General features: G+C 33.8%; 53 protein-coding genes and 3 tRNA genes (2 of these 56 cut by a window edge). 23 read left to right on the top strand and 33 right to left on the bottom strand.

The genetic code is table 11. From position 1 onward, the window contains the following. The 3 genes from DM444_RS07915 to nirB all read right to left on the bottom strand — a co-directional run. On the bottom strand, nt 1–128 hold the beginning of the coding sequence (locus DM444_RS07915) for a DUF4202 domain-containing protein (RefSeq protein WP_111285358.1). It extends 457 nt beyond the left edge of the window; 128 of the gene's 585 nt are visible here — the first part of the coding sequence; its start codon is at nt 126–128; its stop codon lies off the left edge, out of view. Between the two features lie 147 nt (nt 129–275). Beyond that, nucleotides 276–653 (bottom strand): nitrite reductase small subunit NirD, encoded by a 378-nt coding sequence (gene nirD, locus DM444_RS07910; RefSeq protein WP_111285356.1) that lies wholly within the window; start codon nt 651–653, stop codon nt 276–278. A gap of 240 nt (nt 654–893) precedes the next feature. Further along, nucleotides 894–3,407, bottom strand: coding sequence for a nitrite reductase large subunit NirB (gene nirB / locus DM444_RS07905; protein WP_111285354.1), 2,514 nt, complete (start codon nt 3,405–3,407; stop codon nt 894–896). 269 nt (nt 3,408–3,676) lie between these two features. Here nirB and DM444_RS07900 point away from each other — a divergent pair, with 269 nt between their 5' ends. Then, on the top strand, nt 3,677–4,450 hold the full coding sequence (locus DM444_RS07900; protein ID WP_111285352.1) for an META domain-containing protein: 774 nt from the start codon (nt 3,677–3,679) through the stop codon (nt 4,448–4,450). Nucleotides 4,451–4,554: 104 nt separating this feature from the next. Continuing rightward, a complete protein-coding gene (locus DM444_RS07895) occupies nt 4,555–4,986 on the top strand; it encodes an META domain-containing protein (RefSeq protein ID WP_111285350.1) in 432 nt (143 codons plus the stop codon). 168 nt (nt 4,987–5,154) lie between these two features. On the opposite strand, the gene DM444_RS07890 is transcribed toward DM444_RS07895, so the two are convergent. Both DM444_RS07890 and DM444_RS07885 read right to left on the bottom strand, forming a co-directional pair. Further along, entirely contained in the window at nt 5,155–6,438 is a 1,284-nt protein-coding gene (locus DM444_RS07890) for a DUF2130 domain-containing protein (protein WP_111285348.1), read from the bottom strand. A 314-nt stretch (nt 6,439–6,752) separates the two neighbouring features. Beyond that, nucleotides 6,753–7,634 carry a LysR family transcriptional regulator gene (locus DM444_RS07885; protein WP_111285346.1) on the bottom strand — a complete coding sequence of 294 codons (882 nt, stop codon included), beginning with the start codon at nt 7,632–7,634 and terminating at the stop codon, nt 6,753–6,755. A 304-nt stretch (nt 7,635–7,938) separates the two neighbouring features. Between DM444_RS07885 and DM444_RS07880 the strand changes: the two genes are divergently transcribed. Both DM444_RS07880 and DM444_RS07875 read left to right on the top strand, forming a co-directional pair. Further along, a complete protein-coding gene (locus tag DM444_RS07880) occupies nt 7,939–8,646 on the top strand; it encodes a class I SAM-dependent methyltransferase (RefSeq protein ID WP_111285344.1) in 708 nt (235 codons plus the stop codon). A gap of 134 nt (nt 8,647–8,780) precedes the next feature. Continuing rightward, the gene (locus DM444_RS07875) at nt 8,781–10,001 is read left to right on the top strand and encodes a dipeptidase (RefSeq protein WP_111285342.1); all 1,221 of its coding nucleotides are present in this window, start codon (nt 8,781–8,783) and stop codon (nt 9,999–10,001) included. Nucleotides 10,002–10,048: 47 nt separating this feature from the next. Here the strand turns inward: DM444_RS07875 and DM444_RS07870 are convergent, their stop codons facing one another. The 4 genes from DM444_RS07870 to DM444_RS07855 all read right to left on the bottom strand — a co-directional run bounded on the left by DM444_RS07870 (nt 10,049) and on the right by DM444_RS07855 (nt 12,904). Next, nucleotides 10,049–10,528 carry a DUF3291 domain-containing protein gene (locus tag DM444_RS07870; protein ID WP_111285340.1) on the bottom strand — a complete coding sequence of 160 codons (480 nt, stop codon included), beginning with the start codon at nt 10,526–10,528 and terminating at the stop codon, nt 10,049–10,051. Nucleotides 10,529–10,690: 162 nt separating this feature from the next. After that, on the bottom strand, nt 10,691–10,969 hold the full coding sequence (locus tag DM444_RS07865) for a putative quinol monooxygenase (protein ID WP_111285338.1): 279 nt from the start codon (nt 10,967–10,969) through the stop codon (nt 10,691–10,693). Nucleotides 10,970–10,971: 2 nt separating this feature from the next. Beyond that, nucleotides 10,972–11,577: an NAD(P)H-dependent oxidoreductase gene (locus tag DM444_RS07860; protein ID WP_111285336.1), complete on the bottom strand. Its 606-nt coding sequence runs from the start codon at nt 11,575–11,577 to the stop codon at nt 10,972–10,974. Between the two features lie 340 nt (nt 11,578–11,917). Then, nucleotides 11,918–12,904: an aldo/keto reductase gene (locus DM444_RS07855; RefSeq protein ID WP_111285334.1), complete on the bottom strand. Its 987-nt coding sequence runs from the start codon at nt 12,902–12,904 to the stop codon at nt 11,918–11,920. 116 nt (nt 12,905–13,020) lie between these two features. Between DM444_RS07855 and DM444_RS07850 the strand changes: the two genes are divergently transcribed. Continuing rightward, nucleotides 13,021–13,866, top strand: coding sequence for an AraC family transcriptional regulator (locus DM444_RS07850; protein ID WP_111285332.1), 846 nt, complete (start codon nt 13,021–13,023; stop codon nt 13,864–13,866). Nucleotides 13,867–14,061: 195 nt separating this feature from the next. On the opposite strand, the gene DM444_RS07845 is transcribed toward DM444_RS07850, so the two are convergent. The 3 genes from DM444_RS07845 to DM444_RS07835 all read right to left on the bottom strand — a co-directional run bounded on the left by DM444_RS07845 (nt 14,062) and on the right by DM444_RS07835 (nt 17,157). After that, entirely contained in the window at nt 14,062–15,114 is a 1,053-nt protein-coding gene (locus DM444_RS07845) for an SMI1/KNR4 family protein (protein ID WP_111285330.1), read from the bottom strand. 34 nt (nt 15,115–15,148) lie between these two features. Further along, the gene (locus DM444_RS07840) at nt 15,149–15,910 is read right to left on the bottom strand and encodes a C40 family peptidase (RefSeq protein WP_111285328.1); all 762 of its coding nucleotides are present in this window, start codon (nt 15,908–15,910) and stop codon (nt 15,149–15,151) included. A 68-nt stretch (nt 15,911–15,978) separates the two neighbouring features. Then, nucleotides 15,979–17,157 carry an acetyl-CoA C-acyltransferase gene (locus DM444_RS07835; protein ID WP_111285326.1) on the bottom strand — a complete coding sequence of 393 codons (1,179 nt, stop codon included), beginning with the start codon at nt 17,155–17,157 and terminating at the stop codon, nt 15,979–15,981. Nucleotides 17,158–17,396: 239 nt separating this feature from the next. Here DM444_RS07835 and DM444_RS07830 point away from each other — a divergent pair. The 3 genes from DM444_RS07830 to DM444_RS07820 all read left to right on the top strand — a co-directional run bounded on the left by DM444_RS07830 (nt 17,397) and on the right by DM444_RS07820 (nt 17,659). Beyond that, nucleotides 17,397–17,480, top strand: a tRNA-Ser gene (locus DM444_RS07830). A 14-nt stretch (nt 17,481–17,494) separates the two neighbouring features. Next, nucleotides 17,495–17,569 (top strand) — tRNA-Pro (locus tag DM444_RS07825). A gap of 16 nt (nt 17,570–17,585) precedes the next feature. Beyond that, nucleotides 17,586–17,659, top strand: a tRNA-Arg gene (locus tag DM444_RS07820). A gap of 521 nt (nt 17,660–18,180) precedes the next feature. Here DM444_RS07820 and DM444_RS07815 read toward each other — a convergent pair. The 4 genes from DM444_RS07815 to DM444_RS07800 form a co-directional block, all read right to left on the bottom strand. After that, the gene (locus DM444_RS07815; protein ID WP_111285324.1) at nt 18,181–19,842 is read right to left on the bottom strand and encodes a serine hydrolase domain-containing protein; all 1,662 of its coding nucleotides are present in this window, start codon (nt 19,840–19,842) and stop codon (nt 18,181–18,183) included. A gap of 149 nt (nt 19,843–19,991) precedes the next feature. After that, entirely contained in the window at nt 19,992–20,798 is an 807-nt protein-coding gene (locus DM444_RS07810; RefSeq protein ID WP_111285322.1) for an AraC family transcriptional regulator, read from the bottom strand. 287 nt (nt 20,799–21,085) lie between these two features. Beyond that, entirely contained in the window at nt 21,086–22,558 is a 1,473-nt protein-coding gene (locus DM444_RS07805; protein WP_111285320.1) for a S41 family peptidase, read from the bottom strand. Between the two features lie 5 nt (nt 22,559–22,563). Beyond that, the gene (locus DM444_RS07800) at nt 22,564–24,003 is read right to left on the bottom strand and encodes a serine hydrolase domain-containing protein (protein ID WP_111285318.1); all 1,440 of its coding nucleotides are present in this window, start codon (nt 24,001–24,003) and stop codon (nt 22,564–22,566) included. 853 nt (nt 24,004–24,856) lie between these two features. On the opposite strand from DM444_RS07800, the gene DM444_RS07795 reads away from it, so the two are divergent. The 5 genes from DM444_RS07795 (at nt 24,857) to DM444_RS07780 (ending at nt 29,672) form a co-directional block, all read left to right on the top strand. Further along, nucleotides 24,857–25,039, top strand: coding sequence for a hypothetical protein (locus DM444_RS07795; RefSeq protein ID WP_162614938.1), 183 nt, complete (start codon nt 24,857–24,859; stop codon nt 25,037–25,039). Nucleotides 25,040–25,150: 111 nt separating this feature from the next. After that, entirely contained in the window at nt 25,151–25,294 is a 144-nt protein-coding gene (locus tag DM444_RS23590; protein ID WP_162614937.1) for a hypothetical protein, read from the top strand. Between the two features lie 164 nt (nt 25,295–25,458). Next, on the top strand, nt 25,459–27,690 hold the full coding sequence (locus DM444_RS07790; protein ID WP_111285314.1) for a DUF6055 domain-containing protein: 2,232 nt from the start codon (nt 25,459–25,461) through the stop codon (nt 27,688–27,690). 793 nt (nt 27,691–28,483) lie between these two features. Further along, nucleotides 28,484–29,233: a DUF6597 domain-containing transcriptional factor gene (locus DM444_RS07785; RefSeq protein WP_111285312.1), complete on the top strand. Its 750-nt coding sequence runs from the start codon at nt 28,484–28,486 to the stop codon at nt 29,231–29,233. 31 nt (nt 29,234–29,264) lie between these two features. Then, a complete protein-coding gene (locus DM444_RS07780) occupies nt 29,265–29,672 on the top strand; it encodes a VOC family protein (RefSeq protein ID WP_111285310.1) in 408 nt (135 codons plus the stop codon). A 381-nt stretch (nt 29,673–30,053) separates the two neighbouring features. On the opposite strand, the gene DM444_RS07770 is transcribed toward DM444_RS07780, so the two are convergent. Beyond that, nucleotides 30,054–30,851: an SDR family NAD(P)-dependent oxidoreductase gene (locus tag DM444_RS07770; protein ID WP_111285307.1), complete on the bottom strand. Its 798-nt coding sequence runs from the start codon at nt 30,849–30,851 to the stop codon at nt 30,054–30,056. Nucleotides 30,852–30,862: 11 nt separating this feature from the next. Beyond that, nucleotides 30,863–31,675: a helix-turn-helix domain-containing protein gene (locus DM444_RS07765; protein ID WP_111285306.1), complete on the bottom strand. Its 813-nt coding sequence runs from the start codon at nt 31,673–31,675 to the stop codon at nt 30,863–30,865. A 252-nt stretch (nt 31,676–31,927) separates the two neighbouring features. Here DM444_RS07765 and DM444_RS07760 point away from each other — a divergent pair, with 252 nt between their 5' ends. Then, nucleotides 31,928–32,446 (top strand): ATP/GTP-binding protein, encoded by a 519-nt coding sequence (locus DM444_RS07760; protein WP_111285304.1) that lies wholly within the window; start codon nt 31,928–31,930, stop codon nt 32,444–32,446. Nucleotides 32,447–32,590: 144 nt separating this feature from the next. After that, entirely contained in the window at nt 32,591–33,109 is a 519-nt protein-coding gene (locus tag DM444_RS07755; protein ID WP_111285302.1) for an STM3941 family protein, read from the top strand. Nucleotides 33,110–33,163: 54 nt separating this feature from the next. Here the strand turns inward: DM444_RS07755 and DM444_RS07750 are convergent, their stop codons facing one another. The 4 genes from DM444_RS07750 to DM444_RS07735 all read right to left on the bottom strand — a co-directional run bounded on the left by DM444_RS07750 (nt 33,164) and on the right by DM444_RS07735 (nt 36,432). Next, the gene (locus DM444_RS07750) at nt 33,164–33,937 is read right to left on the bottom strand and encodes a ThuA domain-containing protein (RefSeq protein WP_111285300.1); all 774 of its coding nucleotides are present in this window, start codon (nt 33,935–33,937) and stop codon (nt 33,164–33,166) included. 28 nt (nt 33,938–33,965) lie between these two features. Next, entirely contained in the window at nt 33,966–35,735 is a 1,770-nt protein-coding gene (locus tag DM444_RS07745) for a glycoside hydrolase family 9 protein (RefSeq protein ID WP_111285298.1), read from the bottom strand. Nucleotides 35,736–35,922: 187 nt separating this feature from the next. Then, complete coding sequence (locus tag DM444_RS07740; RefSeq protein WP_111285296.1) at nt 35,923–36,120, bottom strand: hypothetical protein; 198 nt, start codon at nt 36,118–36,120, stop codon at nt 35,923–35,925. 42 nt (nt 36,121–36,162) lie between these two features. Beyond that, nucleotides 36,163–36,432, bottom strand: coding sequence for a hypothetical protein (locus DM444_RS07735; RefSeq protein ID WP_111285294.1), 270 nt, complete (start codon nt 36,430–36,432; stop codon nt 36,163–36,165). A 122-nt stretch (nt 36,433–36,554) separates the two neighbouring features. Here DM444_RS07735 and DM444_RS07730 point away from each other — a divergent pair, with 122 nt between their 5' ends. Both DM444_RS07730 and DM444_RS07725 read left to right on the top strand, forming a co-directional pair. Next, on the top strand, nt 36,555–36,884 hold the full coding sequence (locus tag DM444_RS07730) for a helix-turn-helix domain-containing protein (RefSeq protein WP_111285292.1): 330 nt from the start codon (nt 36,555–36,557) through the stop codon (nt 36,882–36,884). 173 nt (nt 36,885–37,057) lie between these two features. Further along, complete coding sequence (locus DM444_RS07725; protein ID WP_111285290.1) at nt 37,058–38,161, top strand: fatty acid desaturase family protein; 1,104 nt, start codon at nt 37,058–37,060, stop codon at nt 38,159–38,161. A gap of 66 nt (nt 38,162–38,227) precedes the next feature. On the opposite strand, the gene DM444_RS07720 is transcribed toward DM444_RS07725, so the two are convergent. Continuing rightward, on the bottom strand, nt 38,228–38,749 hold the full coding sequence (locus DM444_RS07720; RefSeq protein ID WP_111285288.1) for a hypothetical protein: 522 nt from the start codon (nt 38,747–38,749) through the stop codon (nt 38,228–38,230). 206 nt (nt 38,750–38,955) lie between these two features. Between DM444_RS07720 and DM444_RS07715 the strand changes: the two genes are divergently transcribed. After that, nucleotides 38,956–39,603: a M15 family metallopeptidase gene (locus tag DM444_RS07715; protein WP_111285286.1), complete on the top strand. Its 648-nt coding sequence runs from the start codon at nt 38,956–38,958 to the stop codon at nt 39,601–39,603. Here DM444_RS07715 and DM444_RS07710 read toward each other — a convergent pair whose 3' ends face one another. The 8 genes from DM444_RS07710 to tsaD form a co-directional block, all read right to left on the bottom strand. Further along, nucleotides 39,604–40,170, bottom strand: a complete 567-nt coding sequence (locus tag DM444_RS07710) for a hypothetical protein (RefSeq protein ID WP_111285284.1) — start codon at nt 40,168–40,170, stop codon at nt 39,604–39,606. It lies immediately after the preceding gene. A 4-nt stretch (nt 40,171–40,174) separates the two neighbouring features. Continuing rightward, nucleotides 40,175–41,356, bottom strand: coding sequence for a THUMP-like domain-containing protein (locus DM444_RS07705; protein ID WP_111285282.1), 1,182 nt, complete (start codon nt 41,354–41,356; stop codon nt 40,175–40,177). Nucleotides 41,357–41,358: 2 nt separating this feature from the next. Further along, nucleotides 41,359–42,450, bottom strand: coding sequence for an AI-2E family transporter (locus tag DM444_RS07700; protein ID WP_111285280.1), 1,092 nt, complete (start codon nt 42,448–42,450; stop codon nt 41,359–41,361). 106 nt (nt 42,451–42,556) lie between these two features. Beyond that, a complete protein-coding gene (locus tag DM444_RS07695) occupies nt 42,557–43,516 on the bottom strand; it encodes a zinc metalloprotease (RefSeq protein WP_111285278.1) in 960 nt (319 codons plus the stop codon). Nucleotides 43,517–43,800: 284 nt separating this feature from the next. Continuing rightward, nucleotides 43,801–44,298 carry a TrmH family RNA methyltransferase gene (locus DM444_RS07690; protein ID WP_111285276.1) on the bottom strand — a complete coding sequence of 166 codons (498 nt, stop codon included), beginning with the start codon at nt 44,296–44,298 and terminating at the stop codon, nt 43,801–43,803. Between the two features lie 118 nt (nt 44,299–44,416). Further along, nucleotides 44,417–45,055 (bottom strand): DUF4159 domain-containing protein, encoded by a 639-nt coding sequence (locus tag DM444_RS07685; RefSeq protein WP_111285274.1) that lies wholly within the window; start codon nt 45,053–45,055, stop codon nt 44,417–44,419. A gap of 151 nt (nt 45,056–45,206) precedes the next feature. Further along, entirely contained in the window at nt 45,207–45,911 is a 705-nt protein-coding gene (locus DM444_RS07680; protein ID WP_111285272.1) for a 16S rRNA (uracil(1498)-N(3))-methyltransferase, read from the bottom strand. A gap of 3 nt (nt 45,912–45,914) precedes the next feature. After that, the gene (gene tsaD, locus DM444_RS07675; RefSeq protein WP_111285270.1) at nt 45,915–46,937 is read right to left on the bottom strand and encodes a tRNA (adenosine(37)-N6)-threonylcarbamoyltransferase complex transferase subunit TsaD; all 1,023 of its coding nucleotides are present in this window, start codon (nt 46,935–46,937) and stop codon (nt 45,915–45,917) included. Between the two features lie 207 nt (nt 46,938–47,144). Here tsaD and DM444_RS07670 point away from each other — a divergent pair, with 207 nt between their 5' ends. From DM444_RS07670 to DM444_RS07650, 5 genes are all read left to right on the top strand, one after another. Then, nucleotides 47,145–51,671: a translocation/assembly module TamB domain-containing protein gene (locus DM444_RS07670; protein WP_239455624.1), complete on the top strand. Its 4,527-nt coding sequence runs from the start codon at nt 47,145–47,147 to the stop codon at nt 51,669–51,671. A 309-nt stretch (nt 51,672–51,980) separates the two neighbouring features. Next, complete coding sequence (pfkA, locus tag DM444_RS07665) at nt 51,981–52,967, top strand: 6-phosphofructokinase (protein WP_111285266.1); 987 nt, start codon at nt 51,981–51,983, stop codon at nt 52,965–52,967. A gap of 95 nt (nt 52,968–53,062) precedes the next feature. After that, nucleotides 53,063–54,067 carry a type I glyceraldehyde-3-phosphate dehydrogenase gene (gene gap / locus DM444_RS07660; protein WP_026730156.1) on the top strand — a complete coding sequence of 335 codons (1,005 nt, stop codon included), beginning with the start codon at nt 53,063–53,065 and terminating at the stop codon, nt 54,065–54,067. Nucleotides 54,068–54,200: 133 nt separating this feature from the next. Further along, on the top strand, nt 54,201–55,052 hold the full coding sequence (locus DM444_RS07655; protein WP_111285264.1) for an N-acetylglucosamine kinase: 852 nt from the start codon (nt 54,201–54,203) through the stop codon (nt 55,050–55,052). A gap of 10 nt (nt 55,053–55,062) precedes the next feature. Then, entirely contained in the window at nt 55,063–55,437 is a 375-nt protein-coding gene (locus DM444_RS07650; RefSeq protein WP_111285588.1) for a methylglyoxal synthase, read from the top strand. Here DM444_RS07650 and DM444_RS07645 read toward each other — a convergent pair. Both DM444_RS07645 and DM444_RS07640 read right to left on the bottom strand, forming a co-directional pair. Further along, nucleotides 55,418–55,798, bottom strand: a complete 381-nt coding sequence (locus tag DM444_RS07645; protein ID WP_111285262.1) for a Rid family detoxifying hydrolase — start codon at nt 55,796–55,798, stop codon at nt 55,418–55,420. The two genes, DM444_RS07650 and DM444_RS07645, sit on opposite strands and share 20 nt — an antisense overlap. A gap of 28 nt (nt 55,799–55,826) precedes the next feature. Then, on the bottom strand, nt 55,827–57,671 hold the 3' portion of the coding sequence (locus DM444_RS07640; RefSeq protein WP_204251672.1) for a putative LPS assembly protein LptD. The gene runs 855 nt beyond the window's last position; only the last 1,845 of its 2,700 coding nucleotides appear in the window; its start codon lies beyond the right edge, outside the window — the gene reads right to left on this strand; the stop codon is at nt 55,827–55,829.

Below are 57,671 nucleotides of genomic sequence, written 5' to 3'. Positions count from 1 at the left end.
TTTTCGTACATCCTGTTTGAATACAATAATTCTTTTGGATATTCGGTGTTTTGGTCTAATTCGATGTTAGGATCCTGAGCGTTTTCAGCATCAATCCATTCGCTTGCTTTTTGAAAAGGTGTAGTCATTTTTTGGTTTGATAATAGAATTTCAAAGATACGGAATTAGTAAATACGTGAAATGTGAAATGTGAGTAGTAAAAAGCGAAAAATGAGAATAGACCTTTCAGTACTAAAATTCATTTAACATCTTACTTTTAACATCTCACAATTTTTCTAATCTACAAATCCCACAAAAACTTCATCTTCAACAATCTTAACTGGGTAAGTTGCAATGCTATATTCTTCGCCGTTTAAATTAGAACCATCAATAAGTGAAAAGGTTTTTTTATGCATTGGACAAGCGATTTTAGGAATATCATCTGCAGATCCCGTCATTCCTCTTGAAAGCACCATTTCCATTTTGTGGGGACAAGCATTTTGGCAAGCATACCATTCGTTGCGACGCGTAAAATTAAAAATCGCAATTTGTTTGTTTTTGTATTTGATGCAACCGCCTCGGTTGGTGGGAAAATCTTCTACTTTACCAGCTTTGAACCAAATTGTTGCGTCGCTTGCGTGAACTGTTTCGTATTGATTTAAGATTTCTTCCATTTTGATTGAGTTTTTGGTTCCTGTTTCTTAGCCCTCTTTTTACAATCAAGAGAGATTTGATGGCGCAGTAAAAAAGAGGGTAAGAAGGACAGCAAACGTTAAATGATTTTTTTTCTTTTTTTGGAGCTTTTGGTGTTCTGCCGCGAAGTCGCAAAGGCGCAAAGTTTTTTCTTTAAGTTTTTTCTTTAAGTTTTTATAATTTGACTTCGTGACTTTGAGTCTTTGCGGCAAGATATTTTTTTAAGTCCACGCTTTTGGCATTTTTTGATCTCTTAATGGCACAAAAGCAATGTTGTCATCTTTCTCGTCTGAGTTCACAAAATGATTGAAACGTTTCAATAATCTTGGTTTTTCTAGAACTTGTTTCCATTCGCATTCGAAAGTATTTACCAACGTTTGCATTTCGGCTTCAAGTGTTTCGCAGATTCCTAAGCTGTCTTCGATAATTACTTGTTTCAAATATTCTAAGCCACCGTCTAATTTTTCTAACCAAGTTGAAGTTCTAATTAGCGGACCGGCAGTGCGGATATAATACATTAAGAATCTGTCCATGTATTTTATAACCGTTTCTTTATCGATTTTTTCGGCTAGTAAAACCGCGTGTTTTGGATTTGCGCCTCCATTTCCTGCGATGTAAAGATTCCATCCGCCTTCAACAGCGATTAATCCGAAATCTTTTCCGCGGGCTTCGGCGCATTCGCGGATGCAAGCTGAAACACCACCTTTTAGTTTATGCGGAGAACGGATCCCTTTATATCTGTTTTCTAATTCTATTGCAAATCCGGCGCTATCGTCCATTCCATAACGGCACCACGCATTTCCAACACAGCTTTTTACGGCTCGAAGCGATTTTCCGTAGGCGTGACCGCTTTCAAAGCCATTATCAATTAAGATTTTCCAGATTTTTGGCAAATCACTTAAATGCGCTCCAAATAAGTCGACTCTTTGCGCTCCCGTAATTTTAGTGTACAAATCAAATTGTTTAGCTACTTCTCCAATCACGATTAGTTTTTCGGCTGTAATTTCGCCTCCTGCAACTCTTGGAACAACAGAATACGTTCCGTTTCTTTGAATATTGGCTAAAAATCTATCGTTTGTATCTTGAGTAGTAACGTGTTTATTTGCCGTATCATTATAAATACTAGAAAAGATAGAAGCGACAACTGGTTTGCAGACTTCGCATCCGTCGCCTTTTCCGTGATGGTCTAAAACGTCGTAGAAATTCTCGTATTTGTTGATTTTTACCAAATCGAATAATTCCTGACGTGTGTAGCTAAAATGCTCGCAAATAACTTCTTTTACTTCTTTTCCTAAAGATTTTTGAGTCGCTTTTACCAAATCAGAAACCATTGGTTTACAGCCTCCACAGCCAGAAGTTGCTTTTGTTGCTTTGACAACATCTGAAAGTGTAGCACAAGATTCGTCTAGAATTTTACAGCAAATAGAACCTTTCGTTACGTTTTCGCAAGAACAGATTACAGCTGTATCCGGCAAATCCATTGCACTTCCCAAAGAAGAACCTTCAGAACCATCGCGAGAACCTAAAATCAAATCTTCTGGATTTTTAGGTAATGCCATTTCGTTAATATAAATCTGAAAAAGAGAATTGTAATCGCTTGAATCTCCGACTAAAATTCCACCTAAAAGCTTTTTTGAATCTTTAGTAACGTTGATTCTTTTATAAACACCGCTTAATTTATTTTCATAAATAATAGCTGTAACGTCATTGTTTTCAACAAAAGGATCACCAAAACTCGCAACTTCAACACCAATTAATTTCAATTGTGTTGACATATCGATGGTTTCTCTCATGGTTTTATCACCATTTAAGATTTGCTCAGCAGCTACATCGGCCATTTCGTAACCTGGAGCAACAAGTCCGTAAATGTTATGGTTGTAAAGGGCTACTTCACCAATCGCAAAAATAGAAGGGTCTGATGTTCGCATTTGATTGTTTACCACAATTCCGCCTCTTACGCCAACTTCAAGTTCAGAAACTCTTGCAAGTTCGTCGCGAGGTTTAATTCCAGCAGATATAACCAACATGTCTACTTTTAACAATTCGTCGTTTGCAAACATCATTCCTGTTATACTTTCCTTTCCGTCAATATATTGCGTTGCTTTGTTAAGATGAATTCCAATGTTTAATTCTTCGATTTTTGATTGAAGCATATCACTTGCGCCTTGATCTAATTGTCTTGGCATCAAACGCGGAGCAAATTCCACTACATGCGGATTCAATCCTAAATCACGAACTGCTTTTGCAGCTTCAAGTCCTAATAAACCGCCACCTAAAACAGCTGCTTCGGTTGCGCCTTTTTGTTTTATTTTTTTGGCGTAGGCCATAATAGCGTCAAGATCTTCGATAGTTCTGTATACAAAAACACCTTCTTTTTCGACACCTTCAATTGGCGGAACAAAAGCCGAAGAACCTGTTGCTAAAACTAAGTAGTCGTACGTATGTGTTTTGCCTAAATGCGTATGTATTGTTTTTACATCACGATTAATATCTGTAATTAGTTCAGATGTGTTTAGAATAATATTGTTTTCAGCGTACCATTGGCTTGTTGAAAGCGATAAGTCATCAGCTGTTTTTCCTCCAAAGTACTCACTTAAATGAACGCGATCGTAGGCGCGTCTTGGTTCTTCTCCAAATACTGTGATTTGATACTTTTCTTGTCCTGATTTTGCAACAAACTTTTCGCAAAATTTATAACCAACCATGCCGTTTCCAACTACTATTACTCTAATCATGATTTCTTTAATTAAGTATTACTACGCAAATATAAGTATTTATACTTATAAAAATACGTAAATAAATTATTTTTTAAGTACTAGATATGTTTTTATGACTACGTATTTTGTCGTAATCTTTTACGTAGTGCGGGTTTTGAATGATTTTTTCGTTACTTAGTTTTTTTAAATTTGAAAGGATTCTAAATAAGCGTTTCAAAAAAATGTCGTAAATTCATAAGAATTTTATAGGTGTTTTGGAAAAGAAGCACTTTTTAAACTGTGATCTCATGAAAAAAATACTTTCAATATTATTGTTATCAATTTTAATTATAGGCTGTAAGACAACGGCAAGTAAAGGATCTGATGGAAATATTTCGACGAGTTCTACAGAGGAAGATTTAAAATATTATTTTAAAGCAACAGGAAACGAGCCGTTTTGGGGAATCAAAATGGGAAATGAGGAAATCGTTTTTACGTCATTAATTCCTGGAAAGGAAAAAATCACTTTTCCAGCTGTTGACGCAATTAGAGCAATGGATGCCAATGTAAAAATGTATCAAGTAAGTAATGAAAATACTTCGGCAACAATTACAATTCAGCAGTTAGATTGTCAAGATTCTATGTCTGGCGCTATTTCGCCTTATAGCGTAAAAGTCGAAATCAGAAATAATTCAGAATTAGAAACGAAGAAATTAAGCGGATGTGGAAAATATCTTACCGATTATCGACTTCACGATATTTGGGTTTTGGAGGAATTAAATGGCTATAAAGTTTTTGCAACCGATTTTCAAAAGGAATTTCCGAGACTCGAAATTAATTCAACAGAAAATAGGTTTTCAGGTTTTGGAGGCTGTAATTCGATAACAGGACAAATCTTTTTTGAAAAGGATCTTTTACGTTTTACCAAAGTAGTTTCAACTTTAATGGCTTGCCCACAAGGAAATAAAGAAAGCGAGTTTTTAAAAGCTTTGCAAAGCACAACAGCTTATTCTATTGGAAATAATCAATTGACTTTGTCGAATCCTTCTGCTAAACTGGCTGTTTTTAAGAAGGTAGATTAGAGTTTTAAAATGTCGTATTGTATCTAAAAAAAAGCTTATACGGCTCTTCTTTATTTTAGCGCTAAAATATTTTTGTAAAATAAAACTTATAATATTTATTTTACATGAAAAGGATTTTAATGTTATTAATTGCAATGGTGTTAGTTTGCAGTTGTAAATCGACTAAAGAAACAAAAGCAACAACTTCTGCTAGTCAAGACTTAGTTGAAAAGAAATTACAGCAAACTTGGATTTTGGAAAACTTAAACGGAAAAGTTATTACTGATAAAGATTTTTCAAGTTCTCCAAAAATTGTAATTACGCCATCTGCATTTTCTGGTTCGACTGGATGTAATGCTGTAAAGGGCAATTTAGTTTCAAAAGGTGAGGGGAAAATTCAATTTTCAAATTTCACAACAGAAACTAAAAAGTGTGATGCAAAAAAAGAAGGTGAGTTCACGCAGTTGTTAAAAACAACATCAGGTTATTCTATTAAGGATAATAAACTTTTCCTTTCAAACCAATTTGGACTTACAATGTCTTTCAAAAAGGGTTAATTAAAAAATGAAAGGCTTCGATTGATTTCGAAGCCTTTTTTTATGTTTTGTTTGTCATTCCGAGGAACAAGGAATCTCCGTAAGAAACTCGACAAAGATTTTATATCTTTCAGTACGGAGCTACTTGTGGAGATTCCTTGTTCCTCGGAATGACAAAATTGCGCTGATTTATTCTAATTCCTTTGGGTCTTCATTTTCTGATTCTTCTTCAATAAAATCTAGCTCCAAAGCTCTTACGCTTTGAACAGCATTTCCAGCTATACCGCGAATTGAACCGTACATTCCTAAAGTATTGTGAACTACTTTTTCGATTTGTTTTTCGCGCTGTTTCCAAATTCTCTGCATGGCTCTTTTTTCAGAATCTAAGTCACTCTGCATTTGAGTGAAACCTTCTACAATACCTTCAATCTGCAAACGGAATTCGTTGCTTGTAAGGAAATCATATAGCATTGACATTTTATCGCCTTTATTTTCCTGAGCCTGAACCGCTTGATTGATCTGAATTAAAGATTGACGCAACACAGCGCTTAAACCTTTGAATTCTTCGTAGGTACAAATCCAGATTCCGTCGCGCATTCCCATTCGGTCCATTCCCGAAGGCATTACTTCGGTTACCAAAACACCAATATTGGCTCTTTTAGTTCTAATATCGTTTTTGAATTTCTCAATCCACGAAGGTTGGAAAGCTTTTGTTCTTTTACTTTCGTAATAAATAGAGCCGCAATTTTGATGTTCTCTTGTGTTTACAACTTGAAGACAATCTGCCCCGTTTGCACCTTTCTTTATTTCATCAATGCTATCAAGAGGGAAGTTGTTGGCAAGCCATTCTTCAATCGCCAATTCCATTACTTCGCCTTGCAATTGCATTGAGCCTTGTTCTTGCTTGCGTTTCATTTCTTCAGTCAGCTTTTTTTGTTCTTCAAGCTGTTTCTGAAGTTCTTTGAATTTTAATTCGTTTTTATCGTCTTCTTGTTTTCTAATTTTTTCGCGTTCCAAAGCCAATTGTGCATTTAATTGCTTTTCGGCTTCGGCTTGAATCGCTTCTTTCATTTCCAGTTTTTCACGCTGTAATTTTGCGATTTCACCTTCCATTTTATTTAATTCCCTGATTTTTTCCGATTTTTCAGAGAGTTCTTTTTCCATTAAAAGCAAACGATCTTTGTTTTCTTCTTCAAGTTTTGCTTTTAGTTTTTCTGAAATTTCTTTTTCGGCTGTTTTTTTCTCGCGCTCCAAACGTTCGGCAAAAAGTTCATTTTCCTGTTTTTTCTTCGCTTCAAATTCGGCTTTGGCTTTATCCAATTGTTCGTTTTTAAGCTCTAATTCACGGTTTTGAACATTTGCTTTTTGCTGGAATTCTTTACGGATGCTGTCTTCCAACTGATGTTTTAAGACATCATTTACATCGATAGGAGTTCCGCAGTTTGGACACTGAATTGAAGATTGCTCGGCCATTTTATATTGAAATTTTATTGTAGAATTTTAATTTGCTAAGATATTTAAAAGTTCTCTTTTTGTGATACGGATTACTGTACTAAATTGTAACGATTTTTTTTATATGCCACGAAGGCGCTAAGGCACAAAGTTTTTTTCTACAGATTAAAGATTGAATAGGATTTTCTCTCATTTTTTGTCATCCTGACGAAGGAAGGATCACACACGTAACTCGACAAAGATTGGCGATTCTGTTTGCGGAATTTCTTGTGTGATCCTTCCTTCGTCAGGATGACAAACTATACGCTTCTTTCTGCTTAAAAAAACTTAGCGTCTTAGCGCCTTTGTAGCAACAAAAAATCAACAGCAGATTGTGTAATCTCAGAATGATCGTCTTTTGAAGTAATTAAAGATACATTTGTATATAGGTTAACCTTTTTCAATTCGATAAAACCAATTTCTGAGTCCTTATTGTTCTTTGCAATATTCGATGGAACAATCGAAATTCCTAATCCGTTTTTGACCAATTGTACGATTGAGTTGATATTATTAGCTTCATGAATAATCTTCGGCGTAAAGCCATAAAAAGCGCAAAGTTCTAATAAAACTTCATGATAATGTGGTGCGTAATCTTTGTTGAAAAAAACAAACGTTTCATCTTTTAGTTCTAAAATATCATTTTCTGATTTTATCTGAAAAGAGTTTTTATTGTAAACCAATGAAAATCCATCCTTAAACCATAAATGAGATTTTATTTTTGGCGACTGAATGGGCGATCTGATAATTCCCATTTCGATTTTTCCTTGTTCTAAAGCATCAATTTGTTTGGTGGTTGAAATTTCGAAAAGTTTGAAATTTACATAAGGAAATCGCGCTTTCAGATGTTTTATCAAATCTGAAATGACAGAAGAATAAATCGAACTGATATAAGCAATCCTAAATTCGCCCGAAACATTCTCTGCAATCTTTTTTGTTTTTGCAGAAATGCGTTCTAGATTCTGAAAAAACACCGTTACTTCTTCTTTAAAATATTTTCCAGCTTCAGTAAGTTCTACTTTTTTATTGTTTCTGATAAAAAGTTTTGCCTGAAGTTCGTCTTCCAGTTCTGCTATTTGTCGGCTTAATGGCGGTTGAGAAATAAAGAGTTTTTCTGAAGCTTTGGTAAAATTCAGTTCTTCGGCGACCGCTAAAAAATATTTTAAGTGACGTAATTCCATGATACTTTTAAAGTATTATTAATTGATAAAAATAGTATTTTTAAAGTATTTATGAAAGAGATAGTTTTGGTTTTAAGTTAAATGTTAGAAGTGAAACGTTAAAAGTGAAAGTTGTAACGAATAACTCTTAACAAAAAAAATATAACTTTTTAAAGCAAAATAGGTCTCTCGCAGATTTAGCAGATAAAGCAGATTATTAATTTTAGATAAATCATCTTAATCATAATAATATCCCAATCATATAATAGCAAAAAGATTCGCTCAATCTGCTTGATCTGCGAGAGATTAAAAAAAACAAAAGACCATGAAAAAATCAACTATTGAAGAAATCAAAGAGCGATTTGACAATGATGTCGAACGATTTTCAAACTTAGAAACAGGACAAGTGGCAACAATCGATGCTACTATTTCTTTAGAATTAATTACCGAAGCTTCAAAACGAATTGTTCCAAATGCTAAAAACGTTTTAGATGTGGGCTGTGGAGCTGGAAACTACACTTTAATGATGTTATCTAAAGTGCCAGATTTAAACTATACTTTGGTTGATTTGAGTTTGCCAATGTTGGATCGTGCTTTTGAAAGAGTTTCAGCAGTAACAAATGGAAAAGTTGAAATTAAGCAAGGCGATATTCGAGAAGTAGTTTTAGAAGAAAACAGTTTTGATATTATTTTGGCAGGTGCTGTTTTGCATCATTTGCGTGATGATAACGATTGGGAAACTACTTTCGCAAAATTGTTCAAATTATTGAAACCAGGAGGCTGTTTAATGATTTCGGACTTAATCACGCAAGACACCGAATTACTGAATGAATATACTTGGCAACGTTATGGTGAATATTTGGAAGGAATAGGAGGAGCAGAGTACCGCCAGAAAGTTTTGGATTATATTGAAAAAGAAGATTCTCCAAGATCAATGAACTATCAATTGGATTTAATGAAAAAAGTAGGTTTTTCAAAAGTTGAAATTTTACATAAAAACATGTGTTTTGGAGCTTTTGGAGGAATCAAATAAAAGTTTAATCGTTTGATTTTTGTTTTTGGTCGGTTCTATGTTTCTTTCTGTATATTAATTGATTGATGAATTGAAAAAAAGTGTTGTTTTGTATAATCAAGTTCTATTTTTTCTTTCACAATTAAATATTTAAAATGAGCAATAATCAACAATGGAATCGCAGAAGTTTTCTGTTTACAATGAGTGGAGCGGGAGCAGCTTTAATGTTAAATCCGCTTTTATCTTGGGCAGCAACTGAACAAGATCCTAGAATTGCTGCTATTGTTGCAAAAACATTCGGAATCGACACACACAATCACATTGATGTTCCTTTGATAAAATCAGAACTGCCGGGCCCAAAAGTTGATTTGTTTGGTGAAATGAAGAAATCTGGCTTATCTGCAATTTGTATGACTTTTGCCGTTGATTATCAGAAATTAGTTAATCCTGGAGATGCTTACGAAAGATTTCTAAACGGATTAACTGCAATGGATGAAATATTAATTGCTAATAATATGAAACGCGCTCTTAATTACACTGATTTGGAAGAAGCTCATAAAAATAAAAAGCCTATAGTAATTCAATCTGTAGAGGGAGGACATTTTCTAGAAGGCAAAATTGAGCGTTTGCAGGTTGCTTACGATAGAGGTTTAAGGCATTTGGGATTACTTCATGATAATGATGCTTCTGTTCCGTTAGGTGATATTTTTACAAAAACTCCTCAATGGGGCGGACTTACTTCTTTTGGTGCTGAAACAATTAAGGAATGTGAAAGATTAGGTGTTTTAGTCGATTTGTCGCATTGTGATGATAATACGGTAAACGGAGCTTTAAAAGTTGCTAAGAACCCTGTTTTAGTTTCGCATACAGGTTTAAATACACGTCTTGGAACAAATGAATTTATGTCTAAAATGATGATGCCAAGACTTATAAGTAAAGAGCAGGCTAAAATTGTAGCAGATCATGGCAGTGTAATTGGAGTTTGGACACATCTTGCTGATTCACCAACTGAATTTGCAGATAATATAAAAGCAATGGTTGACGTAGTTGGTGTCGATCATGTTTGCATTGGAACTGATACTAAACTGACTCCTGCATATCGTTCACCAAATGATAAAGGATGGGGACAAGGAGATAATAAAAAACCTGAAGATAAAAAGGAAGAACCCAAAAAGCAAAACGATCAAAAAGGGCAAAATGCTAGCAAAAAGCAAGGGCCTCAAGGAACTAATCAGTCTTGGGGAATTGAAAAACAAGGGTTTTATTATACTGTTGTTGAATCTTTACTAAAAGCTGGTTTTAAAGAAGAAGAGATTGCTAAAATCGGCGGTGGAAATTATTGCCGAATATTTGATATTGCAACTAAAAGATCTTAATCTATCAAAGATTATTTGTAAACAAAACAAAAGCGAAATAATGAATTTTATTTCGCTTTTATTTTGTTTTTATTTGGTGCTGGATATTTGTTTCTAAGATCAAAAACTAATTCTGAAGGGCCATTTTTCTGCAGGTAATCTAATTTTTCTACGGCTTTTTCCATGGTTGGAATTTCTCCTTTTGCAATCCACCACATGGCTGTATGCGCTTTTCCAAATTTCTGAAACCATTCTTTTCGACGTCTTAAAAATTCACTATGAAAAGTTTTGTACATATAATGCTCCAAAGTTTCAATGCTTTCCCAAACCGATACATTAATGATAATTTGCTCATCATTGTACGGATTCAGACTTGTGGCATTGTAACTGTCAGTTTCGTCTTTTAATCTCCAAACAAAACCTTCGCTTTCTTCGGCTAAAGTATTTACAGCATCTAAATTATCTACAAATTCTTTCATTATTGGGTCGTTGATATCGACGCCTTTCATTTTGGCAATATTAATTTCGGCAAGATGATAATGACTCATAAAATATAGGTTTCTGAATTTTAGGCAATTTAGTTTTTTTCTGAATAATTTTATAGCCACGAATTGCTTCGCCTTTTCGCTATCGCTCGAGTCACGAATTTATTTTTTAAAATCTATGCGCAAAGATTTTAGATTAATTCGTGAATTCGTGGCTATAAAAACTTATAAAATCTGAGCAGTTTTGTAAACTTGAATTGGACTTGAAACTAGACTTTCGGTTTTTTTGATGAAATCTTTTAAGTAAGACTGGTTGTTGTGTAAGTCTAAACCAGGTTGATCTTTCCATTCTTCCCAAAGAATAAAAACATTTTCTGAAGTGTGTAAATCATAACGAATACAAGCAGCTTCTTTTCTAGTTTCGGTTACTAGATTTGTCAGCAGGCTTTGAACTTCAATTAAATGTTCTGGTTTACTTTTTAAAATTGCTGTAATCGAAATCATAATTATAAGTTTTTAAAAGTTTGCTCTAAATGTTTCGTGTAATTCTCTTTAAAGATAACGATATTTTCTGGTGTAGCACCTTTTTCTACGTCATGGAAATGAAATCCGTTTACGCGTTCCATTCCTGTAAATTTGTTCATTTTGTGGAAGCCAAACATTACGCCATCATCAACAGAAGTTTCTTCGAAGAATTCGCCTGGAAGTGTAAACGCTGTTGCAGGTGCGTTCCAGCTTGTGGTAAGCATGTATTTGCGTCCGTGTAAAAGTCCGCCGGTTCCGTAGTTGATGTCTGGGTTTACACGACTTCTTCCGTCGCTTTTATAGATTCCGTTGTTGTGTCCTTGCGTGAAAACATCATCGATATATTTTTTAAAAAGATTCGGAATTTGAAACCACCAAACTGGTGTATGATAGATAATTAAATCTGCCCAAACGAATTTTTCTACTTCTTTTTGAAGATCTATTTCGTCTTCAATGTGAGTTGTTTTTATTTCGTAATCATTGTTTTTAGAAAGAAATTCAACTGTCCAGTCCTGAACGGTTTTATTGAATTGTCCTCCTGAATGCGCGAATTTTTGTCCGCCGTTAATTATAAATATCTTTTTCATTTTACTTTATGTTGTTATGGATACGTGATGCGTGAGGGATAGGAGCGATATCCTTTTGCTTTTTTCTTTAAAAAGTAAAAGATTTAGCGGATAGCCCGGCCCTTGGGACACGCCCAAATTTAAATTATTTAAGTTTTGAGATTTTTTTTAAACACATAGAAACATAGAATTTTCTTTCTGGAAAAGAGAATGGAAAGAAACTAGTTTCTAACACATAGTTCTCAAAGTTTGTGATTTCTCGTTCCTCGAAATGACAAATTACGTTGACTATGTTTGTTAATGCAATTGAAATGCCTTTTGTGTGCAATGAAAACTATGTTTCTATGTGTTTAAAAGAGAATTATTTTATTTTAGCAATCGCTTGATTGATAAATTCCAATTCTGAAGCTGATAAATCGAAATTCATTGTTTTGGCGTTTGAAATGGCTTGTTCTGCGTTTCTAGCTCCAGCTAAAACAATTGCAATTCCTTTTTGTAAAGAGGTCCAGCGTAATACTAATTGCGATAAGCTTGCTTCTTTTGCATGTGCTAAAGAAGTTAATTCTTCAACTAAGGTTTTTACTTTTTGAAGATCAAACTGATTGAAATAACCGTTTCTATGGTCATTTTCTTTTAATTTGCTGTCTGTGAAATATTTCCCAGTCAACAAACCTCTTTCCATTGGACTGTAAGCAATGATTCCGATGTTTTCTGAAATTGTAAAAGGAATTAATTCTTCTTCAATTTTACGGTTCAACATGCTGTATGCGACTTGATTTGAAGCGACTTGAATCGTTTTTTGTGCTTCCTGAATTTGTGCAACATTGTAATTGCTTACTCCGAAAGCTCTGATTTTTCCTTGCTGGATTAAAGTTTCAGCAGCTTCCATTGTTTCAGAAATTGGTGTTGTTGAATCTGGCCAGTGAATTTGCAGTAAATCGATATAATCGGTTTGAAGACGTTTTAAGCTTTCTTCAACTTCTTTAATTACGTTTGCTTTTGATGAATATTTATATACTGGAACTTTTTTACCGTTGTCGTCAGCGTCGAAAAAGAAATCGCCTTTACCGTTATTGCTTCCGTCCCAAACCAAACCAAATTTTGTAAGTAACTGAACTTTAGAACGATCTTGACTTTTAATGGCTTCTCCGATCATTTCTTCGCTTAAGCCAAATCCATAAAAAGGAGCAGTGTCGATTGTAGTTACTCCGTGGTCGATTGATGCGTGAATGGAGTCGATTGAATCTTTCTTTTCTGTTCCGCCCCACATGGTTCCGCCAATAGCAAATGCACCATAAGTAATGGCTGATAATTCTAGTTCTGAGTTGCCTAATTTTCTATATTCCATGATAATGATTTATTTCGTTTAAAATTGATGAGGCAAAATTATACTGTTTTTATGATTCTTATTTGGTATATATTTGTCTTTTTTAGGTATATTTGCATCTTCAAAAAAATGGAATTATGAAAAAAGAAAACTTATATGAACCTTTTACGGTTTCTTTTGAAACGCTGAATGAATATCCAGATGTGGGAGATCGTCATAATTTTTTTGAACTGGTTTATATTTTGGAAGGGACAGGAAGACAGTGTATTAATAAAAATATATTTGAATACGATCCTGGACATTTATTCCTGTTAACGCCTGAAGATTGTCATAATTTTACGATTGAAACTAAAACGAAATTTTTCTTTTTAAGGTTTAATGATATTTATTTGAAAAATTCGAGTCTGCAGAATGAAAATATTCAGCGATTAGAATATATTCTTCAAAACGCCAATCATCAGCCAGGCTGTATTCTTAAAAATGATCCTGACAAATGTTTGGTGAAAGTAATGATTGAAGCGATTTGTCGTGAACATCAGGATAAAGATGTTTACAATCAAGAATTGATTCAGCAATTGGTGAATACACTGATTATTATTGTGGCGAGAAATATTGCGAAGTATCTGCCTGAGCAAGTGACAATAAACACGGAAGCTAAAGCAATGGATATTCTGCAATATATTCAGAACAATATTTATTATCCTGAAAAGATTAAAGCGGAATCTATCAGTGATTATTTCGGAATTTCGAATACATATTTAGGACGTTATTTTAAGAAACACGCCAGCGAAACTATGCAGCAATATATTAGTAATTATAAGACTAAACTGATTGAACATCGTTTGCAATTTAGCGAGAAGCGCATTAACGAAATTGCTTATGAATTTGGTTTTACGGATGAAAGCCACTTTAATAAGTTCTTTAGAAAGCAAAAAGGGTATAGTCCGTCTGAGTTTAGAAAGACGATTCGATTGAGTGCTTAGTTTTTGTTCGCCACGAATTCACGAATTTAGACGAATTTTTGACTCTTGGTTTAGGGTATGTTTTTTTATTTCACATATATAAACTTGGAAAGATTTTAAGAATGAATCTGCTAAATCTCCAAAATCTGCGAGAAAAGAAAGAAAATCTGTGAAAACCCATGTTTTCGCAAAGTGAATCTGTTTTATCCACGTACTTTAATTTTCTTTTCCGATAATAAAATCAAAATGCTCAGTTTTACCGGCTCTTAAATTGTTGATTTCATTTTGAACTAGTTCTTCTAAAGAATCAGCGACAATATTTCTGTCCCAAGATTCATTTTGAAGCTCGATGATTTGACCAAATTTCCCTTTTTCAGCTGGATCTGTATCGTATAGTAAATAATCACCATTTCTTCCTGTGGCAAACGGAATCCATTTTGGGTTAGCGTAATTGTTGGTTTGGATTTTTTCGAAATCTATTTCTTGTTCAGGTAAATCTTCTTCGTCAAATTGCAAATCTTGAATAGAATTCCATTCTTCTGAAATATCTGCAAACGGAATTAAATCATAACTCCAATTGTTTACTCCAAATTGAAAAACAGCCGTTACGGGATCGTAATCTACATTTTGAACTTTGTAAAAGTTAATTAATGCTGGCGGAATTGTAATATCGTCTTCAAGTTCAATGTGTTCTTGAATGTCGTTTTCGGAAATTCCCTCTGTAAGATTGTAGTAATCATTGTTTGTTGAAACGATTTTATTGATTTCTAAAATCCATTCCTGCCATAAAGGTTCAAATGATTTGTATTCGGGATCAAGAGACGCTGTGATTTTCTTTTCTTTTTCTTCAGAAGCAGAAATGCTTAAACTTGTGATTTTACCGTCTTCTTTGTCAAACCAAACACTTGTTTCGTTTAAAATAAAAGCACCGCTTCTGTCTCCTTTAAAAAGTTTTACAAGTTGACTTTTATTATTTTCGTAGTATTGAAATAATTCTTCTCCATCAAAAATAAATTCTCCAGTAAAGATGTTTTTTGCGCAATAATCATATTCTCTAACTTCAAATTCAATAGCCAAACTTTCAACTTTGTTTCCTTCTTTAGAAAACGCCATAATGCCAAGTTCGTCCCAAGTATAAATATGATTGTATTGTTTTTTGATGTGTCTGCAGTCTCCTAAAGCTTGTTTTAAAACTGTTATATCAATTGGGAATTCGATGTTTGTATTGTTAATCTGAAAGCCTGTTTTGGATAATTCAAGTTTTGTCATTTTGCTTTTTATGGGGTTTAAAGGAAAAGAGAAACTAGATAATCTTCTTGATTACACGAAGTTTATGGGTGTGTTTTTTTAATTCAGGATTATAAATTCCGGTATGGTCTAAACGATCAATACGAACTTTTCCACTTGCGTGAATAATGTAATTGTTTTCCATTATAATACCAACGTGCGTAATATTTCCTTCGTCATTATCAAAGAAAGCTAAATCGCCCGCTTCACTTTCTTCAATAAAACTTAAAGGATCGCCTTCAAGTGCTTGCTGAGAAGCATCGCGATGAATTTTATAGCCGTTTAATTTATAAACCATTTGAGTGAATCCGGAACAATCAATTCCGAAAGGTGTTTTTCCGCCCCATAAATACGGTGCATTCAAATACATAAAAGCAGTCTTTATTAAAGCACTTTTAGGTTTGACACCACTGGTTTTGGTTCCTTCAAAATCAAAGTTTGAAGTATTGATTTCGCTATTATTTAAAAATGATAATGAAGCTCCAAGCGGAATTGGAAGCAATAAATTATCTGGAGCAGTGATATAATCAATTAAATCGGCATTTAAGATAATGGCTTCTTTGCTTAACTGATTAAATTGCTGTTCGGTGATAACCTGATATTGTTTGGAATCTACCCAGCCTTCGTAATCATCAAATTGAATTCTGATTTTAGCCCATTGATTATGGCGTTCTAAAATTTCGATGTGCTCTCCAAACAAAAGTTGTGTAACTATTTCACTTCTGTCACTTGGTTCAGATCGAACGGGTACTATGGCAAGATTGCAAATTCCGAACATTTAAGGAAAATTATAAGTTGAAAATCAGGAGTTGCAATTTATAACTCCTGATTTTTTGTGATATTGTTTTAAGCTCTCTCGATAACAATTGCAGATGCACCACCACCGCCATTGCAAATTGCAGCAGCTCCTGTTTTAGCATTGTTTTGCTCTAAGACATTTAGTAAAGTTACAATAATTCTAGCTCCTGAACAACCCAGCGGATGTCCAAGTGAAACAGCTCCACCGTTTACGTTAACTTTATTGTTATCAAGGTTTAATATTTTTGAATTGGCTAATCCAACCACAGAGAAAGCTTCGTTGAATTCGAAATAATCTACATCTGAGATTGAAATTCCCGCTTTATTTAAAGCTTTTGGAAGTGCTTTTGCTGGACTTGTAGTAAACCATTTAGGTTCTTGAGCGGCATCTGCATATCCTTTTATGTAAGCAAGAGGTTTTATTCCTAATTCGTTTGCTTTTTCTTCAGACATTAAAACTAAAGCAGCAGCTCCGTCGTTGATGGTTGAAGCATTTGCAGCAGTTACAGTTCCGTCTTTTGTAAAAACAGCGCTTAAAGAAGGGATTTTATCTAACTTAACATTAGTGTACTCTTCGTCTTTTGAAAAGATAATTGGCTCACCGCGTCTTTGCGGTACTTCAACAGGAACAACTTCGTTATCGAATTTCCCGGCATCCCAAGCTTTAGCACTTCTTTCATAAGATTGAATAGCGAAAGCATCTTGCTCTTCACGGCTGATGTTGTATTCAGTTGCACATAAATCAGCACAAACTCCCATTGCGTTGTTGTCGTAAGCATCTGTCAAACCATCTTTTTGCATTCCGTCAAGCATAGTTGCTGGGCCAAATTTGTTTCCAGCACGCATTTGCACATAGTGAGGAATCAAACTCATGCTTTCCATTCCGCCTGCTACAACAATTTCAGCGTCACCGCATGCGATTGCTTGAGCAGCAAACATTACGGCTTTCATTCCAGAAGCACATACTTTGTTTACTGTTGTAGCAGCAACTTCTTCTGATAATCCGGCAAATAATGCAGCCTGACGCGCTGGCGCTTGTCCAACACCCGCCTGGATTACATTCCCCATGAAAACTTCATCGACTAATTTTGGGTCAAGGTTAATTTTTGAAAGGGCTCCTTTTATAGCAGCAGCGCCTAATTTTGGTGCAGGTACACTAGATAACCCGCCCATGAAACTTCCGATAGGTGTTCTAACGGCAGAAACGATAACAACTCTTTTGTTCATTTTCTGTTTAATAATAGTTAGTAAGCAAATTTACTCTTTATTTGAATAAATTCAAATTTTGTATTGAATAGGGGTGATTTTAAATTTAAGGTCAAATTTTTGTTAATTCTATTTGTTTGATTGTGAAGTGGTTTTGAAAAAAGATGAAAAAAAACTAAAAAAACTCAAAAAAAAGCTTGTGAGAAAAGGAATGATGTTATACATTTGCACTCGCAAAACGGAAGCAATTCCTTGAGCAAGGAGAGGTGCCAGAGCGGTAATGGAGCAGATTGCTAATCTGTCGACGGGTAACCGTCGCCAGGGTTCGAGTCCCTGTCTCTCCGCTTAAATTTTGCCTCGGGGTGTAGCGTAGCCCGGTTATCGCGCCTGCTTTGGGAGCAGGAGGCCGCAGGTTCGAATCCTGCCACCCCGACTACAATTGAAATAATGGTCGCATAGCTCAGCTGGATAGAGCACCTGCCTTCTAAGCAGGCGGTCGAAGGTTCGAATCCTTCTGCGATCACTTGTGAAACCCGCTATTTTGCGGGTTTTCTTGTTTTTACTGCTTTTTTAGGTAATGTGTCAGATGTGTTGGTAGTCAATTATTGCATCAAACATTTACAGATTATCAATGATTTATAATAAAAAAAACAGCCTTCGGGCTGTTTTTTTTATTTTATAATTTTTTATATGCTAGTTGGTTTATGGCTGTTTTCTTTTTATACTGTTTTCTTTTAGTCTGCTTATGAATGCAAATCTTTTAAAGGCATGACTTAGGCCTTCTGGTTTGGGAAGCTTATTAGAGAACCTATTTAGGGATGATGCATCAAGAATTGTCAGATCTTTTTATGCACGGGAAAAATGCGCCCTGTTTGGAATTGGGAGGTAGGACGGCATTTATATTCACAAAGCTGAAGTGCAGTTTAGAGGCAATAAAATGATTTGTCAGAGTTTTTTTTAAGAGCATAAACTCCCGCAGCTTTATACTCAGTTAGTGCATAAGGAGTTCGTATTTTGAGAGCCTCGTCATAATAAGCAGCAACTTTAATGTGTTTTTGAATTAAGAACGGCAGGAAGAAGATAATTAGTTACAATCTGCGAAGCCTGCTTGTGTGCATAAGGCTGATTGTAGGCTGTAGATGTAAGAACAATAACCAAAGGCAGGTTTTGAAAAATATAGACTTTATTTCCTCCATTGCCGCTGCATAGATAAGCTTCATAGCTTTTGCCTTCTATTTCAAATTTTTCTCTCCAGAAAAGATATCCGTACCCACTTAAGTTTTGATCTTCTGGGAAATAATTGGTAAATGTTTTTTTGACCCAAGATGAAGATAGCAATTGTTTTCCCTTCCATTTTCCTTTGTTCTGGTAGAGTTGGCCGTATTTGGCAAGACCGAGAGTTTCCAGTCCTAATCCGCCAGCTGTATTGGCAACTTTTTGCGGAGTGTACTGCCATTGATAATGGGTGATTTCCAATGGCTTAAAAAGTTTTTTATCTGCATAAGATTCAAGCCCTTGTGGCACTTTTTGATTTAGAATATCGCCAATTACAACAACTCCTGCTGTAAAATAATCCCATTGCTTTGCGTTTTTTTTGTTTTTATCTATCGGAAGGTCCAACGCAAATTTTACCCAATTGTCTGTAGGATACATATTTTCTTCATTTCCAGGAGAATTCCAGTCCTGATCTGAGCCTTCAAAAGAAGAACTCATTGTAAGAAGATCTTTTATTTTAATGCTGTCTTTTGAAGCTGTATAATTGGAATAATCCTTAAGATTGTAAAACTGGCTTAATGACTGATTTTCATTTTTTAGATATCCTTCTTGAATTGCTATTCCAGTCATTGTAGAAGCAAACGATTTGCCCACAGAACGGGTATCATGAAGACTTTTTCTATTGGTTCCATTAAAATATTCTTCCAGTAAAAGTTTTCCATTTTTTATAACTGCCACGCTTGTTATTTCTTTAAAACGTTTCTGCAGTATTCTTGTATTCAGTTCTTTAATTAGTCTTTTATCAAACCCGTCATTAGAAATGCTCCATCCGCTTCCAGTTTCAATAGGCTGTATGGCTATTTGTTTTTCGGTTAACTGAATTGCGGGCTGCTCAAAATGAATCTGGCCTTCAGCTATAATAGTTCCGGTTTTAATGCCACTATCAGTTTTTATATAGGGACGGATTTCTATTTTTAAGAGATGCTTCCCGCCAAAAACAGCGTCTTCTCCGCCATTAGCATAATAAAATCGAGACCATAAATAACGTCCCCAGCTGTCTTCATTGGTTGGGCTTATTAAAGGAATTCTTAAAGTTATCCATTGGTTTTTGCCTTTGGAGGTTCCAGCTCCCGTGTTTAAATTTTCTGTATAGATTGATTTTCCATCAACATAAAATGTAAACTGAAAATTTCCGTTTTTAAGCAATTGTTCGGCTGTTAGACTACTATTTAATTCATGCAGATAGTTGGTCAGTGAATTTTTTAGAAAGAGGCGTGCATCAAGGGTGCTACCTTCTTTAAATTCAAACGCTGTAAGAAATTTATCTTCGGTAAGCTGTTCTATTGGGTATTGAGCATTAAGGAAAACAATTTTTCCGGCATATTTTGTCTGAAGCGGACTCATTGGTTCATCTGGCTTCACGATGTTCTGTGCAGTCAAAATGCCTATTCCAGCCAGTAAATGTAAAATTCCAGTTAGTAATAATCTCATGGTTATGTCTTTAAGTTATTTAACAAAACTAATGATGGGTAAAACACCAGTATAGAATAAAATTAACATGAGAGTTATTTTTCATGAAAATTTTTAAGATGCTGCCCGACAGTCAGATTATGGGTGATTTTTGCGCAGGCAATTGATATTCATAAAAGCAGATTTCTAAAATTCATAGGAGTTGTTCCTATGTTTTCTTTAAAACATCTGTTGAAATGGCTTTGGTCGGAAAAACCAGCTTCAAGAGCAATTTCTGCAAGCGAACTGCGATTGTCTGACAGCATGCCGATTGATTTTTTTATTTTGATTTTACGGATGTATTCGCCTAAGGAACATCCAAAATACTTTGGAAAACATCGGGAGAGATGTACAGGATGTATATCTAAGAGTTTTGCTAAACACGGAAGAGAAAAATCATTCAGGTTTTGCTCATGAAGAATTTCTTTTAGAGTTTTTGCCCAATGCGGAATAAATTTATCTTCAGTTTTATATTTCGAATCAATTTTCTCCAATACTTCAATCAATAAAGTATTTATAGTCAAATTGCTTACGCTGTCATCTAATTTGCTTTCCTTGAAAATTTTGTAAAATAATAGCTGTATGCCAGTATTTTTAATTGAAATGCTGCCTTGGACCTGTTCGGTTTTTAAGCTGTAATTTTTAAACCAGTCCTGATTTATTTCGATATGAAAACCACGGGTAAATCCAGGAGGTTTTATATTATAATGCGCATCATCCCAGTTATGGAAAAGAAGACTTCCCTGTGAGCACTGATAAATTTCTTTTTTGTTTCCTTCCAAAACTCTGCCTTGCAGGATAAAAGTGAAGTAAGGCTTTTCGTGGTAATGCCAGTCTACTTTTTCGTGGGTATATTCTGTATCAGTAATGGTAAGTCCATCTAGAACAATAAGACTGTTAGTCTCACCAAAAAATTGCCCAGTACTTAAAGCTTTCATAAAGTCGATATAAGTTTTGTTTTTGCAATTTAATAAAAAGTAATCTTACTTGTATTAAAGTAAGATTAAATCGTTTCTTTCTATTTCTAGTATTAATAGCGTATTTTATTTTTGATCGGCTTTACTTAATCTTTTTCGGTTTGATAAATTATCAATCGTTGATTTTGAAGGCTTTTTGTGTTTTTCAAAACCTGCTTTGCCATGATTCTGCGATAAAGTTTAAATTGCTCAATAATCTTTAAAGTCGCCTTGGCTTTTTGTGGTAGATTGGAGGCAGCTCCAGTTTTTTAATTTCTTAAACCATGCTGCACTGATTCTGCACCAAATATTAAGTCCAGTGCAGTCTGCATTTCTTTATCAATATTATTCAAAACATTGTTAGAATTAGGCTCAGTTTTGTAATCAGGCATTGTGCCGTGTCCAAAATTGACGGATGAATCCACGGCATTGGTATATTTTTGCAATGGAACGGTGAGTGCAAATCCAAATGGCTGCACCAGACTCACAGGCAGCATTCCGCTATTATTTCCCTGATAGCCGCCACCGGTTTCCTGACCTATAAATGCTGCTTTTCTGTTATGGGACAATATTGCTGCAACATCTGCGCATGAGGACATGCAAAATCCGTTAATCAGAATATAAGTTTTGCCTCCGTAATTATTTTTTACAGGTTTTTGCATTTCGTAATAATCGAATTCTGGTGTATGTTTTGCTTTTTGCCACAGCCAAATGCCGTTTTTTTCTACGGGTTTTCTATAAAAAAGCTTTAGCGATAAGCCTTTTATTTCTTTCGCCACCGTTTCTGTAACTTCTATTCTATCCCAATAGCGAAAAGGCTGGTCAAAAAAATGGCTGGTAAAATATTCGGCATTAGAGTCTGAGCCCCCCGTGTTGTCTCGAAGATCCACAATAAGGTTCTGAATGGATCTGCTCTTAATTTCGTCAAAAGCCTGGTCTATAAATTTCTTAAAATCCTGATTTGAATTTTTAATGTCGGTTTTAGCGAACGAATGAATCGTTAGAAAAGCAACATTGTTTTCAATCTTAAATTCCAACTGCTTCGATCTTGCCGGTTCTTCTAAAAATCCATCCTTAGCAATATCATCAAATCTGGCTCCTGTGGTGCGGTACGTTTTCTCTATATTATTCTGATTCACCAAAATGCTGAAATTTTCGCTTAAATCGATATTTCTGTACCAGCTTGGGAATTGCAGATTCAATGCTCTCCATTTTAGCGTTTGATTATAGCCGTCAGAAGGAATGAGCGCAAACAGCAGTGCGGTGATTTCGGGAATGCTTTTTCCGTTGATGCGCACGATTTCATCACCTGGCAGAATACCGCTATTATCCGAAAAATTCTTAACTACATATGCTTTGTCTTCTGAAAAGTAAAGCTGGAACGGAAACAGATTTGGGCGCATATTCAACTGGTCTAAATATGCTTTGGGTAAGGAAATGCCAGTATGCAGGCAATTGATTTTTGCGACGATTGGCTTCAGTTTCTGAAAAGATTCAAATACCGTTAGCGAATCCCTAATAGTTTTTTTTATTGAATCGATGTAAGCGGTAAATTGAGTTTTGGCGGTATATCTGTAAAACCCCGGATGCTTTTCGCTAAGTTCTTTCTGCAGTTCATCGATGGTGTTTTTTACCGTTTCAGCCGAAAACTTCTGATTATTGGATTTTGGTGTCTGCGTTTGTGCAGATGACATCAGTCCAATAAAAAAAGCAGCTATGAGTGATAGAATTGGTCTTGCCATTTTTTTTATATTAGAGTTTCTAAAATTTTTTTACCGTTTTCATTTTTTTGGTTTAATTCGATGGATTTCTTATACATTCTGATGGCTTCTTCTTTGCTGTTATCCTTTAATAAAGCTTCTCCATAACTATCATAGGCATTCCAGCTATTTGGAAATAGAAATACATTTAATTTGAAAATCTGCAGAGCATTTTTAATTTCCCCTTTTTGCATCATTCGGTATGCCCATTCGTTTAATTCAAATTCATTTGGTTTGAAATAAGGGTCTTTTTTAATCTGTTCTTTCACAACTTTAATTGCCCTGTCAAATCCAGTTTTACGTAAATTAATTCTTAAAAAAGTCAATGGATCTGCATTCAGAATATCCGGGATATAGCAGGCTGCTAGTTCTTCCAAATAATCTTCAGGTGAACCGCCGCCCAGATTGGTCAGTACAATTACAGCGAGGTCATCGTCAGGATAAATAAGAAAAGCTGCCCTACCGCCGCCTGACATGCCTATAGCCCTATGATGCTTGCGAAATTTTGCTAGGCCCCATCCCAATGCCCAGGGCGTATTTTGACCGTTATTAAATTGAATTGGAGACCACATGGTCTCTATAGTTGCTTTGGATTTTAGGAGTTTGCCGCTTTGCAAAGCAATAACCCACTGCGCTATGTCTTTTGCGGTGCTATTAAGTCCAGCCGCGGTTCTTCTGAAATACGGAAATTCATAATAATTATTTACCATTTTCTGCTCCATATATTTTTGTCCATCTAACGCTGTTCTATAAAAATAGGTTGGTGCAAAATGTGGTATCACATCACGGGAATCTCCAAAAATAGTACTGCCCATGCCTGCCGGTTCAAATTGTTTTTCTGAAAAAACTTCAGCAAATGGCTTTTCTCTAAATTTGTCTATTATTTTCCCTAAAAGATATGCGTTAGTCTGATTATAGCTAAACCGCTCGCCAGGCTGAAATTCCAAAGGGATGGATTTCAATTTTTCCCATATGGCTTCTTCATTTTTCAAAGCTGCCAAGCCGCCTGTGTATGGGTCTAGCAGCTTCAGCAGATCGGGTAGTCCTGAACAATGGGTTAGCAACTGTTTAATGGTGACAGATGCCCATGATGGAGGAAGGCCATCCAAATATTTAGAAACAGGATCTGAAAGTTCAATTTTTCCATCTTCAGCCAGCTGCATAATTGCTACGCTGGTAAAAACTTTTGTACAGGAATTAATGGCAAAAATCGTTTGGCTGTCTACAGGAATATTGTCTTGGATATTTGCAACACCATAAGATTTATTTAAAGCAATTTTTCCGCTCTGCACAACTGCTATCTGCAATCCCGGTATTTTTCGTTCGCTCATTTCTCGTTTAATGATACTATCAACATCAGCAGTTTTATTTTGAGCAGATAATGATGTTCCTGCTATCGCTAAAGTAATTAAAATGCTGTTTTTCATAATGTTTTAATATTGTTTAGAGGAAAAAGAAATCTGGTTTCTAAGTATATAAGCTATCGTACCGATAGGCAGAATTGGCAAAATCAGCAATAATGCCAGCGGTAAAATGATGGTCTTAGCAGTCAGATAACCGAAACGTACCGCATTTATACAGTATAAAAATATTGACTTCAATCTTGCCTTTTCCTTCATAATTTTTGCTTAGCCTGAAATTATCTTCAAATCTAAGCATAAGAAAAACAGCAAAAATTGACTATGGGTAAGTTTTAATGTCCGGCAGCTTTTTCTTTTGTCGGTTAAGAACTTTCTGCAGTAAGTCTGAGGCAATAGGAAATGATTTTAAGAGGTATGCGCGGGAAAATTTGAGGTCTATGTTTTATCAGCCTAAATATAGATGTTTAGGCTTCTTTCAGAGCAGCATTCTTTTTCTCATTTTTAGGCATTTTTTAGGCTTTTTAGGTGTTTTTCCGCTATAATTTTCTTCTTCAGATTCCTATTGAGCTATTGAGAAGGGATTTCGAACCATTTTATGCTACCTAGTTAGTTAGTTAGTTAGTTAGTTAGTTAGTTAGTTAGTTAGTTAGTTAGTTTTTGATTGCTTTTATTTTTGGTTTTGGCCGGTAAAGGGGAGGTTGGTTTGGAACGGCTTGCAACTTTAATATATATCTAGTAGAATTATTGGTATTATTTTGAGGCGAGGATTTTGAAAAGTCTCTTTTTAAGCTTTCAGTGAAGCCTTAATTTAGCTTATGATCAGAAGTTCGAAAGAGAGCAGGATTCGAACCTTAAGCTTGAAACCCCCATATTTCCTGCATTTTTATTTTTTTTCGACCTAGTGCGCCCCGATGTTGCTATGATGGAGAAATTAGGTTTTGATATTTACGTAGGCGGATTAAAACCAAACGAGTTGCAATTTTGCCAGCAAGCAGTTTCTAATTACAAAAGGTTAAGTCCGGTAATCTGGCAAGGAGATTTGTACCGATTGGTTTCGCCTTATCAACGAAGCAGAGCAGTGCTTATGTATGTCAATCAGTAGAAAGTCAAGTCGATAGTTTTTTCTTATACCCTGCATCCATTAACCGATCCTAATTATAGTTTTGTAAGATTAGAGAGACTTGATCCTTTAAAAAATATAAAGTCGAAGAAATTGATATCATGCCGGAAGCCAAAAAATGCTTTTGAGGCATCAGGAAATGTTTTTTCCGAAGATTTACTGATGAAATTAGGAATAAAAGTTTCTTCTTCCAGACTGGAAAGCAGTATTGTACTGGAGATTACTGGAGTTGATTAGTTTTTAAAAATTTAATTGTATAACTTATTGTAAAACAGGAAATAGTATTTTATAAAATAGGTAAAATAGTATTAAATATAGATAATATTGTCTTGTAAAAAAATTAGTGTTGTTTTTACATTTACAATATAATGCTATTTCTTAACCTATTAATTAAATAAACTATGAAAAAACTTTTATTACTGATTGTCATTTTTCTATCCAGCTATTCTGCAATTGCACAGAAAACGCTTTTTACACCCACAGAATGGAGTGATCCCAATAATGAATTTTACAATAAAGTATCCAACACCAGAAAGTATGAGTCTACGAACTTTGTTGTTTACTGGGGTGATAAAGTGGGTACAAATCCTGCAGCGTATGCTGATGCAACCTTAAGATTTACTCCGAAATCGGTTGCAGATACGCTTGAGACTAGCTTTAAACGCTACATTACCGATTTGCATTTTATAAATAATGCCCCAACAACAAATTTTGGAAAATACAAGATCATTATTATGATAATGAATACTTGGAATTCTACAGATCCGAGATTAGAGGCCTTTGCTCAGGCTAGTTCGTTTAGCAATACAATTGGTGCAATGTTTGTACATCCGGAAGCGACAAGAGATGGGGGAGCATTGTCACATGAGTTTGCACACACCCTGCAAATGATGATGCAGATACAGGAAAATCCAGGTGCGGGAAAAGCATTTTCCGGATACGATTGGGCAGGTCCTTTCTTTGAAGGACATGCCAATTTTATGCGAGCCCAAGCGTACTCACAATGGGCAGAAATTGACGGAACTCTCACCCGCTGGATTCAGACGAAGCATTTTATGTGGTCGTCTACCAGACATCATTACACGAATTTTCATTTAATGTATTATGTGCAGGAAAAAGAAGGTTTTGATTTCACTAGAAGAATGTGGGCGGAATCTATGAATGAAGAGCATCCGCTTGAAACCATTAAGCGATTAAAAGGTTTTACGCAAGACCAACTTGATGATTATCTTTGGGGCTATGCGCAAAGACAACCTGCATTTGATTATCCTATCCAATGGAACTCTCAAATCAATGCGACGAGTAATTTTGGAAAAACCATCAGAACGGTGTATAACAGCATAAAAACAAATATGCCTCGCTATACCAGCAGAGAATACACACTTTTAACTAAAGTTACAGGAACAACAGATCAATATTATACAAATAACGATTGGGCTCCACAAGATTACGGAATGAACGTAATTCCTTTATACCCAACCTGTACGGGAACCCAAAAGAAAGTTACCATTAAATTTAAAGGACATACTGAGGTTAATACAACTCAAGCAGGATGGAGATATGGTTTTGTTACGACAAAGACCGATGGTACTATTTCGCGTTACAGTCCAATGTATAAAGTGGATGGCGAAGCTTCGTTTACGCTTAATACCGCTACAGAAGCCAATATTTATTTGGTAGTTTTTGCTGCGCCAAAAGTCCATGTAAATTACAATATGGATGTTGGTTACCCAAAACAAAGAAGATATCCTTATGAACTAAAAATTGCAAATGCTGCTCCTGAAGGATATCAGCCTGCAGCAAATTTCAGAAGTTATCTTAAAACAAACGGACATCTGCACACTAACGGAGGCGGATGGGTTTCTAATAATGCGACTGTTGCATCTACAGTATATGTAGGTCCTTATGCAATTGTAAGAGCCGGAAATGTTTCAGGAAATGCCCGAATAGAAGATTATGCTATGGTAGATGGCGGAACTATAAATGGCAGTGCGATTGTTAGAGGAAATGCATGTGTGTACAACGCAACGATATCAAACACTGCAATTGTTGAAGGCAATGCCTGGATGGAAGGCGGATCTGTAAAAAACACAGCAAATATAAAAGGAAATGCAATGCTGTTTGCGGGAGATTTTGGAAGCTCAGTTGTAGTGGGTGGTGATGCAGAAATTGGCAGCTGTTCTACACCAGGTGTTTATTTGCAGTTTCCATATTGGAGAAACGGAAGAGATAATTGCGATGGTAAAGGCGCAGCTGATACTTCTAATATCGACATCAATGCAGCATTTACCAACTTTACAGCAGCACAGATGGCTTTTAGCTCCACACCTAACTGCACAGCATCAGCACTTAGTTCCAATAAGTCAACCCTAGAGTCAGAAGTTGATTTGAGCATCTATCCTAATCCAGCAACTGGAAATATAAATATAACTTTTTTGCAGTCTGAACAGCAAAAAGTTACAATTTCAGTATTTGATACCAGCGGGCGCAGTTTAAATGTTATTAAGAGCCAAATTTATGATACGGGCAGAATTGAAATTCCTTACAATTGCAGTAATCTAGCTCCTGGGGTTTATTTGCTGCAGATTCAAAGAGGAAATGAAGTAGTCAGTAAAACATTTATTAAACAATAATGATTCATTAGCAATTACTTGGCACTATTGTAAAAAGGCGTAAGCTTAAAAATTGCAGGGTCTGACTTTTTAATTAAAGTTGGACCCTTTTTCTTGATTATTTGCTCCGATTCAGAAAATAGCGGTTAGAAATGAGGCTGAGCCGAAAAAGCGCATTTCAGCAAGTGCAAAATAATATTTTTTAAACTGGGGGATTACTTTTTTATTAAGTCAAAAAGTTTCGAACCTAATCCTAGCAGGCTTTTATTCTGCTGGATTTCTTTTTTTCAAAAACACCATGCGCCACGATTCTGCCATAAAACTTAGACTTTTGAATTATCAATAAGTTAGTTAGTTAGTTAGTTAGTTAGTTAGTTATATGTTTTTTCTTTTTTCTCAGACTTCTTTTATTTTTGGTTTTGAATGGTGAAGGGGGGAGTTGGTTGGAAGGACGTTGATTTGGATGTGAGGATTATTTTATCTTTTAATTTATAATGATTCAATAAGATTTGTGAGGTTTTGGTTTGAGTCCAGTTCCTGCTACAACGATATAAGCTTCAGAGTAATCTGGAGTTTTTTTTGTTTTAACTATCTTTGTCAGCATCTATTCACGAGAGAGATGCTCGCGCAAGTAGGTAATGCTATGGCTATATTTGGCGGAGAATTTAAATAAATCTCAACTGTAGGGAGTAGGCTATGCTTAATATGGAATTGGAAGCTGCACTTTTTTATGCCACATAATAAGCAATAAAAATTTAATCTTAATATCTTTTATAAACCTTTTCAGTAAACAACTTTCTAAGGAACAATTTAAATGATTTATAAAGAGTTTATTCCTAACAAATTATTGGCAGACTTCGTTAAGAATTATTGGTGGTTTGAGAATTCAACCAATCAGCAGCTTGATTTTACAATCTTGCCAGATGGCTGTTTTGATCTTATCATATCTTTTGACAGCTACCATCAGAAAGAAATTTCGTTAACAGGACTTTGGACCAAACAAGTCGAAGTTTCTATTGCACCCAATACGCAACTTTTTGGAGTGCGATTTAAATTATTGGCCGTTGATTATATTTTACAGCAAAATATTTCAAGTTTTTGCGACAGCGAAGAAATAAAAGAAAACAGCTTTTGGGGATTAGATAAAGCCTTATTTATAGATTTAGATGCAGAAACAAAAAAGTTGGATAAAATTATGCTCTCCATTTTGGATAGCCAAAAGAGCATTGACAGCAGAAAACAAAAGCTTTTCAGCTTATTGTATCAGACAAATGGCGAATTGGCAATCGAACAATATTCGCAGCAGGTTTTTTGGGCAAACCGACAAATTAACCGCTATTTCAAGCAAAGATTTGGGATTCCCTTAAAAACGTACTGCAAAATTTTAAAACTTTTCGCTTCTTTCAAGCATATCAAGAAAGGACAGCTTTTTCCTGAGCATAATTATTTTGACCAGTCGCATTTTATAAAAGATATAAAAAAACATACAGGAAATATCCCAACCGAATTGTTTGAAAACAAAAACGACCGATTTTTACAATTGGCAACAATGAAAGAAAAGTAGTTTTGCTTCATAACTAAATTTAAAAAGCAAAATGAAATTCGATAACATCAGACTTTTAGTAAATGATTTTGACAAATGCTTCAATTTTTACAGCGGCATTCTTGGTTTAGAATGCACTTGGGGCAAACTTGGCGATAATTTCGCCAGTTTTAATATTGGAAACCTTTCAGGGCTTGCTTTGTTTAAAGCAGAATTAATGAGTGTCGCCATTGGCAGCACAGAAGCAAAGAAAAATGAAATTTTACAAGACAAAATTGCAATAATTTTGAAAGTAGACAGTGTTGATGAGAGTTACAGCATGCTGCAGAGTAAAGGACTGAACTTTTTAGCCGAACCAAAAGACATGGCAGCTTGGGGAATTAGAGTCGCACATTTTAGAGACCCAGAAAATAATTTAATTGAATTGTTCTCTGACTTGTCAAACAAAGATGGGCTGTAATATGACTAAAGGCCGGTTAGGCAATGCCAAAAAAATCTTCCAAGCAGTATTGTAATGCTACAGTAGGATTAGCTCAAATCTAACCGCTAAGCTTATTGTCTGATTATTGCACAATTGAAATCATGATGCTAATGCAATAATTATATAAAATCTTCAGCAAATTGGCTAGTTATTGGAATGCTTCCTGTACAGCAAAAAAGCTTCAAAGAAATCTGGAGCATTTTTGTTTTGCATCACATCAAAAAGCTAGAGACTTTTATCACGTTTACAATTTCTAAGACAAAAAAAATTCGCAAAGTCAGAGACATTGCGAATTTTTTCAAAAAGAATACCTCGGATATCGAAGTCCTGTGTTTTATTAGATGATTTTAGAAGAATATTCTACAAACATTTAATTGTACCTCCATCGACCCTAATTGTAGCTCCACTAATATAATTAGCATAAGTGCTGCAAAGATATGCAACTGCCCCGGCAATTTCCTCAGGTTCTCCAAACCTTCCTGTATCATTTGGAATTAGCTGCTGAACAGCCTTAGATTTTATCTCCTCTAAATCGGTTCCCCAGTTAAACTTAGGTGCAGCATTCACAAGCCAATCTTCAACCATAGGATTTATGATTGCCCCAGGAGAAACTACATTTGAAGTTATCCCAGTTTCTTGCAGTGTTCTAGCAAGTGAGATTGAAAGATTATGTCTTGCAGCAAGTGTTGCATTATAATGAGGCTGCTCTTTAATAGGCTGTATGCCGAGACCTCCGCCTATATGAATAACGCGTCCCCAACCTAGTGTTTTCATTTGTGGCACTATACGCTGAATCATTCTTACATATGAAACTACATTATTGTTATAAATTTCAGTCCAATCAATTGCCGTTGCTTCGCCCCAGGATTTATGTGATGTAGCACCTGCATTATTAATTAAAATATCAATCTGGCCATTTTTAAGCGCAGCAGAAGCAGCCTCATCTGCTCCGTTATCTGTACTGAGATCACCTAAAGCTATTTCTGCCATCCCTCCATTGTTAATAATTTCCTGGCACACAGCTTTGGCACGATCTTCATTTCTGCCATGAACTATAACGGTCGCACCTTCATTTGCCAGCATTTTAACTATTGATTCTCCCAATCCCGAACTCGAACCCGTTACAAGCGCTCTTTTTCCTTTTAATTTTAAATCCATTTTTTCTATTATTAGCTATTCTTATTTTTTTGTAAAGGCGATATGCCAAATTCTTTTTTATACGCATAAGAGAAATGAGACATATTAACAAAACCTATTTCTAAATAAATGTCACTTGGGCGCCGCTTACAATTTTCTATCAAATATTTTGCTTCATTAAGCCTTTTTTTAGTAAGCCATCTGCTTGGAGTAATCCTAAACAATCTAGCAAAATCTCTTTTGAAACCCGATAGACTGCGTCCTGTGAGAAAAGCAAATTTTTCCAATGGAACATTATACCTATAATGGCCATTCATAAACCCCTCCAAATCCAGTTTTCCAGGATCGCTAAATTCAAATAGCATTTCCTTAATTTCTGGATCAATATCTGCAAGTATCAAAATCAGCTCCTTAATTTTAATTCGTAAAATTTCTACATCAGTATCTCTTCTTTGAGCATATTCATTAAACGCGGCAACAGATTTTGTCAACATACTATTAGCCTTGATAGCCTTAACACCCTCACCGTGAAACCTCTCTGACTTGAAACCGATTTCTTTCGAAATCTCCATAAGGGTATTTTGGTCAAAATGAACAGCTATAGATTTGAATCCATCAGATTCAGTATGTTTAATAGATTTTGTTAATTGATTTCTTCTAAAGAATCGGTAATCACCAGCGGTAAAAGTATATTTCTTGCATCCTATCCATACATCATGCCTGCCGCTTATGATATAACTAAAGATGTGATCGGGCACAAAGGCTTCGCCTTCAACATTATCTCCAAAATAAAGATTTTGTATTAGCTTAGGTTCTGAAAGAGTTTGAACTTTTTTTGATTCCATTTTCTTCGCATTTTTATCTGATACAAATTTCTCAAATATATCAATCCATAAGTTTGTTCAAACGTCCAAACTTATCTTTTGCCACTAAAAAACTATTGCGGAAAATCCTCAATAAATAATAAGATATTTGAATAACTCTCCTCTACTAAGTAAAAGCTTCAGAGAAATATGCTTTTTCTTTGCTTTCTTTTTTTCGTTTTGTACCTATTTTGTTTACTTTTAGTTGTTCATGATTAAAAAAATATTAATGGCATGAGAATAGTAATTCTAGGGGCTCACTTGGTAGGTAAAACCACATTAGCAGAAAAACTGCATGAATCTCTTCCTGATTATGAGTTTTATCCAGAACCGTATTTTGAATTACAGGAAATGGGCTTTGTTTTTTCTGAAATGCCTACTGCAGATGATTATATGATGCAGTTGGAGTATTCTTTAAAGCAAATCGTGAGAAGTGATAGAAATGCTATTTTTGACCGTTGTCCGATTGATCTGTTAGGATATGCTTTAGCAGTTGATGATACATTAAATTTTTCATCAATATTTAATAAAATTCAAAATGCAATTAAAGAAATTGACGTTTTTGTATTTGTTCCCATTGAAGAACCCGATCGAATTTCATGCTCAGATTCCAATTTGCCTGAATTGAGAAATAATGTAAATGATATTATTGGTGAATTAATCGATGATTTTGAAATAGAAGTTATTAAAGTCAAAGGAAGTTTATCTGAAAGATTAAATCAAATTCAAAATAAGATACAGCAAAAATTTTAAAATAAATTCAATAAAATAGGCTGTATACGATTCTAAAATCACGTTAAGATCCTGCTCAAATAGATTGTTCTTTCTAATAATTTTGTAGTAAATTGCTTCTTCATTTTTAATTCTAATAACAAATAAAAATTTTTACTACACCCCATGAATGAAGAAATAAATTTATACCGAAACGCCAAGAAAACCAGAAACTTACTTTTATACGCTAGCGCAATCAGTATTTTATTAGCAATTGCACTTTTATACGGAATAGGAACTTTTGATGGAGTATTTAAAATAAAACTATCTATTATTTCAGGCGCTATTCTTTTAATGATGCTTGTTTTAACATTTAAAGTTCTTGCAAGTATAAAAGATAAATCTCCATTAATTCATATAGATGCAAACGGTTTTTATGGAAGAACAACCCCAGTAGCTAAAGCTTTTGGAAGAATAGAGTGGCAAGATGTTACCGATGTGCAATTGCAAAAAGTTGGCGGAGATACTTTGGTTGCTGTTACAATTAACAATATAGATAAATATGACGGCCGTGTTTCTAAGTTTCTTTGGAAATTGGCTTATGATGAACAAAGTTCTAGATTGAATATTATGTACTCAGCTTCAGAAATTGATATTGATGCAAATAGGTTATATGACTTGTTTGTCGGTAACTGGAAAAAATAGAAAAAGAGCCACTCATTTTAGTGGCTCTTTATATTTATGCTTTAGATAAAAAAATTACTTTCTTCCAGCTACCCAAAAAATAGAATTTCGAAGTAGAGTAGTGTAAGCTTCGTTTTCAAATAATTCTGGCGCATGTCCCATAAAAATGTAAATATTTCTTGATTTGAAATGATCATTTGTCCAAACTACAGGATGATCTCCCATTTTTATTTTTGAATCTGGTTCGTATGTAGATTCATCAACAGAAGCGAGAACATGAACATTCGACCTCGGACTTTTATCATAAATATACCATTCTTCTTTTTTGATCAAGAAATCAGATGGAATTCCTTTAGTTACGGGATGAGATTTATCTTCAATATTTACTTTCGCACTTGCAAAATCTGGAATGTAGTTGACAAACTGAATTCCGCCCATAAAATCAGAAAACCATTTCCACATTGGATATCCGTCAAATTCTCCTAACAAAGTTGCATGATGTAAACCAACCCATCCACCTTTTCCATTGTTCATGTATTTCTGAAACGCCTGCATCGATTCTTCACTCCAAGTGTAAGGAGGATAATCTAGCTGAATAAAAACTTGATATTGTTTTAAAAATGCTTCGTTAATAGCTTTTGTATTTTCGATATAATCGATTGTAAAACTGCTGTCGATTGCCAATTTGTTCAGCCAAGGTTTTGCAGCTTTTGTAAAATCAAGATGATGCCCACCGTTTTCATATAAAACCAATGCTTTAAAATGTGATTTTTTTTGTTTTTGAGCTAGACAATTCGGCTGAATAAAACAGCTTAAAATAAGTAGAATATATAATGTTGAATTTTTCATGAAAACGATTTGTTTGAAGTGACCAAAATTATGGTTTAACCATTGCCGTTATAGCTTGTAAAAACCACGCAGAATGTGGGATCCATTGTTCAGTCCAGCGCCACTCGTTTCCTTTGTCTTCTGTTTTAAAGTCAATTCCAGAACCATCTCCATTTCCGTCTTTTCCTGTAATTCCGTTAGAAATTCCGCCTTTTTCAGAACCATGTCCATAATTAGAATGCATATACGGAACATTATTTTCTCCAAATTTATATAAAAAGCACATCGAATACGGATTGCATCCTAAAATCCAAGATAATTGCTGTGAAGCATACAAATCAAGTGATTTTTTTATTTTGCTATTTTTTTGAAGTGAAATACTTTTTCCGCCTTCAATTGCTGCTGTTGCCAAAGAAGCTAATCTAGCGTTTTCGCCTTGCCACCACCAGCCAGTTTCATTTTCGTGCGGAATAAAAAAGCCATCCTGAATTTTATCTTTAAATAAAAAACTTTGCCTTGCATAACCAAACGGATTAGGGACATTATTTGTAACAGATAAATTATACACCAAAGCCTTTTTGATGACATTTTTAGCGGAAGCTATTTCTTTACTGTCCGTTTCTTTCTTTAAATATCTTGTTAATGCTACAATAGGCAAGCCAGCATCTGCAGCATGCCAAAACGGACGATTTCCTTCGTTGCTTCTAAACCAGCCTTTATCCGTCATTCGGTTTTCAAGTTTATGAGCCCATTTTCTGGCTTCTTCTTTATAAAAATTATCATTGGTCGCAATCCATAATTCTGTCGATGCCATCAAAGCACAATAATCATCAATGATGTTTTCTTTTCCGTCATCATCATATTTTGTGTTATTGATTAAAAGATGGGCATAAGCTCGTTTTGCACCGTCTAGATATTCTTTTGAAGTAAAATCTCCGTTCTTATTCCACTGAGAAATTCTTGCCAATGAAGCTATTGCAATTCCAGCGCCTTCGCGAAAAGCACTCTGATATTCATCTGTGGTAACACTATTGGCATGAAGTCCAACAATTCTTCTTGCGGCTGGATTTTTATCGAAATAACTGAAAACAATCATATAAAAATAATCTTCATCAGAAAGACAACGCATCATATAATCGGCTCCCCAGATGGCTTCGTTATCTAAAGAATCTTTTATTTTCCATTGTGTAAGCTGTTTCGGAATCGCTTCAGAGGTATTTATAAGCGACCAAGTTACTAAAGGTGTTTGCTGTGGAGAGACAAAATTGGCGTAAGCTAAATGTGAAAAATATTTGCTGACATCCCCAGAAGCATCACACCATCCTCCGTGCACGTCAACTTTTTTAGTGCTTCCAAACAATAACATATTTTTGTCAGCTTGAAGTTCTTCTGGTGTATTAGCTCTTTGTTTGTTGTAATAATGCACAATTGAAGAAATAGTTCTTTTTGCTAATATATTTTCTTCAATTGAAAAGCGGGCAGAAGTATAATTTTGATCTTCAATTTTTATACTGATTTTATAATTTCCTGGTTTTTGAAAAGAGGAAAAGTCTGCTTTATAATACAATTTCCCCAATTTCCAGTCCTCAACACTTTCTGCGTTTCCTATTTTAGAAGTAAAAACTGTTTTACCAGATTCGGAATCTATAATAGCGAAAGTTGCACTTGAAAGTTTGCCTTCATATCCAATAATAGCAATTTTTGGACTTTTTGGGTCAAAACCAACTTGGTTCACATAAATAATAGGGGAGCTATAAGCCGTAACAGAAAGAAATAAAACTATTAAGGCATATTTTAATTGTTTTCTGAATTTTAACATGGTTTTAGTTTTTTAGCTAGTAGAAAGCAAATTACAAAAAAGTAAAAATTTACTTTAGCTAAATGTCATTGACCTAAAATTCTAGAATTATAAGAATTATAATGAAACTAGTTTTTATAGGAGTTTATGCTAAAACGGAGAAATTGATGATGTGTATTTGATGTGATTTTTATAAAATACAAAACTTTTAGTTATTCATTATTTTTTCAAGCTGACCAAAACATCGGGAATGAATTTCAGCACCCTCTTTATATTGTTCAAGAGTCATTCCGTATAAATATGGTGTGTTTTGTAAATCAGTTTGGTTTGAAGATGTAATTTCGAATTGATTGTTAATTGAATCTAATTGTTGTTCGGTGTTTTTATTGATATTCCGGTTTGTCATAAAATTAAGTTTTTGGCTAAAGAATTTTGATAAGATTTGCGTTTAAGAAATAAGAAGTTTAATCTTTTCAATAGCTTTTTTATTTTCGTATGCAACTTCAACTAATGCAAGTAAAATATCATTTCTAAAAATGGTTTTATTTCTAACGTTTCTGATTAGAGCTTTACTTGGAGAGGGCTGGCCTTTTTTGGTTATACAGTTAATAGTAAGATCAACATAGGTTGAAGGTAAATGCTTATCAATAAACTCATAAGCTTTTTTATTGTGAGAATTATCTTCTTTAAAATTGCTATTATTGATTAATTTTGACATATATTTGCTAATTATAATTTAATGTTTTCATATTTTATGTAAATGTAGGAATAATATTATATTTACCATTCTTTTTTATGTTAAAAATATATTGTCGCTATATTTTGTATTAAAATTTATTAATGATGTATAACGAGAAGTTGAGCAAATTCTTTAAGGCTAAAGGATTAAAGCAAAAGGAAGTTGGGGCGATTTTAGGATTTAGTCCCGCGATGATTGGAAGATATTTACATGGTACAGCTAATATAGGTTCTGAATTTATTATTAGTTTAAGTAAAAATTTTCCGGATGTAGATTTGAATTATCTTTTTGCTCCAGAAATTGAGCAAAATATGGTTAATGAAGCTGGTGCAGTTTACGAAAAAGAGAATATTTTGAATGATTTAGAAGAAATTGAAGATCGAATTCATAATATTCGGCTACGGCTAGCGGAGAAAAAATTTGAGGAATAGATTAAAATTTTCCAAAAAATATCTAACAATTATAACTTGTAACCGTATTTATTAAACCACTCTTATTAGAGTGGTTTTTTTTGTTTAAGATGTTTATTTTTTAATTGTATGTAAGCTAATTATTTAAGTTTTTTTTTGCTAAATTTGGTTAAACAATTTCTAGCAATAACCATATGGAAAAATTAAAACGACCGGTTTATGTTAAACCTGGAACCGATGATTTTTTTAAAAAGATGCGTTTAGAAGTGGAAGAAACGGTCTTAAAAAACTCGTCGTTGTATGTATTAAATGTTGTGAAGTCTTTAGGGCTTCTGGCAATTTTCTTTTTATTCTACGCCTGTATCTTAATTTTTGGTAACCAGACTCCTTTACTTTTTCTTTTTTACATTTTGTCTGGTATTACTATGATCGTTTTGTTTATAAATGCTTTTCATGATGCTGCACATGGAGCTTTATTTAAAAAGCCAAAGCACAATGAATGGTTTTTATATGTTTTAGAACTCTTTGGAAGTAATCATTGGCTCTGGATGCGACGCCATATAAGTTTGCATCATGCTTATCCAAACGTACCAGATTGGGATATAGATATCAAACAGAGCGATATTATTCGAATATTTCCAAGCAGTCCGCTGTTTAATTACCATAAGTACCAGCACATTTATATGTGGTTTATTTATCCTTTGTATAGTCTTAACTGGCTTTATATTAGAGATTTTAAAGACTTTTTTGGTACAAAGGATAATTACGTAAAGAAAGTTGTCGACAAGATTCCGAGACAAGAAGTTTACAGACTTTTTGTAGCCAAGATTATTAATCTTATTTATTTGCTTTTTATACCTATGATGCTTTTAAATCAGCCTTGGTATACTGTTCTTTTTGCTTGGCTGTCTATGCATTTATGTGGCAGTGCAATTGGAGTCGTTGCATTGGTTTCAACCCATGTTGACGAAGATGCTCATTTCCCCAATACTGACGAAGAGGGAAATCTTTCTGATACTTGGGTAATGCATCAAATGATTGTAACTAAGGATTTTAGTACAGAAAGCAAACTGGCTAATTTCTTATACGGAGGATTTACACATCACGTAGCGCATCATCTTTTTCCTGCTGTTGGACATACGTATTATCCTTATATTACACCAATAATAAGACGTTATGCTGAGGAATATAATTTGCCTTATACTGCATATCCTTTTTATCATGCTGTTCGTTCTCATTTTAGAATGTTGAAAAACAAAGGTGTAAAAGAAAATATTTTAATGACAGGCGAGATATAGCTATTGAAAGTTATTTTTATAGAATAAAAAAGCGGTTTTTAAAACCGCTTTTTTTGTGACCATATTTTATTCTTTTATTTCAGCATTTTGCTTTTTAATGTTCAAGTCTTTTAAGAAATTATCTTTGATCTCAATATCAAAATTATCTTCTTTAAAAACCGTCAGTTTTGACTCGGCAAATTTGTAAACATTAATTTTATTGCTTTTAACATCAATATAAAGATCGTAGGAATAAGAATTGCAATCGTGTTGCTTACAGCCCCAAGCATGCAGAACATTTTCTTGTTTTTCAAAAGGAGTTTCTGTATTCCAGTCTTTTACCATTTGATCGTAATCAGTTCCCAATAATTTTTTTAATCTTGGTGCTAAACTGCTCTTAGATAAAAACTGAGTTCCAATAACACTTTTATCGACCAAATTATATAAAGAATCTGTTGGATTTAAAACAGTGCTATCTGTTTTTAAAGCTTCTGTTTTTATGGAAGTTGAATCAGTGGTCGGTACACTTTTTATGATTTCTTTTTTGCATGAAAAAAAGATTAAACTACCCAAAATAACTAGAGAAATGTTTTTGGCTCTGTAATTCATAATAACTGATTTTTTAGAATTAATAATTTAATTTACAAAGTCGTAATGATCTAATATTCATAAAGATATTAAATTAATATATGTTTTGAAAGTAAATTAAGACGTAATTGTAAACTCAATAAAGTAAATTTGAGCTCTTAAGAAAAAAGTTAAAGAAGCAGTTTTCAGTTTTTTTGTTTAACTTCAATTTTTAAAATTATCAGGCAATGAATCACTTTTCAAGATTTTTAATCGTTTTTCTTTTTGGTTTTACCTCTTTGCAGGCTCAAAACGAAGCTTATACAAGTACTGCAGAAACTGAAATTTCAGATACTACATTTGTTAAGCTTAGAGATTATAGCAACGATTTTATATATGATATGAAATATGCAACCGAAGATAATTTCTTAAAAGCAAAAGTGTATGATTGTGCCGAGTGCATGCTTCGTTTAAAGACCGTAAAAGCTTTAATTGCCGCAAATAATGATTTTTTGAAGAAAGGCTATAGAATCAAAATTTTCGATTGTTACAGGCCTTTGGATATTCAGAAAAAAATGTGGGAGATTGTATCGAATCCAGAATATGTTGCAGATCCAAAAAAAGGCTCCATTCATAATAGAGGAGGAGCCGTTGATATTTCTTTAGTGGATATAACCGGTAGAGAAGTCGATATGGGAACTTCTTTTGATTTTTTTGGAAGTATGGCCAGTCATAATTTTAAACAGCTTTCAAAAGAGATTCTTTCAAAAAGGGCTTATCTGAAAAAAACAATGATTAAAAATGGCTTTAATTCATTTGATTCTGAATGGTGGCATTATAATTTAAAAACAGGTCTAAAAGATAAAGTTTCCAATCAGAAATGGAAATGTGATTGATTACTCAACACATCTAATATTCTCCATAAAATAAGTGTTTGGGTGCGTTACCTTTCCTGTTAACTCAGAAGTAAGTTCTCTTTTTACGATATAATCTTCTGTATTAGTTAGATATTTTACACGCATAAGTGAAATAGGCGATTTTTTCAGTTCTTCATAATTGTCTTTCATGAACATAAAAATTCCTGTATTAACGCGATTGTCAAAACCTTTTTCATCACGAATTAATGTTCCGCAAGTTTCTTGATCGATATGCATTAAGGTTACAATTTTTCCATTTTCTAATTGTAAAAAAATCTTTGAATTTTTATCAAAACAATTAGCTTTGATAAAATCTTTACTTTTCTGGATTGCTTGCATATTTAAAGTAGGCAATCCGTCAGTTTGAGCTAGTGAAAAGAAGATATAATTAAAGTTTCCTCCAAAATATTTTTCACTCATTAAGTACTCATTTGTAACTTTGTAAGTACCGATAGAATCGGTTACGTTTGCACTGTACTCACAAGGTTTTTGTGCAAAAGCGGTAAATGTTAATAGAAAAATGGTTAAAGTAAATAGTTGCTTCATTGTGTTAGATTATTTTGGTGCAAATTAAAACTATTTTGTTATCTTTTACATCAGTTGTAAAAAAACAGTACAAATTTCCGCCATTTTTTATTTTCCATTTTTTTCTAATGTTCTCTACAGTCTCTGGAAAATTGCGAGTTGTAATGTTAGCCTGCTTATTTGCAAGCTCATTTTTCATTTCGTTTTTGTTGTATGGAATGATTTTTTGGATCTCAAATTTTCTTCCAGGAAAGTCAATTAAATCTTCTGAAGTATATAAATGCGAATGCTTATGTAATTTGTCAATCTGAAAAGCGGTGCTTACTTCGTCAAAACCGCCTGATTTCATAATGGCAGAATTTGGTTCGTAAAGATATTTCAGCGGTAATCCGTAAGAAGGGAAAGATGTTTCACTGCCCAAAACAAATTCAAAAGTTTCTGTTTTTTCTTTTAAAATGTTGACCGTTTTTAATGTTATTTCATCCGAATAATTTTTATGAATTTCGAAAAGCAATTCTTTCACTTCGTTTTCAAGCGCTATGATATGAATGTTTTTTACATTTTTTAGTTCTGATAATCCTGCAGAAATATCTAATAACGGAGCCGTTTTAATTAATACAGAATCTGATTTTTCGAAATAATAATTAAGAAGTTCAGGAACATTTGGCAAACAGTCTTTCAGCATAAAAACTTTGCCTTTACTGTCATTTCTTCTTGATGGATCAATATAAATCCAATCAAATTTATGATTTGTTTTTTCTAATAAATGAATAGAATCTCCAGCATAAAAAGTGCAATTTTCAACTTTTAATTGTTTGAAATTGTGTGTTACAATTGCTGATAATTCTTCATTTATTTCGCAATGCGTTATCGATTTAAATTTCTTCGAAAAATAATAATCATCAACACCAAAACCTCCAGTTAAATCAATAAAAGATTCGCCAGAAATTAAAGAAGCTTTATATGCCGCAGTTTTTTCTGAAGAAGTTTGTTCAACCGATATTTTACTTGGATAAATAATATTTTCCGCTGTAAACCAAGTCGGGAGTTTTTCTTTGGCTTTTGATCGCGCTTCAATTTGATTTAAAATTAAAATCCAGTCTGTTTCTGGAAACGGATTTTTTTGCAACGCCAATTTTGTTACATCTGCACCAGTATTTTGAATTATAAATTCCTGTATATCATGATGCAAAATAGAAGTATTCAAAGCTAAATTCTTTCGGTTAATACGGAGACAATTTTATTATTAGGGAAAAATTCTTTTAAGATTACTTTAATCATTGTAAAAACAGGAATGGCTATAATCATACCAACAATTCCAAACGTAATACCACTTATTAATATAACCAAGAATATTTCTAATGGGTGCGAATTTACACTTTTTGATGAAATTATTGGCTGGCTAACATTATTGTCAATGGCCTGAACCACTAAAAAACCAATAATTACATAAATTGTTGTAGGAAGAATTTCTGACTGAAAATCTTTTCCGATCATACTTATCATGGTTAATAACCCAGCCAAAGTTGTTCCGATAATTGGGCCCAAATACGGTATTATATTAAGAATGGCACATAAGAAGGCGATTACAAAAGCATTTTTATTTCCAAAGATCAATAAGACAATTAAGTAAAGAATAAAAACAACAATCAATTGCAATAATAAACCAATAAAATAGCGAGTCAGCAAATGGTTTATCTTAGTAATAGAATTTAAAATTTTATCCTCATTCGAATCTGGTAATATTCTTCTTGCCTGATCTTTAAAGATATCTTGATCTTTAATAAAAAAGAAAGTAATAAAAAACACAGAAACCAATCCCATTCCCATATTGGCCATAAAATTGATTATCGAATTGATGAATCCTGTAAAATAACTGAAATCTAAAACAGAAGTAAGTTTAGAATCTTTTATCACTTTATTTAAATCAATATGCTGAATATTAAAGTATTCTTCAAGGTGTCTTTCTGCCTCTATAAAATTTGTTTGAAGATGTGCAGTATCTAGTAATGCTAAATTATTGGCTTGAGAAATAATTAAAGGAACAAACAAAAGAATGAACCCCACAATTAGAAATATAAAAAAGATGATGGTGGTGGTAGCCGCCATTGAATTGCTGAATTTTAATTTATTCTTTAAAAATAAAACTAACGGATTCGCAATTAAACATAGTATTAAAGAAATGCACAGATAAACAATAACAGTTTGTATTTCATAGAGAAAATATAAAACGATACCAATGATTAAGATTGTTGCTAAAGCCCTTAAAATTCCGTTCGAAATAGTTTTTGATGTAATCATGTTTAAATATTAGACTATAAATATAGGAAAAAGCATTTTAAAATTTAGGATGAAACAAAAAAAGCGAGATGAAAACATCTCGCTTTGTCTATCATTTTTGATTCAACTATTGTGCAAAAGAAGCTCTTGCTCCTCCAGTTGTAAAAATAGCTGATATTCTGCTTTTTTGCCCTGTAGAGAACATATACATCGCTGCATCATCAACATAATCCATGTAGTTCATTGTCATCTCTACTGGTGTACCTGAACAAGTACTGTAGTGAGGGTAAGCAGGAACTCCGTAGTTTGCTGTGTTGTGAGTAGGAGTATCTGCAACAAGATCGCTTCCGCAAGTTGCATCTCCCCAAATGTGACGTAAATTCATCCAGTGTCCAACTTCGTGAGTTGCCGTTCTTCCTAAGTTGAATGGAGCATTTGCAGTTCCAGACAATCCGAAGTAACGTGAGTCGATAACAACTCCATCAGTTGAAGAAGCACCTCCAGGAAATTGCGCATAACCTAAAATTCCGCCTCCAATGTTGCAAGACCAAATGTTTAATTTAGTTGTTGGAGAAGTAGGAGCGATTCCGCCTTGAGCAGTTTTTTTCATCGCGTCATTTGTTCCCCAAGAAGTTTTAGTTGTAGATTTTCTAATAATCTGATCTAAAACAAATGTAATTCCGATGTTTGCTTTAACTCCTGAGAATAATGCTGGTACATTATTATAGTCAGAGTTTAAAGCATTAAAATCTTTGTTTAAAACATCGATTTGTGATTGAATTTGCGCATCCGAAATGTTTTGCGCTGTTGTTCTGTACAATACGTTCACTACTACAGGGATTTCGATTTTGCCATTAACCAAACGTCCTGTAAAATTTGAACCAGCATGTTTTGCTGTGAATGCTTCGATTTCATTCATTTTAATTGCCAATGTTGGATCAGCTTTTAATTGCGCCTCAAGAACTTCTTGTGTTGCACATCCTCTTCGAGAAGCAACAGTTGCATCTGCATTAGCAGATTCAGATTGTTCATTTTGGCAAGCAAATAACACTAATGCCGTAAATGCGGTAATAATAACTTTTTTCATAATAATTTGGGTTTTTGTTATAAAAATGTTGATTAGTTAAACATTGCAGCAATTTTATAACAAAAAATTATTGTAGAAAAATATTACAAAGATTATTTTGTCAGAAATTTTACAAACCCTTACAAACACTGATTCCTACAAAAAATACATGAAAAATATTAATAAGTTTTTTCTTTCTTTATTATTTTTTTAATGTATTTTGTCGTGATTATCTGTATTTTAACGATAATTTAAACAAATCAAATTGATGTGAAATCGAAAATTATCTTCTTAAAAAGATTTTTTTATAACGAAGTAATCTCATAAAGTGCAATACTAGCAGCTTGCACCACATTCATACTGCTGTTTTTGCCAAACATATTGATATGTACGATTTGGTGAGAAAGTTTCAAAAGTTCTTCAGAAATTCCATTAATCTCACTTCCAATTAAAAGCGCGATTTTTTTATTTTCTGGAATGGAAACTTCTTTTAAAGGTTTGCTATTAGAAGCGATTTCTAGAGCGATAATTTCAAAATCATTATCCAAAAGAAAAGATTGAAGTTGAGTAAAATCTTCAATAATAGAATGTGCTACATGAAGATGTGTGCTTCGTGAAGTTTTATTTATTTTACGAGGTGTAAGCGGAATATCTTTTCCGAAAAAGATAATATTTTCGACTCCGAAAGCTTCAGAAATTCTAAATAAAGAACCAATATTCTGCTGAAAGTAAATATGATCGCATACTAAAGTAATGGGAAATGTTTTTCTTTCAAATTGATTTTCTTCGTGAGTCAGCTGCATTTTTTGTTAGTGAAAAGTGATTAGTAATTAGTGATTAGTAATTAGTAAATAGTGTTGAGAGTGACGTTGTTTTTTCTTAATTGATAATTACTAGTTACTAATGACTTGTGACTAGTCACTAATTAGTAAATATATAATTGATGATGTTGGCGCCCATTTTCAAGGCTTTGTCTCTTACGTTTGCAGGATCATTATGAACTTCGGGATCTTCCCAGCCGTCTCCTAAATCACATTCGTAAGTATAAAGCAAAACCAGTTTATTGTCTATAAAAATACCAAAAGCTTGAGGACGAGTTCCGTCGTGTTCGTGAATTTTCGGTAATCCGTTTGGGAAAGGAAATGGTTTCTGAAAAATGGGATGATTTGCAGGAAGCTCAACTAGATTATTATTTGGAAATATCTTTTTGATTTCTTTTCTAATAAATTGATCCATTCCGTAGTTGTCATCAATGTGAAGAAAACCGCCAGCAGTTAAATAATTTCTCAAATTTGTCACATCTGCATCACTAAAAACGACATTTCCGTGACCCGTCATGTGTACAAAAGGATATGAAAACAAATCGGGATTACTTGGTTCTACGGTCGAAGGTTTGTTTTTAATTCGAGTGTAAATATTGGCATTGCAAAAATTAATCAAATTCGGTAAAGAAGTTGGGTTTGCGTACCAGTCACCACCTCCGCTGTATTTAAGCAAAGCAATTTCTTGTGAAAAAGAAGAAATGGAAATTAGTAATAATAGATAGAATATTTTTTTCATGTAATTTTAATGCTCTGATATTTTTAAAAGCCTTCTTTTGTCATCCTGAGGAACGAAGGATCACACTAGAAATTCCTCACCTTTTGTCGCCAATCTTTGTCTAATCGCATGGGATCTTTTGTTCCTCAGGATGACAAACTTAACGACTAATTTATTCATTAAAAAACACAACACTATGACAAGCCACAACCGCAGCTGTTTCTGTTCTTAAACGTGTATTTCCTAAAGTTACAGGCTTGTAATTGTTTTCTAATGCCAAAGCAATTTCCTTTTCAGAAAAATCACCTTCGGGTCCAATTAAGATTGTAACGTCTTCGTTTGGTTTTAAAACCTCTTTTAATGATTTTTTATCGGTTTCTTCGCAATGTGCAATTAGCTGTAAACCATTTTGCTTTTGTTTAATGAATTCTTTAAGCGAAATAGCATCATTTAATTTCGGAAGAAACGTTTCGTTGCATTGTTTCATTGCCGAAAGAATGATTTTTTCGAAACGATCTCGATTAATTACTTTTCGCTCAGAACGATCGCAGAAAATAGGTGTAATTTCTTGGATACCAATTTCGGTAGCTTTTTCTAGAAACCATTCAAAACGATCATTCATTTTAGTTGGCGCAACAGCCAAATGCAGGCGAAATTTAGGTTTTTCTGCATTTGTTATCGAAAGCACTTCAACGGTACATTTATTATCTGAAGCAAGAGTTATCTGAGTTTCAAACAATAATCCAAAACCATTGGTGACTTGCAAAATATCTGAATCTTTCTTTCGAAGAACTTTTATAATATGACGGCTTTCTTCTTTATCAAAAGAAAAACTTTCGGTTGTTTCGTCTATATTCGGATTAAAAAATAACTGCATGATTTAAAATTCAATTCTTGCTTTAGAAACCACAGCTGAAGTTTCAAAACGATTAGATAAGTATTTTTGATAACCTACAATTCCAATCATTGCAGCATTGTCTGTTGTGTATTCAAATTTCGGAATGAAGGTTTTCCAGCCGTATTTGCTTTCTGTTTCTTTCAGTGTATTTCTGATTCCTGAATTGGCTGAAACTCCGCCGCCAATTGCGATTTGCGTAATTCCAGTTTCTTTTACGGCCAGTTTAATTTTATCCATCAAAATTTCGATAATCGTATGCTGAATAGAAGCGCAAATATCATTTAGGTTTTCTTCAATAAAATTTGGATTTGCCTGTTTGTTTTTTTGGATGAAATATAAAATAGCAGTTTTCAATCCAGAGAAACTAAAATCTAATCCTGGAACTTTTGGTTTGGTAAAAGGAAATGCTTTCGGATTTCCTTCTTTTGCATATTTATCAATTAATGGTCCGCCTGGATAAGGAAGTCCAAGAATTTTGGCGCTTTTGTCAAATGCTTCACCTACAGCATCATCAGTAGTTTCTCCGATAATTTCCATATCAAAAAAACTATTCACTTTTACGATTTGAGTATGTCCGCCACTTATTGTTAAAGCTAAAAAAGGGAATTCTGGTTTGTCGTAGCCTTCTTCATCAATAAAATGAGCCAATATGTGAGCATGCATGTGATTTACAGCGATTAACGGAACATTTAAGGCTAATGATAATGATTTACTGAAAGAAGTTCCTACCAATAAAGAGCCCATTAAGCCTGGACCTTGCGTAAATGCGATTGCGCTTAACTGTTCTTTTTGTACATTTGCTTTACGAAGTGCAGCATCTATCACAGGGACAATATTCTGCTGATGCGCTCGGGAAGCCAATTCAGGAACAACACCTCCGTATTGATTGTGAATTAATTGATTGGCTACAACATTTGACAATACTTTGTCGTTATGTAAAACCGCGGCAGCAGTATCATCGCATGAACTTTCGATGGCTAGAATAAAAACCTCTGGATTTTGCATATAAAGGCACAAATTTTGAATTATATTTGACAAATCAAATTATTAAATTTCTTTGATTTAAGCAGTGCCCCAAAATTAAAGAATTTTTATCAAAAACAGTCGCTCTTTGTCTGTTCAAAATAAATTAAAAGAAAAACTAAAATTAAAGAAGCTATCAAAAAAGTAAAGAAAATAATATCACGAACCCTAATTGGGTTGATTTTACTTTTGTTAGCATTGGCTATCATACTATCTCTTCCTGTCGTTCAGACACAGATTGCCAATTATGTTACTAATTCTTTGAACGAAGATTATAAGGTTAATATTAACGTTGAAAAAACGGCAATCAATATTTTTGGTGGAGTAAAATTGAAGAACGTAACGATTTTAGATCATCATAAAAAAATGATGATTTATTCGGATATTATTACTACTGATATTGCAAGTTTCAGCAGATTGTTAGACGGAGATTTGATTTTTGGAGATTTGCGTCTTACGGGTTTGATTTTCAATCTAAAAACCTATAAAGGTGAAAATGAAAATAACATCAATAAGTTTATTAAAGCTTTTGAAGTTGAAAATACGCCTAAGAAAAAATCTACTAAACACTTTTTACTGACGGCTAAAAATGCTTATATCGAAAAAGGAAGATTTTCTGTTGTTGATGAAAATAAAACTACTCCAAAATTTCTTGATTTCACGAAATTAAACGCTTATATCAGTGAGTTTAAATTGTATGGGCCAGATGTAAATACAAATATTCATAGGTTTTCGTTTATGGATCACCGAGGATTATATGTTTCTAATTTTGCAGGGAAATTCAGTTATACCAAAAAACAGATCAAAGTTGAAAATCTGGCTATTAAAACCAAAAGATCATCAATTTATGGTGTAGCAATTTTAAATTATAAACCGTCAGACTTTCTTGATTTTACAGATAAAGTTCGATTTGACGTTTTGATAGATTCTTCTTCTATTGCAACAAACGATATTCGCCATTTTTATGATGGTTTAGGTAAAAATCAGCATTTTAAACTGAAAACCAAATTAGACGGACCGTTGAATAACATGACGCTTACAAGATTGAGATTAAGCGATACAAATGGATCAAAGATTAACGGAACAATCAATTTTAGAAATCTTTTGGGAAGCAAAACTCAGAAGTTTTCTATGGATGGAAAGTTTGATAAACTGCTTTCTAGTTATGATGATTTAGTGATTTTACTTCCAGAAGTTTTGGGTAAAAGACTTCCGAAAGAAATGAAGAGAATCGGGAAGTTTAATATTGTTGGAAAAGCAAAAGTTTCTACAACAGACTTAGAAACCGATTTTAAGATGGCAACTGATCTTGGAAATGGACAAGTCGATCTTCATATGAATAATATGGATTTTATCGATAAAGCTTCTTATTCAGGAAATATCATTTTAAACAATTTTGATGTAGGCGCTGCTTTAAACAGAAAAGATATTGGCAAAACGACTTTAAATCTTGATGTTGACGGAGTTGGTTTTACCGAAAAATATTTAAATACTGTTATTAAAGGAGATATTGCGAAATTGGATTACAATAAATATACCTATAATAATATAGTAGTAAACGGAAATTTTAAGCTTCCTTATTATAAAGGACAAATTGCGATTAATGATCCAAACTTAAATTTAAGTTTTGATGGATTGTTGGATTTAAGCAAAAGAGAGAATCGTTATGATTTTCATATCAATGTTGAAAATTCAGATTTGCGAAAACTTAAATTCGTAAGCGATTCTATTTCTAATTTTAAAGGAGATGTTGTTGTTCAGTTAACTGGAAATTCTATTGAAAACCTTCAGGGAAATATCTTTATAAAAGATGCAGAATATCAAAACCCGAAATCGACTTATGTTTTTGATCAAGTAACTTTAAATTCAAGTTTTGACGCAGATCGTTTGAGAACGATTACAATTAGTTCAAATGATGTTGTAGACGGAAAAATTGTTGGAAAGTTTAGATTTGATCAATTAGATAAATTGGTGATGAATTCCGTTGGTAGTTTGTACACCAATTACAAGCCTTATAAAGTTAGAAAAGGACAATTTTTGCGTTTCAATTTCCGAGTTTATGATAAAGTGGTCGAAATGCTTTATCCTGAAATAAAAATTGATTCTTCTACAGTAGTAAGAGGAAAAATTGATTCGGATTTAGAGGAATTTAAATTCCGTTTCAGATCGAAACAGATTACAGCAGACAAAAATACGTTTGATAACATCCGAATTAATATTGATAATAAAAACCCGCTTTATAATGCGTATGTCGAATTAGACAGTATTAAAACACCTTATTATAAGATTCGCGATTTTAATTTAATTAATGTTACGGCAAAAGATACTCTGTTTGTTCGTTCAGAGTTTAAAGGAGGAAATGCAGGAGAAGATTATTTCAATCTGGATTTGTATCATACAATAGACAAGAATAAAAATAATATTGTCGGAATCAAGAAATCCGAAATGAAATTTAAAGATTACATCTGGTACTTAAATGAAAAAAGTGATGATGATAATCAAATCTTAATTGATCAATATTTTAAGAATTTCACGTTTGATAATATCGTTTTATCGCATGAAAATCAGAAAATGGATTTAAATGGAGTTATTAAAGGAACGGATTATAAAGATCTGGTGCTGAATTTTGAAGATGTTGATATCAATAAAATTACGCCTTTAAATTCCAAATTTGTCTTTAATGGTAATTTGAATGGAAACGTTAATTATAAACAGAATAAAAATGTTTATCAGCCTACGGCAGCCATAAAAATTGATCATCTTGTTTTGAACAAAACAGAATTAGGAACGCTTAATTTTGATATTTCTGGAGATGAAAGTTTTAGAAAATTCACGGTTAATTCATCGATTCAAAATGGTTTTACAGAATCGTTTAGAGCAAACGGAACTTTTGCGGTAGAGAATAAAGAAACAATTATGGATATGAATCTGAAATTGGAAGGGTTCAATCTAGCAACTTTAGGAACTATTGGCGGAGATGTTTTGTCTAATGTTCGGGGTTCTGTTTCTGGAAACGCTGCTGTTATCGGGAATTTGAAAAAGCCAGAAATTAACGGACGTTTGTATGTAGAAAAAGCAGGGATGACAATTCCGTATCTAAATACAGATTATGAATTAAGTGATCGAACGGTAATTGATTTGACCAATGAAAAGTTCTTGTTTAGAAATAATCAGTTAACAGACACTAAATACGGAACAAAAGGTTTGCTGAATGGTACAATTGAACATAATAATTTTGGTGATTGGAAATTAGATTTAAATATAACCTCTAAAAGGTTAGTCGCTCTTGATACAAAAGACAGCGAGGATGCTGCCTATTTTGGTACAGCATTTATAAATGGTTCTGCTAGTATAAAAGGCCCTGTTGAAAGTTTATTTATTAAGGTAGATGCTAAGTCTGAAAAAGGTACAGAAGTTAAGATACCTATTAATAATGTGCAAAGTGTTGGAGAAAGCAGTTGGATTCATTTTGTGACGCCAAAAGAAAAGTTCAATCTTGCTAACGGAATTGTTGAAAAAACAAGGGATTATAATGGACTTGAGCTGGAATTTGATTTTGATATTACACCAGATGCCGAAGTAGAAGTTATTCTGGATCGAAATTCGGGTCATGGTATGAAAGGGAAAGGGTATGGATCGCTTTTATTTAAAATCAATACTTTAGGTAAATTTAATATGTGGGGAGATTTCCAGGCATACGAAGGAACGTATAATTTTAAATACGGCGGACTTATCGATAAAAAGTTTGCTGTTAAAAAGGGAGGTTCTATTATTTGGGAAGGAAATCCAATGCGTGCTCAGTTAAATTTAGAAGCTGTTTATAAAACCCAAGCCAATCCGGCGGTTCTTTTAGATAATACTTCTTCATTCAATAAAAAAGTTCCTGTAGAAGTTGTTATCGGATTGAGAGGAGATTTAGCAAGTCCAGAACCAAATTTTGATATTCAGTTCCCGTCGGTAAGTAATGTTTTAAAATCGGAGATACAATATAAATTAGACGATAAAGATATCCGTCAGACACAAGCGCTATATTTATTATCAACTGGCTCTTTCATGAGTACGGACGGATTTAGCCAAGGAGATTTTTCTGGAACACTAACAGAAACTGCTTCAAGTTTGCTGGGAGGAATTATCAAGTCGGATAATGATAAAGTAAATATAGACTTAAATTATATTGCCGCAGATAGAAGAACAGGGCAGGAGGTTGATGGTCAGTTTGTGGCCAATATATCTTCGCAGGTAAATGAAAGAATTACAATCAATGGTAAATTGGGAGTTCCTGTTGGTGGAGTAAACGAATCGGCAATTGTTGGAGATATCGAGGTCTTATATAGAGTAAATGAAGATGGTACAATGAACCTTCGCTTGTTTAATAAAGAAAACGATATTAATTATGTAGGACAAGGAATTGGATATACTCAAGGAGTTGGTATTTCGTATGAAGTAGATTTTGATACTTTCAGCGAATTAGTAAATAAGCTCTTTAAAGACCATAAAATCGAAAAAGCGGTAAAAGGTTCTTCTTCTGATGAATTACAAGATTCTTACTTAAATCCTGATTATGTGAATTTCACGAGCAAAAAAGATTCGGAGAAAAACAAAAAGAAGGCAAAAGAAGAGGAAGAGAAAAAGAAAAAAGAAGAAGAAAAGAAGAAAAAGCAGCAACATCAAGAGCCAACGAATAATCAGGGATTAATTCCAGATAGCGATTATTAACACTTTGTTAAAAAAAGACATTTATAAAACCATTATTCTTATAATGGTTTTTTTTGTGCTAAATTTAGGCCCTCTAATAAAATTTTCCAAGTGAGCGGAAAATTCCGATTTTTATAACACTTCATCAGGGTATTGTTAATTTTGACGATTTAATTAAAAAAATAGCGTTTTATTATTTTTAATGAAATTTTTTCCTAGAAAAAACTTATTAACGAAAACGTTTGAATTTAACATATTTTATTAATTTATAATAATCATAACCTGAAAAGTGCTGAATGTTTGCTAATTTTACACTTTAATACTTAAATAATGCCAAAAACAATAAAAAAAGTAGGTGTTCTTACCTCAGGAGGAGATTCACCTGGAATGAATGCAGCAATACGATCGGTTGTTCGAACTTGCGCATATCATAATATAGAATGCATCGGAATTTATAGAGGGTATCAGGGAATGATTGAAGGAGACTTCAAAGAAATGGGGCCTCGTAGCGTAAATAATATTGTAAACAAAGGTGGAACGATCTTAAAATCAGCTCGTTCAGTTGAGTTTAGAACCCCTGAAGGTAGAAAAAAGGCACACGAAAACCTTGTTAAGGCTGGTGTTGATGCTTTGGTTGTTATTGGAGGTGATGGAAGTTTTACTGGAGGATTAATTTTTAATTCAGAATTTGATTTTCCTGTAATGGGAATTCCAGGTACAATTGATAATGATATTTATGGTACAAGTTTTACTTTAGGGTATGATACTGCTTTAAATACTGTTGTAGACTGTATAGATAAAATTAGAGATACAGCAAGTTCACATAACCGTCTTTTCTTTGTAGAGGTTATGGGTAGAGATGCTGGTCACATTGCTCTTAACGCTGGTATTGGTGCCGGAGCAGAAGAAATTCTTATTCCTGAAGAAGATCTAGGTTTAGATCGTTTATTAGATTCACTTCAAAAAAGTAAAGCTTCAGGAAAATCATCAAGTATTGTTGTAATTGCTGAAGGAGATAAAATTGGTAAAAACGTATTCGAATTAAAAGATTATGTTGAAGCTAATTTACCTGAATACGATGTGCGTGTTTCGGTATTAGGACACATGCAGCGTGGAGGTTCTCCATCTTGCTTTGATCGTGTTTTGGCAAGCCGTTTAGGAGTAAAAGCTGTAGAATCTTTGTTAGAAGGAAAATCAAACTATATGGTAGGTCTTCGTGAAGATAAGGTGATTTTAACTCCACTTGAACAAGCAATCAAAGGTAAATCAGAAATTGATAGAGAGTTATTAAGAGTGTCAGACATTATGTCGACATAATCAATATAAAAAGTTTAAAAAAGAAGAGAAGTTTATTGTGAGGAAATTAGACTTTGAATTAGTGTAATAAAAACAAAAGCAAAAAATTTAGTAAAATGTCAAAAGTAAAATTAGGAATAAACGGATTTGGACGTATTGGAAGAATCGTTTTCAGAGAATCTTTCAATAGAGATAATGTAGAAGTTGTTGCAATCAATGACTTGTTAGATGTAGACCACTTAGCTTATTTATTAAAATATGATTCAGTTCACGGTCGTTTCAACGGAACTGTAGAAGTTAAAGAAGGAAAACTTTATGTAAACGGAAGAAATATCCGTATCACTGCTGAAAGAAATCCAGCTGATTTAAAATGGAACGAAGTTGATGTAGATGTTGTTGCAGAATGTACTGGTATCTTCACAACTATCGAAACAGCAAGTGAGCACTTAAAAGGTGGTGCTAAGAAAGTAATTATTTCTGCTCCTTCTGCTGATGCTCCAATGTTTGTAATGGGAGTTAACCACGAAACTGCAAAAGCTTCTGATTTAGTTGTTTCTAACGCTTCTTGTACTACAAACTGTTTAGCTCCTTTAGCTAAAGTAATCAACGATAACTTCGGAATTGTTGAAGGTTTAATGACTACAGTTCACGCAACTACTTCAACTCAAATGACTGCTGACGGACCTTCTAGAAAAGACTGGAGAGGTGGACGTGCAGCTGCTATCAACATCATTCCTTCTTCAACAGGTGCTGCTAAAGCGGTTGGAAAAGTTATCCCATCTTTGAATGGAAAATTAACAGGTATGGCTTTCCGTGTTCCTACTGCTGACGTTTCTACAGTAGATTTAACTGTGAAACTAGCTAAAGAAACTTCTTATGAGGAAATTATGGCTGTTTTGAAAAAAGCTTCAGAAAACGAATTAAAAGGTATCTTAGGATATACTGAAGATGCAGTTGTTTCTCAAGACTTTATCTCAGATAAAAGAACTTCTATCGTTGACGCTACTGCGGGAATCGGTTTAAATTCAACTTTCTTCAAATTAGTTTCTTGGTATGACAATGAGTACGGATACTCAAGCAAATTAATTGATTTATCTGTACATATTGCAGGTTTAAAATAATAATATATATTTTTGCAAAATCCCGTTACTTTAAAATAACGGGATTTTCTTATTTTGTTAGCTCTATAATTAATGTGAAAAATACACTTTTAAATTGAAAATAGAGAGACCTAATCCCAAAAACGAAACAACAATGAAATTAATAGTTGACAGTGGATCTACGAAAGCCGATTGGATTGCAATTGATGATAATGGAAAAGTATTATTCACAACACAAACTTTAGGATTGAATCCTGAAATTCTTGACGGACCAGAAATTATCGAAAGATTAAATGACCGTTTTGATATCTTACAAAACAAAAAAAATGCTACACATTTATTCTTTTACGGTGCTGGATGTGGTACTGACAGAATGAAAACGGCATTGTCACAAATTTTCCAAGGATACTTTACTAATGCAATTGTAGACGTTCAAGAAGATACTTATGCAGCTGTTTATGCTACAACTCCAAAAGGACAAGAAGCTATCGTTTCTATCTTAGGAACAGGTTCTAACTGCAGTTATTTTGATGGAAAAGTATTGCATCAAAAAGTGCAATCATTAGGGTACATTGTTATGGATGATTGTAGTGGAAATGTTTTTGGAAAAGAATTAATTAGAAAATACTATTTTAATAAAATGCCAAAAGAATTAGCTGTTGAACTTGAAAAAGAGTACGACGTTGATCCAGATTTTATTAAAAATAAATTATATAAAGAACCAAATCCAAATGCTTATTTAGCTACTTACGCAAAGTTCTTAATTAAGCACAAAGACACTGAGTTCTGCAGAAAAATTATCTTTAAAGGAATGAAATCTTTCGTTAAGAATTACATTAAACAATTCGATAACTGTAAAGAAGTTCCTGTGCATTTTGTTGGTTCTATTGCATTTTATTTGAAAGATGAATTACAAGAGACATTCAATAAATATGAGCTTCAATTAGGGAATGTTTTAAGAAGACCTATTGATGGATTAATTGCATACCATGTCGCTAATCAATAGTTCTGGTTTTATGGAAATTGCCATTATTGCTCATGATGGAAAAAAAGCTGATTTAATTGATTTTTTAATCAAAAATGAAGCTATTTTGCACAATGAAAAAATAAGGCTAATTGGTACTGGAACTACTGGAGGAAAAGCTGAAGCTGCTGGGTTTAAAACTCAAAGAATGCTTTCAGGACCTCTTGGAGGCGATGCACAAATTGCAGGTAGAGTAGCGGAAGGAATTACGCAGATGGTTTTCTTTTTTAAAGATCCTTTATCGAGTCATCCGCACGAAGCCGATATTAATATGCTGATTCGTGTTTGTGATGTGCATAATGTGCCGCTGGCCACGAATGAAGCAACGGCACAATTATTATTAGATGCTATTGCACTGCAATTATAGAAATTTCTACATTAACATTTTTTGGCAAACAAGTCACTTGAACCGTTTCACGAGCTGGAGCGGTTTTTTCGTTAAAATAAGAACCGTAAACAGTGTTTATTGCACCAAAGTTGTTCATATCCATGATGAAAATAGTTGACTTTACTACGTTTTCAAAAGTCATATCTGCTGCTTCAAGAATTGCAGCAATGTTTTTCATAACTTGATTCGTTTCATCATTAATGTTGTCTGTAACCAATTCTCCTGACTCAGGATTGATTGCAATTTGTCCAGAAGCATAAAGTGTATTTCCAGATAATACAGCTTGATTATACGGTCCGATTGGAGCAGGAGCTTTCTCGGTAAAGATGATTTTTTTCATAATGAATTTATTTTGATTCGAAAGTAGTTTATCTATTTGAAACGCTTCGTTTGTTCCATTTGATATCGCTAAGCATACCAGATTTAATTCCGATGAAGAAATTCCAGTTAGAGTTCGTTCCAAGAGGCTGCCAGTTAAATGCCATTCTCCAGCTTAATAAGTCTCTTTCAAAACGGAATTGAGTAAAAGTAACCCCTTTTTGAACAAAATCGTATCCAGTAGAAACTCCGGCTTTCCATTTAGGCGTAAGATCTGTATTTACAGAAATCATGATAGAGTTTCCAGAAATCGTGTTTTCTCTTTTTACGTTTGAGTATGTTAAAGAGTACGCAAGCGTCATATCCCACGGCACTTTCGAATTAAAGAATTCTGCAATAGCATCTTCTTTTTCCGGTTCATTTGCAAACTGGCTGTTACGGCTATCATTTAAATCGGTATTTGTACCAAATAAGTCATCGCTTCGTCCACCGTTCCGCTGGCTTTGAGTGTTTTTGTCTTTTTCGCTGGTTCCTTTATTGGAGAAAGAATAGTTTACTGTTACGTTAGCACTTGTCATTCTGAATAAACTTCCACCGTTGTCAATGTTGAATTTATCAATTTTGTTACCACCGTTATCAATCGCATAAGGATCTAATGTAGCACCAAAATTCATATTCATTTTATTGTCAAAAAATTGTGTTCCACCGCTAACTAATACAGGCTGCCATCCAAATGTTGATTTTCCGTCAGCATTGAAGTTATAGCTTGTGCTGAAGTTTAAATTGTTTAGCAGCATTATTTTTTTAGGCTCTGTTTTTGTGCTGTCACGGTCTCTAACTTTAGCCTCAAAAGTGTTGCTTAATGCAAAACCAACAATGTTTGAATTGTCTTTTGCAGGCGCTCCATATAAACCATTTTCAAACCTAGTATATTCAGAAACTATTTTCCCTGTCGCATCGACTGAATACGTGTCATAATAGCGCTCAAAACTTGGTGTATAAGCATAAGTAACACTAGGACGCATAACGTGTCTAATAGACTGGATTTTTTTGTCGTCACCAAAATTGAAAGTTCCGTAAATAGTTGTACCTAAATTGGTGCTGAAATTATATGTTCTATAAGAATCAAATCCGTTTACATTTTCATTGACCGCTTTTGCTTCGGTTGGATCGTAAACTTTTTGAATGGTTTTGTTAACCCATGTTTCTTGGTAAGTTGTAGAAGCTCCTGCACTAAAATATTTAAATAGTTTAAAGTTTGTACTAAGCGGAATAGTATGTTGCATTCCTAACTGAGCGTCATCAAACATTTGAGGCTTGAAAAACAAAGAATCTTTTGTTTTAAAATAGTTTTTACCGCTTACACTATATTGTAAGTTAATGTTCTTAATTAATCCCTTTTTTACACCATCTTTTCCAACAAATGGATAGACACGGTCAATACTTCCTTGTAGGGAAGGAAGGGTCATAATAATGTCTTCTGTTTGTGTATTCTGACTGTGCGTAGCAGATAACGAAATACGAGAACCAGGAATAGTGTTGAAGGTTCTATTGTATGAAATAGAAGAGCTTAATGTATTATTTAAGTTCGAACCAATGTTTGCTTGGTTAATAGATTGCTTAAAATATTTACTACTACCCATGTTAACCGATGCAGAAAAGGTCGAATTTGGGTTTGATTTTGAATCTTTTGAATGCGACCACCGGATATTGTAAATTCCTTGCTTTGAGTAATCAGGATAACCACGTTCGCTGCTAATTAAATTTTCAAAACGAATATTCACATTTCCTCGGTATTTATATCGCGTGGCGTACGACGATTCGAAACGCATCGCGTAACTTCCGTTGGTATAATAATCTCCAAGTACAGTTAAATCGTAATTATCGCTTAAAGC

Origin of the sequence: Flavobacterium ginsenosidimutans (assembly GCF_003254625.1) — a bacterium.
GTDB classification, from domain to species: Bacteria; Bacteroidota; Bacteroidia; order Flavobacteriales; family Flavobacteriaceae; genus Flavobacterium; species Flavobacterium ginsenosidimutans.
Note: the sequence above shows the minus strand (reverse complement) of the source record. Positions and strands in the feature narration are given on the sequence as shown.

Bases quoted from the DNA above. Each gene is read 5' to 3' on its own strand.
- nirD (WP_111285356.1), bottom strand. From the start codon at position 653: ATGGAAGAAATCTTAAATCAATACGAAACAGTTCACGCAAGCGACGCA.
- nirB (WP_111285354.1), bottom strand. From the start codon at position 3,407: ATGATTAGAGTAATAGTAGTTGGAAACGGCATGGTTGGTTATAAATTT.
- DM444_RS07900 (WP_111285352.1), top strand. From the start codon at position 3,677: ATGAAAAAAATACTTTCAATATTATTGTTATCAATTTTAATTATAGGC.
- DM444_RS07895 (WP_111285350.1), top strand. From the start codon at position 4,555: ATGAAAAGGATTTTAATGTTATTAATTGCAATGGTGTTAGTTTGCAGT.
- DM444_RS07890 (WP_111285348.1), bottom strand. From the start codon at position 6,438: ATGGCCGAGCAATCTTCAATTCAGTGTCCAAACTGCGGAACTCCTATC.
- DM444_RS07885 (WP_111285346.1), bottom strand. From the start codon at position 7,634: ATGGAATTACGTCACTTAAAATATTTTTTAGCGGTCGCCGAAGAACTG.
- DM444_RS07880 (WP_111285344.1), top strand. From the start codon at position 7,939: ATGAAAAAATCAACTATTGAAGAAATCAAAGAGCGATTTGACAATGAT.
- DM444_RS07875 (WP_111285342.1), top strand. From the start codon at position 8,781: ATGAGCAATAATCAACAATGGAATCGCAGAAGTTTTCTGTTTACAATG.
- DM444_RS07870 (WP_111285340.1), bottom strand. From the start codon at position 10,528: ATGAGTCATTATCATCTTGCCGAAATTAATATTGCCAAAATGAAAGGC.
- DM444_RS07865 (WP_111285338.1), bottom strand. From the start codon at position 10,969: ATGATTTCGATTACAGCAATTTTAAAAAGTAAACCAGAACATTTAATT.
- DM444_RS07860 (WP_111285336.1), bottom strand. From the start codon at position 11,577: ATGAAAAAGATATTTATAATTAACGGCGGACAAAAATTCGCGCATTCA.
- DM444_RS07855 (WP_111285334.1), bottom strand. From the start codon at position 12,904: ATGGAATATAGAAAATTAGGCAACTCAGAACTAGAATTATCAGCCATT.
- DM444_RS07850 (WP_111285332.1), top strand. From the start codon at position 13,021: ATGAAAAAAGAAAACTTATATGAACCTTTTACGGTTTCTTTTGAAACG.
- DM444_RS07845 (WP_111285330.1), bottom strand. From the start codon at position 15,114: ATGACAAAACTTGAATTATCCAAAACAGGCTTTCAGATTAACAATACA.
- DM444_RS07840 (WP_111285328.1), bottom strand. From the start codon at position 15,910: ATGTTCGGAATTTGCAATCTTGCCATAGTACCCGTTCGATCTGAACCA.
- DM444_RS07835 (WP_111285326.1), bottom strand. From the start codon at position 17,157: ATGAACAAAAGAGTTGTTATCGTTTCTGCCGTTAGAACACCTATCGGA.
- DM444_RS07815 (WP_111285324.1), bottom strand. From the start codon at position 19,842: ATGAGATTATTACTAACTGGAATTTTACATTTACTGGCTGGAATAGGC.
- DM444_RS07810 (WP_111285322.1), bottom strand. From the start codon at position 20,798: ATGAAAGCTTTAAGTACTGGGCAATTTTTTGGTGAGACTAACAGTCTT.
- DM444_RS07805 (WP_111285320.1), bottom strand. From the start codon at position 22,558: ATGGCAAGACCAATTCTATCACTCATAGCTGCTTTTTTTATTGGACTG.
- DM444_RS07800 (WP_111285318.1), bottom strand. From the start codon at position 24,003: ATGAAAAACAGCATTTTAATTACTTTAGCGATAGCAGGAACATCATTA.
- DM444_RS07795 (WP_162614938.1), top strand. From the start codon at position 24,857: ATGATGGAGAAATTAGGTTTTGATATTTACGTAGGCGGATTAAAACCA.
- DM444_RS07790 (WP_111285314.1), top strand. From the start codon at position 25,459: ATGAAAAAACTTTTATTACTGATTGTCATTTTTCTATCCAGCTATTCT.
- DM444_RS07785 (WP_111285312.1), top strand. From the start codon at position 28,484: ATGATTTATAAAGAGTTTATTCCTAACAAATTATTGGCAGACTTCGTT.
- DM444_RS07780 (WP_111285310.1), top strand. From the start codon at position 29,265: ATGAAATTCGATAACATCAGACTTTTAGTAAATGATTTTGACAAATGC.
- DM444_RS07770 (WP_111285307.1), bottom strand. From the start codon at position 30,851: ATGGATTTAAAATTAAAAGGAAAAAGAGCGCTTGTAACGGGTTCGAGT.
- DM444_RS07765 (WP_111285306.1), bottom strand. From the start codon at position 31,675: ATGGAATCAAAAAAAGTTCAAACTCTTTCAGAACCTAAGCTAATACAA.
- DM444_RS07760 (WP_111285304.1), top strand. From the start codon at position 31,928: ATGAGAATAGTAATTCTAGGGGCTCACTTGGTAGGTAAAACCACATTA.
- DM444_RS07755 (WP_111285302.1), top strand. From the start codon at position 32,591: ATGAATGAAGAAATAAATTTATACCGAAACGCCAAGAAAACCAGAAAC.
- DM444_RS07750 (WP_111285300.1), bottom strand. From the start codon at position 33,937: ATGAAAAATTCAACATTATATATTCTACTTATTTTAAGCTGTTTTATT.
- DM444_RS07745 (WP_111285298.1), bottom strand. From the start codon at position 35,735: ATGTTAAAATTCAGAAAACAATTAAAATATGCCTTAATAGTTTTATTT.
- DM444_RS07740 (WP_111285296.1), bottom strand. From the start codon at position 36,120: ATGACAAACCGGAATATCAATAAAAACACCGAACAACAATTAGATTCA.
- DM444_RS07735 (WP_111285294.1), bottom strand. From the start codon at position 36,432: ATGTCAAAATTAATCAATAATAGCAATTTTAAAGAAGATAATTCTCAC.
- DM444_RS07730 (WP_111285292.1), top strand. From the start codon at position 36,555: ATGATGTATAACGAGAAGTTGAGCAAATTCTTTAAGGCTAAAGGATTA.
- DM444_RS07725 (WP_111285290.1), top strand. From the start codon at position 37,058: ATGGAAAAATTAAAACGACCGGTTTATGTTAAACCTGGAACCGATGAT.
- DM444_RS07720 (WP_111285288.1), bottom strand. From the start codon at position 38,749: ATGAATTACAGAGCCAAAAACATTTCTCTAGTTATTTTGGGTAGTTTA.
- DM444_RS07715 (WP_111285286.1), top strand. From the start codon at position 38,956: ATGAATCACTTTTCAAGATTTTTAATCGTTTTTCTTTTTGGTTTTACC.
- DM444_RS07710 (WP_111285284.1), bottom strand. From the start codon at position 40,170: ATGAAGCAACTATTTACTTTAACCATTTTTCTATTAACATTTACCGCT.
- DM444_RS07700 (WP_111285280.1), bottom strand. From the start codon at position 42,450: ATGATTACATCAAAAACTATTTCGAACGGAATTTTAAGGGCTTTAGCA.
- DM444_RS07695 (WP_111285278.1), bottom strand. From the start codon at position 43,516: ATGAAAAAAGTTATTATTACCGCATTTACGGCATTAGTGTTATTTGCT.
- DM444_RS07690 (WP_111285276.1), bottom strand. From the start codon at position 44,298: ATGCAGCTGACTCACGAAGAAAATCAATTTGAAAGAAAAACATTTCCC.
- DM444_RS07685 (WP_111285274.1), bottom strand. From the start codon at position 45,055: ATGAAAAAAATATTCTATCTATTATTACTAATTTCCATTTCTTCTTTT.
- DM444_RS07680 (WP_111285272.1), bottom strand. From the start codon at position 45,911: ATGCAGTTATTTTTTAATCCGAATATAGACGAAACAACCGAAAGTTTT.
- tsaD (WP_111285270.1), bottom strand. From the start codon at position 46,937: ATGCAAAATCCAGAGGTTTTTATTCTAGCCATCGAAAGTTCATGCGAT.
- pfkA (WP_111285266.1), top strand. From the start codon at position 51,981: ATGCCAAAAACAATAAAAAAAGTAGGTGTTCTTACCTCAGGAGGAGAT.
- gap (WP_026730156.1), top strand. From the start codon at position 53,063: ATGTCAAAAGTAAAATTAGGAATAAACGGATTTGGACGTATTGGAAGA.
- DM444_RS07655 (WP_111285264.1), top strand. From the start codon at position 54,201: ATGAAATTAATAGTTGACAGTGGATCTACGAAAGCCGATTGGATTGCA.
- DM444_RS07650 (WP_111285588.1), top strand. From the start codon at position 55,063: ATGGAAATTGCCATTATTGCTCATGATGGAAAAAAAGCTGATTTAATT.
- DM444_RS07645 (WP_111285262.1), bottom strand. From the start codon at position 55,798: ATGAAAAAAATCATCTTTACCGAGAAAGCTCCTGCTCCAATCGGACCG.